The following is a 55,077-nucleotide window of genomic DNA, read 5'->3' on the forward strand; positions in this document are numbered from 1 at the left end:
CACCACGGCAAGGCTGTAGAAAATCGCAGGGTGTTCGACGACTAAGGTCCAGGCATTCATGTTCAGATCAGGCTGCCCAACTGGAATATGGGTAGATACATCGCCACCACCAGGCCCCCCACCAGCAGCCCGAGAATCAGCACGATGGCCGGCTCCAGCAGCGTGGTCAACTGCTCCAGCCCCTGGCTCACCTGCTCTTCATAATGTAGCGCGGCTTTGTCCAGCATCAGGTCCAGCGTGCCGCTGGCCTCGCCGACCGCCACCAGCTGGCGCAACAACGGCGGGAACAGCGCGTCCGCCTCCATCGCCTGGTGCAGGCCCAGCCCGTTCGCCACGCCCTGGCGCAGGGCCAGGATCGCCCGCTCGTGCAGGCTGTCACCACTCACCGGCGCCACCGTCTGCAACGCATCCAGCAACGCCACCCCCGCCGCATAGGATGTCGCCAGGCAACGGGCGAACCGCGCCAACGCCGCATGGCCCAGCAAACGCCCGGCCACCGGCACCCGCAAGATCAGCCGCAACATCCACAAGCGCGCAGGCACATGTCGCCGATACAGTTCACGCGTGCCCAGCCCCAATGCCGCCATCAGCACCACCAGCCACACCGCGTGATTGCCCAGCGCTGTGGATAAGTCGATCACCCACTGGGTGAAGGCTGGCAATGCCTTGTCGAAACTGGCGAACAGGCTCTGGAACCGCGGCACCACCTCCAGCAGCAACAACGCCGCCACCCCCAGCCCGGTCAACAGCAGCAGCGCCGGATACAACATCGCCTTGCGCACCTTCTGCCGCAGCGCCTGGCGTTTCTCCAGCATGGTCGCCATCTGTTCCAGTTGCCGGTCCAGCGTGCCGGAATGCTCACCCACCCGCACCAGATTGCAATACAGCGCATCGAACCACGCCGGGTGGCGCTGCAAGGCATCCGCCAGCCCCAACCCCGCCGCCACATCCCGTTTCAACTGTGCCAGCAGCCCACTCATGCCGCTGCCCGTGTTGCTGCGCGCCATCACCTCGAACGCCTGCAACAGCGGCACCCCCGCCGTCAGCAAGGTCGCCAGCTGCCGGCTGAACCCCGGCGCATCCGTTTTGCCTTCGCGCTGCGGCCAGCGCCATCGCCAGCCCCCCGCCGGCTGCACCCGCGTAGCGCGAATGCCCTGGCGCTGCAGCCACGCCCGCACGAACGCCGCGCTGCGCCCAGGCTGCTGGCCCTGTTGACGAACCCCGGCGGCATCGATGCCCTCCCAGGCGTAGAGGCGGGTAGACGGTGGCATGCAAAGTCCTTTGCAGTGAAGCGACAAGCCCCGTAACAGCTTGCCGGGCCCGACAGCGGGCGCGATCCCATGACGGTCACTAGAGTAGTTCAGCACCAAGCCCGCCCCGCCAGCCAGGGGTGACAAAAGGTGTCGGTTCAGGCCTACTGCGCGCCTGCCGGCAGGGCCCCAGCGCCCCCGCGCCTCCACGCATTACGAAGGAATACCGCCTATGAAAGGGCAACGCGGCATCACCCTGATCGAACTGATGATCGTCGTCGCGATCATCGGCATCCTGGCGACCATCGCCATCCCGATGTACACCAACCACCAGGCCCGCGCCAAAACCGCGGCCGCCCTGCTGGAAATCTCCGCCCTCAAGACCCCGATGGACATCCGCCTGAACGACGGCAAGAACGTCCCCGACGTCGCCAGCCTCGGCGGCCAGGCCGCCACCGCCCACTGCGCCATCACCGCCACCGGCACCGCTGCCGACGGCACCGGCAGCATCGTCTGCACCCTGGCCGAAGCCCCCGCCAACGTGCTCGGCAAAACCCTCACGCTCACCCGCACCCAGGCCGGCTGGAGCTGCACCACCACGGTCGAGGAAGACCTCGCCCCGAATGGCTGCAAGGTGCAGTGAAAGTGAGGTGGAACAGGGGTTTGCGTAACGCACACGGCAGTGGTACGTTGCGCAACACGCCGGTGTAGCTCAGTCGGTAGAGCAGCGCACTCGTAACGCGAAGGTCGCAGGTTCGATTCCTGTCTCCGGCACCAGTTCAGGTTCCAGCGAAGGCCACCAAAATCTCTGGAACCCCCGTAAAACTCGCCTTCTGGCGGGTTTTTTCGTTATGGCGTTCCGTCGGATTCCGACAGCTGCCAGCCGATTTAGGGGTAACGTTTGGGATAAAGTCGATTCGATAAAGGGGTTTACCCTTATGGCTCGTACTACTGCTCCCCTGACCGACACCGCATGCCGCTCGGCCAAACCTACTGACCGTCCGTACAAGCTTTTCGACGGTGACGGTCTTTACCTCCTCGTTTACCCCAATGGACGCAAAGGCTGGCGCTTCCGGTATGTGAAACCGGATGGGCGCGAGGGGCTGACCTCGTTTGGCAACTATCCCGTCATCGGTCTCGCAGATGCTCGACAGAAGCGTCTGGAGACTAAGCGGATGCTGGCTGAGGGCATCGATCCGATTGCGTCCAAGCAGCAGGCCAAGGCCGAGGCGGTTGTCAGAGGGCACACCTTTGAGCGCGTTGCCTTGGACTGGCATAAGGAAATGTCCGTGAAGTGGGCGCCTGGCCATTCGAGGACCGTGCTCAGTCGCTTGAAAACTCACGTATTCCCGCTGCTCGGCGCACGCGCCGTCGTTGATCTGGATACCTTCGACCTCATGCAGCCGCTTGAGGCGATCAAGAAGCGCGGCACGATCGATGTGGCCTTAAGGGTACAAAACTACCTTCAGAGCATCATGCGTGAGGCGAAACGACTGCGGTTGATCACGGTAAACCCTGCATATGACCTTGAGGGCTTCATCAGCGCGCCACGGGTTACGCATCGGCCTGCACTCCCGCTCTCACGTCTGCCAGAGTTGATGGATCGCATCGAGAACTACAAGGGACGCACGCTCACTCGGCTGACAGTCATGCTGTCGCTACACGTGTTCGTGCGCTCCAGCGAATTGCGCTTCGCACGTTGGAGTGAGTTCGACCTGAAGCGCGGCATATGGGAGATACCTGACACGCGGCCCGCGTTGGACGGCGTACCGTACTCGACCAGAGGAACGAAGATGGCGGGCGACATTCATCTAGTCCCTCTGTCACCGCAAGCGGTGGCGTTGCTCGAACAGATTCATGCGATCACGGGGTACTTCGATCTGGTGTTTACCAGTGACGCTCGCTCGTGGAAGCCTATGTCTGAGAACACGGTCAACAGCGCTTTGCGGAACATGGGCTACGACACTAAGACCGAAATTTGCGGGCATGGCTTCCGGTCTATGGCGTGCAGTGCCTTGGTCGAATCCGGGCTGTGGTCAGAGACGGCTATTGAGCGGCAGATGAGCCACAGGGAGCGCAACAATGTTCGGGCGGCGTATATCCACAAGGCCGAGTTCCTGGAGGAGCGGCGAATGATCATGAGTTGGTGGAGCCGTTACCTCGAAGCGAACCGGCAGGAGCATATCTCGCCGCATGAGTTCGCGAATCAGACCGGGGCAAACGTTTCTAGCCTACGAGCAAGGCGTGGCGCAGTCGAGTGAGCGCACGGCTTTGAAATTTCGGTGATCCGCTTTCCACGCGGGTCCATCCAAACAGGGCTGCAAAGCCGCCCTGTTTGGATGGACCTCACCTAAAAAATCAAAAGCACCCAATCGGCCACTGGAAACCACGGGATTCCGTACACGCCCGATGCCATTTTCAACTGCAAAATCCAGTGGGCGAGTCGCTTGACCCTCTCGGATTGCGGGCGTAGAAAAGACAGTGCAAAGGCTGTCGTTGACAGCACTCCAGGTGACCCGAGCCTTAAAGGTCATGCCGCTCTGGCGGTGGTTCTCCCCAAGGGCGATTTGCATCCGGCAGCTCGCCCGGTCACTACCCATGTGATGGATGCTCTTATACATATGGCGCTCGTGCGCCAGATACTCCGTACTTCGCTGCCCTGCAGCAACCTATCCGCTTGGCCAAATTTTTGCGCCAACCTGTGCCCGTCTCTTTCTTCTGGAAAGAGACGGGCACTTCTAACACTGCTGCAGCCCTGATCGCACAAGGCTTTGCGGCAATCCCCATCGTGACAATCGGCGTGACAAACGCCGATGTCACCAGCAACAGCGCTGTAGATGATGGTGCCGCAGATCAGGGAATGGACTGCACCTGACTGACAGTCAGGCATGCCCCGGTCATCGCAGTGCTGCTTGCACCTGGCTCAGGATCTCGCGGCGCTGGTCTCGTCACCCAGTGCAGCCTCCACCCGCCCACCGGTAACGGTGTTCAGGAGGCCAGATCATGAGATGCCCTTGCTCCTGGTCGTAAGGAGCCGCCAGTCCCGCGCCAGTGGACACCCTCACAGGCCGCAGGGGCCTTGATCCCTGATAACACTCAGCATTCTTGGCGGGATGATGTGGGGCGAGGACTGGAGAGCAAGAGATGAGGTGACCGAGATGGCATTGGTGGGTAGACGCGATGGCCGCAATTTCGGCTACGGCAGGCAATTGAGCTACGCAGGGCCGCAGGCGTTAAAAGACATGTTCGGCGGCGGCCACTACGGCACGGTGAAGGCACAGTGTGATCGGTGGCAAGCATTTGTGAAGTGGTGCCGTTCAGAACAGTGGCCCGGTATCAATGATGCGCGGCGTATTTGCGCAGCGTGGTTGCTCCATGCGGTGTTTGCGATATCTCTTTTCGTACAGGACCTTGGTACGGAAAACCAGTCTGCACTACAGGCCGCGCCCTGGGCCCAGGCACTACTCCCAGTGCATAAATCGACCGGTTTTCATAGAGTTTTTTCCTTTAAAATCATTGATATATCGTCGACATGGATTGATGCCTCTCAGGAAAAACCTGAGCGAGAGCTAGGATAATTGAGCGTCCTCCTCTTTGGGTAACGCCGCCATGCAAAAGTCAGTACACAGGCGGCAAGCAATAGAACCCCGAACGGCGAACACGTCCCACCCGACGTATAGACTGCTCTAGCCCCCTTGCCTTGAAGCACAAGCAAAGACAGAATGATGGCCAAAAGTCATCTATGTTTTGAGGCGTAAATATGCTTGCAGAAGTCATATATTTATCGAACGTGACAGCATACACGCCCTATTTGCAGCGAGAAATTAAAAAGGCTGTATATGCGCTTGAACCTCCTCGCGCCACGGACCAAATCACAGTAGAAATTATGCTTCTGTAAAAAGATATTAGATCCAAGCCAAAAATGTAAGGATAAAGATATATGGCTGAAAATGAACACATTGCTAAACAGGCTGAGAACTTAGCAAGCGATTTATTTGCGGAATTCTTTTGGGATCGGGTAGGCCCAACCAATCACGACTGGCCTTGCGAAGCACAAGAAGAGCATGAGGTGACAACACATCCGTGCGATGTCGTGTACTACTATGACGAACCGTACTCAGCTCAACGAACCTATGTTCACTGCGACCTCAAGAGCTACGCAAAAGGCTCGATCAAGTCGCCAGCTATCAAGGCAGCGTTGATTAGCCTAGGCAAACAAATTGCGTGTGCTGACAAAAGTGCAGACTGGCAAAAAAAGCATGCTCATGACAATGTAACCTACTCAATCTGCGGCTTACTATTCGTATACAACCACGATGGCGAATACGATGCAGATTTCAATGCCTCATTGTCCTTCGTAGCAAATGAAAGCTTACAACTTCCGAAAGGAAAGCGAATTTTCGTCCTCGGGCCAAAAGAAATTTTCTGGCTCGACAATGTCAGCAATGAAATCCGACGCATGCGGGGAAAACGAGTTCCTGAATTACCAGGGCAAGAGCATTGCTACTATTATCACCCCCAATTAGTACGCAAAGCTAACCTGCAAGTCAAAAAAGCCAAAGGTGCAACACTCGAGACACTAACCTCCCCGGTAATAATCTTAGAGGCACGAGATCCTAAAGGCAGTGCTCAGAGAAAGGTAGTAATATTCTACTCTCGAAAAGGTGAATCTAGCGACGAATTCATTTATCTTATCGACATCCTAAGGAAATATGAGCTCCTAGACGAGAGGACTGAAGTAAAGATAAAAACTCTGAATCCTTCAGAGAATTCATCACCAACATTCCAGAAATCACAACAGCAGTATATTGAAGGATTAGCAGGCACGAGCACCGACCTGAGCGAGTATGTGCTTGCAATAAAATATGAGCCCATCAGCGAAATAAAAACTTCCTTCTCTACAGTAGACCTTGGAACCTGGTCATGAATGACTACTTAAATCACATCAGCGCTAATGACAATGATATCTACGACCTCTTAATTTCTGGAAAACAACGCATGACAGTCGCTGTTTTGCGTGAATTGCTTAAGGATAGAGGCATTTTCTGTTCGACAAAAGATGAGCGGGATGACCTGTGCGACTACATAGCGATGCTTCCTCATGGCTTCCATGATATTGAAGCGATAGTTGATAAGCGTGAGCCTCCGGGGCGGCGAGAGAAAACAACAAATATCCAGTTTGGAAATGAGATTCCTATTGAAGATATAAGGGCCGCAGTAGAAACCTACATCAAAGAAACAGGCCCAAGCGAAGCAGTCACACATAGAATCGTAAAGGATGGTGGCTACGCAATAAAAGTCGAGTACGACGAGTTTAATCACAACCGAACCAAGCTTCTCCAGCGTGAACGTAATGAGGCAAAAATTGATTTCTTAGTCGAGGGTGGGAAGACGATCGTTCGCCTGCCTGCCACAGACAAAGCAAAACGTGTAGTTGAAGCAATCAAAGAGTGTGTAGAGCAACGCCGGAAGGCTCCGCTCAATCAGGAAAAAGTAGAGCTGTCCGAGCTGGCAACACCTGAATTGCGGTCGAAATTTTTCACATCGCTAATCTCGCAACTTCCGGGATTTAAACTTAGAAACGTTATGAATCTCAAAGTATCCTCACTCAACAGAGGAGAGGAGGCCAGCGATTCGCTAGATTTAGATATAGAAACGGCTGAAAGCGAAGCAGGTATGGAAATGTTCGCCGTAGTCCACAGCATGGCTTTGAGCGGGCAAAATCTCGTTCAGTCCAAAGAATACAAAGAGCTAAGCCAGCGTGGATTTTACATCACTCACATTTCGTGGAAATCTGAGCAAATTCAAAACCCGCCCAACATAATTCGCTTTGAAGCCGGCTTTGAGGACAAGCAGAATTGCTTAGGGTTTAGGTACGGCGTGCAGGGAGAGTTCAAGTATCACAAAGGTGCGCATCGTAAGACCATGACTGCCGTGGACACTATTGACCGGGCTAGGTACTTTTCGATCATTGAACAAGCAGCCCTCAAAATAAAGAGCGAGTTAATCTCCGAGTCGGAGGCTTAATATCATGCGCTATCGATGGATGGATATAGACTGGCCTTGCTCTATCGATCAGTTGGCGGCACGCATAAAATCCTTGAGCTTCAGCGACACGCAGCAGCACGGATTTATCATAGATAAAATTCGAAGTGGGGAATTATCGGCAAGATATATTGAGAAAATCACCTATACCGACACAATCACCGACCCATTCGGCAACGAAACCGCCTTTGATCGCACCGAATACAGAGAGTCTGCTTTCACAGTATCCAATGAGTCGCCCACACTCGAGCTAATCAATCCGCCACGCAGCGTACAAGCTCTGCTGAATAGATTTTCAGAAATAACAAATTTCAGAATAACCATCGAACCACTTAAAATTGATGTGGCGTCCTGGGCTACGGAGACCTTAGCTACAAAGAACCTCTCCGGCAATTTAGACATGATTCAAATATCCAAACTTGAACTCAAGAACAAAGCACTTGCCAAAGTTCTTGTCTCAGGCGACACAAAAATACAAGATGCGTGCTCAGACCTAGTTGGAGAAAGAAAATACGCAGTTGAGAAAGTTAGAGTCCGTCTCAACGACCAATACTCTGGAACGATAGTTTTATCTAACACAGGGGCAGCGACTATCAGCCTGAACGACGTAGATGAATCACTTAGCAAAGTGTTGCGAGAATCCTTAATGCGAACTCTTGCGAACAGCAGTCGATGAGGCTATCCACCCCGGGAACGCTCAGCTCTACCTGAAACTCGAAAATTTAGTGGGGCTTTGTATCAAACCGAGTGTTTGGCAGGAAGGCTTCCGTATTGCAAAGTAGCGAGCTGGCCATTATCTCGGCATAATTGTCGAAGAGCCAGAGCCCGACGTAGCTCGCTGCTTTACGAGCTTAAGCATTAAACGCTGGGGGACCGGCATATACTATCTTGCCACCGTCGGGGCCAGCCCCTGGGCCGAACTCTAAAAGGTATTCACATTGGTTTAAGATTTCAGGTTTATGATCTATAACTAAGATCGCCTTAAAAAGCTTAGCATACTGATGTATATGGCCTATGGCCTTTGTAGCAGATAAGCTGTCAAGCCCGGCCCCAGGTTCATCTATAATCAGAATTTTTTCTTTGTTGGGCGAGATTAGAGCTTGTAGAAGTTTTACTCGACGAGACTCACCGCCAGATAAGCTTCCGATTTTTCTACCTATACTTAAGTGAGATATTCCTAATGCCTCGGAAATCTTTACAATGCTTGCAATTTTCTTGCTCTGATCTAAAACCTCTTTAGGGAAGGAGTGAAGTGCTCGGCTGTAGAGATCTTTTATGTTTAGCTCCGATATTCGGAAGTCATCAACTTCGTTTGAGAATGATGCTCCATCGCAGGTCGGGCAAGAAATTTTCAGTGTTTTTTCGAAGCTTCTACTGAATTCAACTAATCCTGTGCCACCGCACTCAATGCAGCAGCCAGCTTTACCTGGTTGGAGCAAGAAAAAGTCTTTTGATACGCCCGTAATTTTGGAGTAAATACCTGCAACTGTATTGCTCAAGTCTAACGCGGTTGAAATTGTAGATCTAATGTTTCCTCGCATCTGTTTTTGCGATACATAGTTTACTTGTGGTAGGGCTTGGGAGATCGCGAGCGCAAATGAAGATTTACCAGAGCCTGAAACACCACACACCGCAGTTAATGAGTTTTTCGGTATTGACGCCGAAATGTCTTTCACATTGTTGTTGCTAACTTTCGGGAGGGGGATCAAGTCGCTTTCGGTAGTATTTTCGTATTTCCTAGGTTCGATGGGTGGGGGAGGGGTGTACGGAACTATATAGCCACCCTCGTCTCCCGGGGCGGGGCCTACACATATAATATTGTCGGCAGCACTTATGAAAAAGTCATTGTGCTCAATCATCACGATCGTATTTCCGCGGTCGCAAATCTCCTTCATTTTTTGGATTAGGAGTAGGTGATGATTTTTGGAAACCTGGGAGGATATTTCGTCGAGGACGAATAATATGCCTGATATCTGTGTATTGCATATTTGGGCGAACCGGAGCTTTTGTAGTTCCCCCCCTGATAAGCTTGGGATTTGGCGAGCTAGTGTAAGATATCCAAGGTCAAGCTCTATTAATGTGTCCAGTTGCCGTATTAGTGAGTTGAGAGGTGGAGAAGAGCTATGCCGTGCTTTTTTTAGTTTCTCAGCAAGATCGGAGACTGGAAGTCTTATGAGGTCGAATAGTGAAATGCTGTAAAGCTTACTTTTGATGAATTTTCCACGATCTATCCCTGTAGACTCGCAATGAATACAAGGAGAGGGTTTCGAGAATTTTCTAAAAAAATCGTATTCGGAAATCTTATTGCTCTGAGAACACTGCTCCAATATTTTCATTGGCCCAACATAGCGTTCTTCTCTAGTTCTTCTCTTGCCCGAAAACGTAAAGCTGATTCTAAATTTATTGGAAGACTCACCAGTCAATAGCTTTTTCCGGTGTGAAATTGGCAGCTCCGAGATGGTTTTCTTTAAGTCTATTCCTTCGTCCTCGCAAAAGGCTCGAAGTAGTGCTCCGTGTTTAGAAAGGTTAGCGCCTGTCCAGCATTTAAATGGCATCTTTTCTAAAGACTTGGAGTGATCTACCAATAAGTCCTCACACAGTGAAAACGAATGTCGGCTTCCTCCGCAATGAGAACACTCATTGCCTGGCTTGTTTAAGCGAAGAATGGTTTGATCAATGTTAGTGTGAGTGCTCGGTGCGATTGAATAGAGATAGCTAGGTATGTCTAAATACGAGTAGATAGTAGACTTTGGATTTGAGTTAAAATTATTTTGGGTTAGCGCCACTGCAGGAAGGGCGCCATGAAATGAATCTGCACTATATGTTGCATGGTCGTATGAGCCATGCTCAAGCTGGCTAAATTGTTGTTTGCAGATCGAGAAAATTGTACCGTATGCTAATGATGATTTTCCGCCGCCACTAATGCCTGTTATAGCTGTGATAGTGTTTAAATTTATAGCGACATTTAAATTCTTCAGGTTATTTGTTTTTGCGCCAGTTACGACGAGTTGTCTCTCTTTTGAACTTCCTTGCATTGGTAACTCCAGGTTTAAAATCTGTGAGTGACATGACTATGCCATTATGGTATCGTTTTCGCTCTGTGTCCATAACGTAAACGGAGTTAGCAATGGTCAAAAAGAAGGTTAGCTTAAAGTTTTCTGAGGTGAATGAACATCCTGAAGCTGGAACAAAGTACACCACTACTTGTTCCGGCAGCAGAAGCGATTGCTGTACCAGAGTATGCACCCGTCCGGCTATCGGTTCGGACGACGGTAGTCTGGATTCTTGGGATGAATATCTCGAGGCAAACGCTGGCGTATTGCAATATTGATTTTGGAAAGGTGCCAATAGGTTGGCACCTTTTCTTATTCGGTAGGGTTAAGAATGGAAGCTTTCATACAGGATACTGTCTTAAAAATTAAAGACAGCGTGGATGTTTACGTGTCCATGTCTGATGCCGATGTTTGCAGTATTCAGTTTTACCATATAAATACTAGGCAAAAGTTATCTATCCAGATTGACCCAGCTTTTAGTGAGTTGCTGTCGGCGCTTGATGGTGTTAATGCGGTATCCAAGCACATAGAGAAGTTGGGATTTGAGTTTGATCTCGATGAGCTAGCGTCAGTGTTAAAATATTTGATCGATAATGGTGTCCTTGAGTCGCCATCAAATATAGACCAAGGTTCTCGATATTCGCGGCAACTGAACTTCCTGTCAGATTGGATTTTTGGGTTGCCGGCAGAAGTTGCCCATAAGCGAATAGTAGATGCTCACTGTGTGATTTTTGGGGTTGGTGCAGTTGGCTCGGCAATCGCTATAAGCCTTGCGAGAGCAGGCGTGTCAAAATTTACGATTGTTGATCATAAGAAGCTTCAGTTGCAATCTTTTGAGAGGCATCCATATTACTCAGCGCATGATGTGGGGCAGCCAAAAGTACACGCATTAGAACGTTATCTTAGGAAAATCAACTCGGAAGTTAATGTGGTGTGCGTGCAAGAGAAGTTGCTGCCATCTACTGAGCTTTCCGGGCTTGTCGATGGCACCTCATTGGTCGTCAATACTGCAGATGAACCGTATATTGGGCACACCTCAGTAAAGCTAGGGCGTTATTTGTGGACAAAGAATATTCCGTTCTATGTTGCTGGTGGTTTTGACGCTCATCTGATGAGTACAGGGGACTTCTATATTCCCGGTGAGTCGAATTGTGTTGACTGCTCAAGTAGCTTTTTTACTGTAGCATTAGCTGATTGGAAGCCGTCTTATAAAGTTCATGAGTCTAGCACCACTGATACTCATGTAATTGGAGGTAGTGGTGGGCTTGGCAGTATGTCCCTATTTGCAGCATCGTACGCTTGTATGCAACTTCTGAGTTACCTTGCTGGTGGTGACGCATATCGGTCTAGACTATCCGAGCGAGGAGAGTTTATGACTGGGAAAGGTGAAATTGAGTGGGTGCAGATTTCAGCTAGGGATAATTGCAATGTCTGTGGAAAATAAAGTTTTTAGGCTTAGAAGCTGCATTGCACTTGTTCGTCGTGCTGGAACAGTTGAGTTTTTTGACAGTAACCTTCGGGTTGGGTTTTCAATTGAGTTGGAGTACTCCGATATCATTGAATTGCTTCACCAATTCGATGGTGTGATGACAGTCAGTTCAATTCGTGACCTATTTTCTGAGGTGTTGCTAGATGAATTATGTGATCTTGTGTTGTTTCTTAAGTCTAAGTATGTGTTGATTGAGGTTGATGAAGAGTACGAACAGTCTATTCTATGTTCGTTTCCTAGGCTGGTAAATACACTCGAAGGCTTTTTTCACTCTACGTCAGAAGTCAACAAGTCGCTCCAGAAAGGGGCGGATAAAGCTGTTTTGATTGTGGGGCTCGGCGCAGTAGGTACTTGGGTTTTGCATTGCTTAGTCAAGGCAGGCGTACAAAATATTACTGTCATGGATGATGACGTAGTTGAAGAATCAAATCTCCATAGGCAGGATCTTTTTTTTGAGGAAAATGTCGGAGTTCCAAAGGTAGTTGCTGCTTATGAAAATATAAAGCGCTGCTACGGCGTTGAGTTGACCATGTGCATGAAAAGAATGCAGTCAGTTGAGGATCTGGAGCAGCTCCAGAGCTTGCCAGGCATGGTTATAAACTGCGCTGATTATCCGAGCGTTGACCAGACGTCTAAGATTATTTCTGATTATTGTTTGAAAAATAGAATATCGCACATTATCGGTGGAGGCTATAATCTGCATCTAACGTTAGTGGGGCAGGTTGTCATTCCAGGCGCTACAGCTTGTTTTCATTGTTTTGACAGGGTTCTTGCTCCGATCAATGCGATGGAGTTGTTTGGCGTGAAAAAACTTAATAGAAAGCATAGAAAGATTGGAAGCTTGGGTCCTCTCTGCAGCCTCTCTGCATCGATTACAGCGACGGAAGCGATAAAAGTGATATTTGGTGCTCCATTAGAATTCATGGGCGTAACAAATAAGCGTCTGGAATTTAGTCTTAAAAATTTTGATTTTGGAGCGTTTGTTGTTCAGCGAAATGCTAGCTGTGAATATTGCGGTTAAGCTGCAGTTGTTAAAAATTTGCATTGAGTAGTCTCAAGCCTCTTGCAAATGCCGGTAGTCGGTCTGATCGGTTGAATTAATAGCGGATGAATGCTGAGCGGCATTAGGATAATGTTAAGGGTAGAGATTTTATTTTTTTGATTTTTTTTAATCTAATCAATGCATTGGAGTGCGATTTGATTCCTGTCTCGGGACTGTCAGTTTTTTTGTGTTCGGGCCGGTAACGGCCTGCCGTTAGGCAGGCCCTGATTTTCACCAGGCTGGCCTGATGAACCGATCTCCGTACAGAATCGCAAATTGATTCATCGCGCTTTTCCAGTCATGGGCTGGTTTTCCCCAATTGGCTGTTATGTTGCGCAATCCCAGCCAAATCAGTTTGGTCGCTGCATCATCATTCGGGAAATGCCCGCGAGTCTTGATCACCTTACGTAGCTGGGCGTTGATGCTCTCAATGGCGTTGGTGGTGTAAATCACCTTCCTAATGGCCGGAGGGAAGACGAAAAATGGAATCACTCGATCCCAGGCGCGCCTCCAAGCAGCCACCACCGTCGGATATTTCTCGCCCCATGGCCCGTTCTCAAACTCATCGAGTGCTTGCTCAGCCGCTTCGGCATTGATGGCTTGGTAAATCGGTTTCAGCTCCTTTGCCAGAGCTCGCCGCTTGTCCCAGGCTGCGAAGTCCAGGCTGTTGCGGATCAGGTGCACAATGCACGTCTGCAACGTCGTTTCTGGAAACACGGCACTGAGGGCCTCCGGCATGCCTTTGAGGCCATCGGTCACGGCAATCAGCACATCCTCGACGCCACGTGTCTTGAGATCGTTAAACACCTTCATCCAGAACTTTGCACCCTCAGTGTTCTCGATCCAGATGCCCAAGATATCGCGCGTCCCATCGGGGAGAACGCCCAATGCCAAGTAAATGGCCTTGTTGCGCACCAAGCCTTCTTCGCGAATCTTCACTCGCAGTGCATCAAAGAAAATGACCGGGTACATCGGCTCCAGTGGCCGCTGTTGCCACGCGCCAATCTCTTCCATGACCTCGTCTGTCACCGAGCTGATGAAATCGGGTGAAACGTCGGTTCCATACTGCTCGGACAGGAAGGCCCGGATCTCTCTGACCGTCATTCCACGGGCGTACATGGCGATGATTTTGTCATCGAATCCGGTGTAACGGCGCTCATGCTTGGGGATCAGGATGGGCGAAAAACTGCCGTCACGGTCCCGAGGGATATCCAGCCGTAGCGGGCCATCGCCTGTCAGTACAGTCTTGCCACTCGTGCCATTGCGCTGGTTGGTCTCATCCTCTGGGCGCTGCGCGCCCGGTGGATAGCCCAGGTGATGACCCAGTTCGGCGTTCAGGGCTCGCTCGATCAGTGCTTTCTTGAAGGCGGCAGAGGCCTCTTCGATAGCCTCTGCGGTCATCAGTGGGGTTGCGGAAAACTGTTCAAGCAGCTCTTTCGGGACCTTCGGTAACTCTCGAAGCGGTTTCTTTTTGGTTGGCATGCATGCACCTCTTACTCATGGTATGCCCGAACACAAAATTTCTGACACCCTCCCTGTCTCCGCAACTCCGCACAGTTACCAATGATCATGTTGTCTGTTCGCGAAGTCCCAGATTTCCTCTCAATGCGGGCATTTGTTTCTAGCTATCTCACCTAGCCTCGTCACTAGCCAGGTGTAGCTAACCTGCACGCATCTGCCGTGACATGGCTGCTGTACGCAGGAGACCATACGGTCTGCCGGGTTATCTTTTCCTCGGTTCGCCAATCTGCGTACAGCTGCCACCCTCACCACTCAGAACAATATCCATATAGAACACGCCCCGCATCATGGCGACAGTACGTGTGACACCTCCGGTGTGCCGGTTCCTTTCGTCCCGGTCGGCCAACCCACCTACTGTTGCCTCCCAACACCTTTGCGAGAGTCATTTCCTACGTTCTTCCAAGCCATTTCCTAGCCACAAGAACCTTGCCCTAGCAAGCCCCAGAGAATAAATTCCCCTCCAGTCGCGGCAAATTCCGCGACCGGGTTTGGCGACCCGGGTAAACTTGGCGCAGCAGCGCCCCACACGATTGCAGGCGCTTTTTTTGTGCCTGCAGCCTCGTGCCATGGTGGCTGTGCGCGGGAGACCTTCGGGTCTGCCGGGTTCCAAGTTCCCGGTTCGCCAACCTGCGTACAGCTACCACCCATTGTTTGGCGACAGTGCGTGGTGGTTCCAACCTAACTTGGAGTCTCATGCATGACTTTCACACGTCTGTACAGGATCCTCGCATCCGCTCTCCGCCGCCCAACCCCCGCGGCCACCCCATCCCCAACCTTCTACCCAATCGACAGCCAGTCCCTCGCCACCCGTGAGGTGCCCCATGACTGACCACGAACGCCTATCCACCATCCAAAGCTACGCCTGGACCCTCGAACTGCTAGGCGAAGCCCTGGTCCAGCACGACGAAATGCTGGAATGCGAACACAACCCGCAACTGAGCTTCCGCAACACGGCGGGGATCCACCAGGCAATCCGGATCATCAGCCGGCTGGCCAGCGAGCAGGTCGGCAAGTTGGAGGCGATGAGAGAAGAGGGGAGTTGAACGGCTGATGCTACGCGTCACAGGGGCCGCTTTGCGGCCCTCTCGCGTGGCCTCTCTCGGCTGGCCCCATCAAAACCACCCACCCCGCGAAAGCTCCTGCTCACAGCTGCGATACTGCGCCCCAAACACCTCCGCCCGCGCCTGAACCTTCTGCGAGACGTTCAGCAACCACGGCTTGGCGTCATAGCTGCGGTTGCGGTAGCCGCCCCAGCCTTCATGGTAATTCAGGTACTGGCCGTAGGCGTCCCACTTGGACACGCCATTCACCCGCTGGCTCTTCTGCATGTACCAGCCCATGAAGTCGACGGCGTCGGCGAAGTCGTCGCGGCTGGCGCCCCAGCCGCCGGCTTCGCGCTTGTAGTCGGCCCAGGTCTCGTCCTTGGCCTGGGCGTAGCCGTAGGCGGTGCTGACCCGGCCCCAGGGGATGATGCCGAGGAAGTAATAACGCGGCGGCAGGGCGTCGTGCTTGAACGAGGACTCCTGGTACATCATCGCCATCGGCACCTGCACCGGCGCACCCCAGCGCGCCTGCATCTTCAGCGCCGCCTCGTGCCATTTCGGCTTCTCGCGGAAGATCTCGCAGAGGTTGTCGGGGTTGGCGGGGGGCTTGGTGGCACAGCCGGCAAGCGCCAGGAGCAGGGCTGGCATCGAGAGCCGAAGCATGGAGGGGGTTCCTTTTTGCTGACGTCGGGATCGCAGATCGCGGGCGCTTTATACAGGCTTTGCAGGCGCATATGAATCAGCGGCCGGTCGCGCGATCCCAGGCTGCGGCCAGTACGGCCGTCGCCCATGCCTCGACGGTCAGGCTTATCAGGTTTATATTTCTCGAATATTTGTAGTATTCGTAAACCGAGGGAGACAACCGATGATCGGCGAGCGGCTCAAACGTGCCCGCGCTGCTGCTGGCCTGTCGATGCGGGCGCTAGGCGATCTGGTGGGCGTGAGCGCCAACATGATCAAAAAGTACGAACATGACCAGAGCATGCCCAGTTCCGGCGTGCTCGTGCGTTTGTGTAAGGCGCTGTCGGTGCGCGCCGAGTATTTCTTCCGCCCGGCCAAGGTCGAGTTGGCGGGGGTCGAGTATCGCAAGCGTTGCAGCACCCCCAAGGCAATCCTGAAACGCATTGAGGCCGATGTGCTGGATCAGGCGGAGCGCTGGCAAGAGCTGATCAACCTGTGGCCGGCCTATCCCGTGCAGTCGTTCAGCGTGCCAGCAGGCCTGCCTGCTGAGATTGCTTCGCTACAGGCGGTCGACAGCCTGGCCGACCAGGTGCGGCAGCTGTGGGGTCTCGGTTCAAGCCCCATCCCAGACTTGATCGACGTGCTGGAGACTCACGGGATTCTGGTGATCATCACCCAGGTCGATGCCCAGGCGAAATTCGAAGGTTTGCAGGCCAGCGTGGCGGGGCAGCCGGTCATTGTGGTGTCGGCGGACTGGCCGGGCGATCGTCAGCGCTTCACCCTGGCCCACGAACTTGGCCACCTGTTGATGCACGGTCGGTTGGCCGAAGCGCTGGATGAGGAAAAGGCCTGTAACCGTTTTGCCTCGGCATTGCTGGTGCCTGCCAGCGCCATGCGGCAGCATCTGGGCGATACCCGACACAGGCTGGAGGTTCGCGAGTTGTACCTGCTCAAGGCTGAATATGGCCTCAGCATGCAGGGTTGCCTGTACCGCGCTGGGGACCTGAAGATCATCCCGCACGCCGTGCGCGAGCGGTTGTTCCTGGTGTTCGCCAAACAGGGCTGGCGCAAACAGGAGCCTGGTGCGGCGTACCGGCCAGAAACCACGCGGCTGTTCCAGCAACTGGTCTACCGCGCGCTGGGGGAGGGGATTATCGGCGAGTCCAAGGCGGCGGAGCTGCTGGGCATGACGGTCTACCAGTTCCACCAGGCGCGCAAACTGGAGTTACTGGATGCAGCTACTCATCAGTGATGCCAACATCCTGATCGACCTTGAAGAGGGCGAGCTACTGGCTCAACTCTTCACGCTGCCTTACCAGTTCACAGTGCCGGACATCCTCTATTTCGATGAGCTCGAAGCGCAGCATGCGCATCTATTGCCCATGGGGCTTGAGCTGGCTGAGCTGAGCCCATCCATTATCGTTAGAGGCGGGTTTACGAGGCCGGGGTTGTCTTCTGGATAACGGTTGCGCAGAGTCTGCCTTCCTTGCCAGGAGACGCCCATGCCGCAAGCCATTTTCGCCGCCGCCCAGTGCGCCATTCGCGATGGCGATATCACCGCCAACCTGGCCTTGCACCTGGTTTTCATGCGCAAAGCCCATAAGCACGGCGTAACGCTGCTGCTCTTCCCCGAGCTGTCCCTCACCGGCTACGCACTCAAGACGGCCAGTGCCCTGGCCCAGGGCCTGGACACGCCACTGCTGGCGCCGCTGCGCCAATTCGCCCAAGCGGCGGGCATGACCACAGTGTTCGGCATGCCGCTCAAGGTGCCGGGCCAGGACAAGCCCCGCATCGCCGCGTGCATCCTCCACCCGGATGGCTCGATTACCGCCTACACCAAGCAACATCTGCATACCGGTGAAGACGTGTTCTTCGGCGCGGGGAGCGGGGGCGAGTTGCTGTCTGTCGCCGGCGTGCCCGTGGCCTTGTCGGTGTGCGCCGATTTCACCCATCCCGAGCATGCCGCCCAGGCGGCACAGTGTGGCGCGCAGGTGTATGCGACCGGCGTGCTCATTGGCGAAACGGGTTATCCAGCGGATAGCGCCTTGTTGCAAAGTTATGCACAGCGGCATGCCATGGCGGTGCTTATGGCCAACCATGGCGGCAGTACTGGAGGCTGGGCTGCGGCTGGGCGTAGCGCTTTCTGGGATGAGCAGGGGCGGTGTGTCGCGGCTGCTTCAGGTGCTGGCAATCGGCTGTTGCTCGTTTCAGGGCGGGGAGGGGAGTGGACGGGGCGCGAGATCTCTATGGCGATGGATGCCGCTGAATTGGTCTGAAGCCAGGGCGATCCTGTTAAGTGTTTTTTGAGTTGTAAGTGCCGATGGTTTACAGCTTAAAAAACAGGTTTACAGGTACATGTCGTGCGCTGATATCAATCCGGGTTCAGCGGCTTGAGTCACTCGCTCAATCGCTCGGCCGCCTTGCGGTAAACCTGGTCTCGCTCCCGTTTATCCACGCTGACCACGAACACTACGACCTCATGGTCGATGACTTGGTAGACCAATCGATAGCCACTGCTTCGCAACTTGATCTTGTAGCAGTCCGGGAAGCCGTGCAGGCGGTTCGCTTCAACCCTTGGATTGAGCAATATCGTTGCCAGTTTCTTCTTGAACTGTTGTCGAAGGGTGTCGCCGAGTTTCTGCCATTCCTTAAGTGCGCGCGCATCGAATTCGAGGTTATAGGTCATCCAGCGTTACCTTCACCCTCTGAGGGGCGGCCAGACGTTCGCGCACGGTGGCGAGCAAGGCTTCGTCGTCTTCGGTCAACAACACAGGCTTGAAAGGCAGTTGCCCACGCTCAGCGACATACTGCAACGCCTGGCGCATCAGTTCGGAAGGGGTTACGCCCAGCTTTTCCAGTTCACGGTAGGCACGCACCTTGAGGTCGTCGTCGATCCGCACATTGATGGACGCCATGGTTTTGGCCTCTTTGTAATGACATTGGTCTGTACAATGAGCCAATGCTGCCTGCGGAGCAAGGGGGCCGGCGAGATTACCGACGGGCGTGGCAGAGGCGCATTACTCGTTGAACTCTGGAGCGACGTCAGGCAGTTGGGAGGGAGACCTCAAGGTAGTAGCCTCGAACCACACCGGCCACGAACTGCGATGTCGGTTCTCTACCTGCACACAGGGGATCAACCGCTCGCTCAGCACCTCGGCCCGCCCCACACTCACCGCTAGCCGATACTTGGCGCTGTGCACGCACTCGCGGTCGCCAAACTCGCAGCGGTCCAGGCGGGTCCCGCCGCATGGCCCGTTCGCCAGCCCTTTGGGGCAGGTCTCGGGGCAGATGTACAGGGTGTCCTCCAGCCGGCAACTGCCGCAGGTATCGCAGCCCACCATCGGCCGTTTGATGCGCCGTTCCAGCTGGTGCAGCCATTGCGCTGCCGTCGGGTTGCGCCATAGCGGCCGGGTCACGGCCCAGCCGAAGGCTTTGCTCAGCGGCGTGGTGCGGCTGAACAGTTGATGGTGCATCGCTGCCAGCAGGTGGTAACGGGCTTTCTCTTTTTTCGAAGCGGTGATCTGCCGTTGCCCCTGACGCCAGGCATGCCCGGGCGGGTGGAAGGTGACGGCTGGCAGGCCAGGTTCCTGCCAGGCCGCGTGCCAGGCGGGCGTCCAATCCTGGAGCGTCGTGAACAGCGGTTGCAGTTCACTGATCGCCTGCTCCAGCGCTTCGAACTGGGCGACATCATGAATGCCGGACAGGTGCACGCCGGCATAGCCCATCAATTTCAGGCCGATCACTTGCAAGGCCAGGCGCTGGTTGGCGCGGTCCTTGGCGTACTGCTTGGACACCGCGGTTTCTGCCGCCAGCAATGCGCGCATCGACGGCGTAACGGTCACCCCGGCGACGTGCTCGAGCATGCCGGCGCGGCCTTCGGTCAGCGCCATGATGCAGGCCATCAGCGGTTTCGGCCGGGGCTGGCGCTGCATCCAGTCGTAGGCTTCCTGGTGTTTCTCGATGTCGAAACCCAGCTGCAGGATGAACAGGTCGGCACCCGCGGCCAGTTTCTTCTCGGCCTTGAAATACTGCGCGCCGCCCTCGGCTTCCTGGTACTTGAACGGGTTGAGCGCGGCGGCCAAGAGCCAGTGCGGGCGGGCCTGGCGCACGATCTGTAGCGCGGCGACAGACTCGAGGTAGCGCACCGGGCGCTGGCCTGGGGTGTGGCCGGGCAGGCGGTCGCCGGTGAGCAGCAGCAACTGGTCCAGGCCGGCGGCGTCCATGCGTTGCAGCTGGGCGAGCAGGTCGCGGCGCTCGCGGTCCTTGCCCGAGAAGTGCAGCAGGGCGGGGACGGGTTCGGCCAGGCTGGCGAAGGCGTCCAGCGGCGACATGTCCAGGGCACTGCCGACACGGTCGCCGATGGCCACGGTCAGGGGCCAGCCGCACAGCTGGGTGCGGGCCATGAGGGTGTCCAGCGTGGCGAAACGCTCGGCGGAAGGCTTGGGGACGAACTCGAGGATGCAGGCGAAGGCGTTGGCGTCCAGGGTCGTTTTCAGCAGGCTCATGGTGTGCGGGCTACCGGGTTTGGGCAGGGTGGCAGTGTGAAGCAGATTGGCGCGCGGGGCATGTCTGGTTGCGCGGGGGAGTGTGTTGTTTGAGACATTCGGGGTTGATCCTGATGGCCCTATCGCCGGCAAGCCGGCTCCCACAGGGGCCTCGCAGACCTTGTGGGAGCTGGCTTGCCAGCGATAGGGCCATCAAGGCCGGGCATGGCATAGGATCATGAGCAAATCTTGATTTCATCTCAAATTTTATGAGTTTGTCTCACTTCTTCAGCCCCAGCAGAATGCCCTCATTCAATTTCAAGCATCTAGGGACACGAACATGGCACTGGCACACAACCTGGGTTTCTCCTGCATCGGTCGCGACCCTGAGTTGAAGCAAGCCCAGGCGGCGTTCTGCAAGGGCGAGCTGGACGAGGCCGGGTTACGTGCCGTGGCCCGTGGCCTGCGCACCGCGCATTGGCAGGCGCAGAAGGCCGCCGGCATCGAGCTGCTGCCGGTCGGCGACTTTGCCTGGCGTGACCAGGTGCTGACCCACTCGCTGACCTTCGGCGTGATCAAGGCCAAGGACGGTGCCAAGCCGACGCTGCAAACCCTGTTCGCCGTAGCCCAGGATGCGACCCAGTGGTTCGACACCAACGAGCACTACCTGGCCCCCGAATTCACCGCCGACCAGCAGTTCGCCCTGAGCTGGGAGCAGTTGTTCGAAGAAGTCGAAGAAGCCAAGGCCCTGGGCCATGCGGTCAAGCCAGTGGTGATCGGCCCGCTGACCTACCTGTGGCTGGGCAAGGCCAAGGGCGGTGAATTCGACAAGCTGGACCTGCTCGACCGCCTGCTGCCGATCTACGACCAGGTCTTGAACCGCCTGGCGGCACAGGGTGTGGAATGGGTGCAGATCGACGAGCCGATCCTTGCCCTGGAGCTGCCGCAGGACTGGAAGAACGCCTACGAGCGAACCTACAACATCCTCCAGCGCGCCCCGCTGAAAAAGCTGATCGCCACCTACTTCGGTGGCCTGGACGCCAACCTCGGCCTGGCAGCCAACCTGCCGGTCGATGGTCTGCACGTCGACCTGGTGCGCGCACCGGAGCAGCTCCCGGCCCTCCTCGACCGCCTGCCGGCCTACAAGGTGCTGTCGCTGGGCGTGGTCAACGGCCACCAGGCTGGGCACGGCGAGCTGGAGCAGGCGCTGGATGTGCTGCGCCATGCCCACGAGCGCCTGGGTGATCGGCTGTGGGTCGCGCCGTCGTGTTCGTTGCTGCACAGCCCGGTGGAACACGCTGATGAACTGAACAGTGGGCTGGCTTTCGCCGTGCAGAAGTGCCAGGACGTGGCCATGCTGGCCAAAGCCCTTGAGCAGCCCGAAGCCACCCGGCTGTGCGCTGCGTAGCAGCCCCGCGATCGTTCAGGCAACATCGCAGGTTCCACTGCAATCAGCACGGCCTGCCATGAAGCCCACCCACCTGACCCTGATCTGCCACGCCCGCACCGAAGCGCAGCGGGTGGGGTGTTTTGCCCTGGATGACGAGCCCCTGCTTGAAGCGCCAGGGCCGCTGGGTGAGTTATCCACAGCCGCCCGCTACCTGAGTGCACCCGAGCTACGCGCCCGGCAGACTGCCGAGGGGCTGGTCGCGACGGTCGATGAAGGCTTGCGCGACTGCGACCTGGGCAGTTGGAAAGGCATGCCGCTCAAGCAACTCGACGAGCAGGCGCTGCAGTTGTGGCTCAGTGACCCGCAGGCGGCACCCCATGGTGGCGAATCGATCGCTGCGCTGTGCCAACGCGTCGCCCAGTGGATGGACAGTGCCCTGGCCGAGGGTGAGTGGATCGCCATCACCCATCCCTTTGTCATCCGCGCCGCGATGCTGCATGCGCTGGGGGCGCCGTTGGCGTCCTTTCAGCGCATTGATGTACCGCCCTTGGCTCGTGTGCAATTCAGTCATTACGGCCAATGGCGGCTGCGACTGGTCTGAGAAGTTTTCAAGGCTCACCATTGCCGGGGCCGCTTTGCGCCCCTTTCGCCGGCAAGCCGGCTCCCACACTGACCGGGCTGGGTAATCCCTGTGGGAGCTTGCTTGCCAGCGAAAGGGCCGCTTTGCGCCCCTTTCGCCGGCAAGCCGGCTCCCACATTGACCGGGCTGGGCGATCCTTGTGGGAGCTGGCTTGCCAGCGAAAGGGCTGCGAAGCGGCCCCAGCGAACTCGAATTGAGCGAAGTTACAGGCCCTACCGCCGCACCAACGCCGGCACCACGCGGATATAAACCAGCTCACTGACCAACTCCACCAGCGTCTGGGTAATCACCGCCGCCGCCGCCAGCGCACGGATCGGCTCCGGCAGCGCCAACGCCAACGGCAACACCACCAACGAATTACGCGTGGCGGCACTGAAGGTCACCGCCCGTGCCTCGCCTGTGGATAACCGCAGCAGCCGCGCCGCCGCCCACCCAAGCACCGGTGCCAGCAATGCAAAGCCGACATACACCGGCAGCACCGGCAGCAACTCATCCAGCCGCTCAACCACCACGCCAATCTGCGAGCCGATCACCGCGATCAGCACCAGCGCCATGGCCGGCACCGGCAGCCAGGCCCAGGCGTCGTTCCAGCGCGCAATCAGCGGCGAGCGCCGGGCCCCGCTGCTGGTGGCCACGGCCAGCAACAGCGGCAGCACGATCAGCAGCACGAAGGCCTCCACGAACGGCGCCACCGAGATGTCCACCTGCTGGGCGCCACCGAGCATCAGCGCCAAATACAGCGGCAGCAGCGCCAGTTGCACCAGCAACAGCACCGGCGTGGCGGCCAGGGTCAGGCGCGACTCGCCCTTGCCCAGGTGGGTGAACACCACCACGTAGTCGATGCAGGGTGTCAGCAGCACCAGCAGCGCGCCGACCAGCACGGCGGGGTGGTCGACCAAGCCGCGGGTACCGGCCCACACCAGCAGCGGCACCAGCACGAAGTTGGCCAGCAGCAGCGCGCCCATGAAGCGCCGGTTGCCAAGCCCGGCGCGTAGATCGAGAAAGGGAATCTGCAGGAACATCGCATACATCAGCACGGCGATGGCCGGGGTCACCAGCAGCTCCAGGGGCCGAGCCGCCGCAGGCGCCAGCAGGCCGACGGCGGCGGCCAGCACCACGGCGATGAAATAAACGGGGATCTGCTGGCGTTCGAGTTGTTCTCTGTCCACGGGCGTCCTGGCATTTGCGACTGAATTACGGGGTGGGGCAGGGTACTATCTGGCGCAAACCATAGGGAGTGATTCGATGCGAATTCTAGTGGTGGGTGCGAGCAAGGGATTGGGCAAGGCACTGGTCGAGGGCCTGGGCCAGGCGGGTGATACGCTGATCGGCGTGTCGCGTACACGGCCTGAAGCGCTGTCGGCGGCGGTACGCTGGATCGAGGCCGACCTCGGCCAGCCGCGCCAGGCTGCGGCGGCGATCCACGAGGCGGTCGCCGGGGAGGGGCTGGACGTATTGGTGTACAACGTCGGGATCTGGGAAACGCTGGCGTTCGAGGACGGCTACAGCTTCCTCGACGATGACGACGGGCAGATCGAACGCATGGTCGCCACCAACCTCACGGCGCCGTTGCTGCTGATCAAACGTTTGTTGCCGGTGCTGCTCAACAGCGCGCGGCCACGGATCATCCTCACGGGGTCGACCTCGGCGTTGCCGGGGAGTGGGCGGCCGGAGGTCACCTTCGGTGCCAGCAAGTTCGGCTTGCGCGGCATTGCCGAGACCTTGCGCGAAGGGTTCCGCGAGCAGGGGTTGGGGGTGAGTTGCCTGAACCTGGGCTACCTCAACACCGAGGACGGGCTGGATGTGCCGTTGGCCCAGGCCGAGCAGCGCGGTGAAGGTTCGCTGATCCCGCTGCACGATGTGGTGCAGGTGTGCCGGATGATGCTGAGCCTGTCCGCCGCCAGCTATGTGCGTGACATCACCTTGCCGGCGCTGCGCGACGAGCGGTTCTGAGCTGGCCTGCATCGGCGAACTGCGGCGGCACAGGGGTGGCGCATAGCTTGAGATTATGCGGTCTGGAGGAAGGTTCCTCCTGTGCCGGCCTCATCGCTGGCAAGCCAGCTCCCACAGTGATTGCGCGACTTTCACGGTCAACGTGGTACCTGTGGGAGCCGGCTTGCCGGCGATGAGGCCCTCGGGCTTACCGCTCGATCGCCAACGCCACACCCTGCCCACCACCGATACACAGGGTGGCCAGGCCTTTCTTGGCATCGCGCTTGATCATTTCATGCAGCAAGGTCACCAGTACCCGGCAGCCCGAAGCACCAATCGGGTGGCCCAGGGCAATGGCGCCGCCATTGACGTTGACCTTGGCCGCATCCCACTCCAGCTGCTTGCCCACCGCCAGCGCCTGGGCGGCAAAGGCTTCGTTGGCCTCGATCAGGTCCAGCTCGCCCAGTTGCCAGCCGGCCTTGGCCAGGCAGCGCTGGGTGGCCGACACTGGGCCGATGCCCATGATCGCCGGGTCCACGCCGGCACTGGCGTAGGCAGCAATTTTGGCCAGCACCGGCAGGCCCAGGGCCTTGGCTTTGCTGGCGCTCATCAGCAGCACCGCGGCGGCGCCGTCGTTGAGGCTGGAGGCGTTGCCGGCGGTGACGCTGCCGTCCTTCTTGAACGCGGCGCGCAGCTTGCCGAGGGACTCGGCGGTAGTGCCGGCGCGGGGTTGCTCGTCGGTGTCGAACACCAGCGGCTCGCCTTTTTTCTGCGGGATCTGGATCGGGGTGATCTCATCCTTGAAGCGCCCGGCCTCGATGGCGGCCACGGCCTTGCGCTGCGACTCGGCGGCGAAGGCGTCCTGCTGCTCGCGGGTGAGGCCGTACTTGTCCACCAGGTTCTCGGCGGTGATACCCATGTGGTAGTCGTTGAAGGCATCCCACAGGCCGTCGGTGATCATGCTGTCGACCAGTTGGCCATGGCCCATGCGTTGGCCGGTGCGGGCCGAGGGCAGCACGTAGGGCGCCAGGCTCATGTTCTCCTGGCCGCCGGCGATCACCACTTCAGCATCGCCGCAGCGGATGGCCTGGGCGGCCAGGTGCAGGGCCTTGAGGCCCGAGCCGCAGACTTTGTTCAGGGTCAGTGCCGGCACTTCATAGGGCAGGCCGGCCTTGACCGCGGCCTGGCGGGCGGGGTTCTGCCCGGCGCCGGCGGTGAGCACCTGGCCGAGGATCACTTCGTCGACCTGGGCCGGGTCCAGCTGGGTCTGGGCCAACAACTGGCGGATCACCGCAGCGCCCAGTTCGACGGCGGACAGGTTGGCCAGCGCCCCCTGGAAACTGCCGATGGCAGTGCGGGTGGCGGCGACGATGACGACTTCGTTCATTGTTGTTCTCCGGGGTACGCTCATGATCGCCACAGCATCCCTGCCGGGCGCTGATTTGGGAAGTTTGTTTTTCTTTGCCATTGATCCGAAATTCAAATGAATAAACGGCGGCGGGCCACGCCTGCGCGGCGCCGCAACTAAGCTTGGCGTCAGCTTCGGGGGGAGCGTTTACCAACCACCAGAGCGGAGCTTCTTGCCATGCGCTACTCAGTGATTGCCATCACCCTGCTGCTCGCCAGCGCCAACACCTTTGCCAAGACCGAATGCACCACGGCCGACCGCAGCACCTGGCAGGATGCCGACAAGTTCCAGGCCCAGCTCAAGGAGCAGGGCTACAAGATCAACAAGTTCCAGATCACCAAGGGCAACTGCTACGAGATCTACGGTTTCGACAAGGATGGGCGCAAGGTCGAGATCTACCACGACCCGGTCACCGGCAAGGCGGTCAAGAGCGAGGTGCATGAGTGACCGCCAGCGTGCGCCTGTGGGACCCGTTGCTGAGGTTGTGCCACTGGTCCCTGGCGCTGGTGTTCTTTGCCGATTACTTCTTCAACGAGGCCGGTGACGACTGGCACCAGTGGCTGGGCTACTACGCCGGTGCCTGCCTGGTGCTGCGCATTGGCTGGGGTTTTGTCGGGCCGCGCAGCGCCCGCTGGAAGGACTTCTGGCCCACGCGGGCGCGGTTGAAGGCGCATGCGCTGGCGCTCTGGCGCGGCGAGCGTTTTCACCGCCTGGGGCATACGCCGATCGGCGCGCTGGTGATGGTGCTGATGATGGCCGGCATCGCCAGCCTGGGCGTGACCGGCTGGATGATGCTGGAGGTGGATGCCCTGTGGGGCGCCGAATGGCTGGAGACGCTGCACAGCTGGCTGGCCGATGCGGTGCTGGCGCTGGTTGGCGTGCACCTGCTGGCGGCGCTGGTGGAGAGTGTGCGCTTGAGGGAGAACCTGCCGTTGTCGATGGTGACCGGGCGGCGAAGGTCTTCCGACGAGTCGTGAAAGAGGGGCCGCTTTGCGGCCCAATCGCCGGCAAGCCGGCTCCCACATGGAATCACTCGGACCTGTGGGAGCCGGCTTGCCGGCGAAAGGGCTGCAAAGCAGCCCCTACGATTGCAATCACACCGCCGGGCACTGGTTGGTAACGCAGTGGATGCCTCCGCCACCCGCTGCAATCGCATCAATGTCCAGCTGCACCACCGTGCGCCCCGGATACAACTGCACCAGCAACGCCCGGGCCTTCTCATCGGCAGTGCGATCACCAAACTGCGGCGCGATCACCGCGCCATTGATCACGAAGTAGTTGATGTACCCCGCGGCAAAGTCCGGGTTGCCTTTGCTGAACTTGTTGCTGCGCGGTTTCAACGGCGGCGACAGGGTATGCACCTGCAACTTGCGCCCATCGGCGTCGGTGGCGTTCTGCAGAATCTCCAGGTGCTTGCGGGTCACTGCGTAGTCGTAGGAATCCGGGTCATTGTCCAGGTTCGCCACCACCACCCCGGGCGCCGCGAAGCGCGCATAGAAGTCCACGTGGGCATCGGTGATGTCCTTGCCCTTGATGCCCGGCAACCAGATGATCTTGCGCAGCCCCAGGCGCGCCTTCAGTTCCTCTTCGACCTCGGCCTTGCTCCAGTCGGGGTTGCGGTTGCGGTTGATCCAGCTGCTCTCGGTCATGATCCCGGTGCCGTGGCCGTCCACCTCGATGCCGCCGCCTTCGCCCACTAGCTCGCTGCGCTGGTATTGGGCTCCGGCCAGCTTGGCCACGCGCGCCGCCAGCTTGGCGTCGTAGCGGTGCTGCTGCTTGCCGCCCCAACCGTTGAAGTTGAAGTCCACCGCGCCCAGCGCGCCATCGTCGTCCAGCACCAGGTTGGCGCCGATGTCGCGCATCCAGATGTCGTCCAGCTTGGTTTCAACATAGGTGATGTTATGGCTGCCGCATTCTTCCTCGGCGATATCGCGCTCGCTGGCGCGGCAGAACACCGTCACTGGCTGGTAGGCGGCGATGGCCCGGGCGATACGGCCCAGCGCGGCCTGCACGTCTTCGGTGAAGTCTTCCCAGATGGCGTCCTGGGCGCCGAAGGCGATATAGGCGCACTGCTGTTTTTCACCCTCGTCGGGCATGAACCAGCGGCCGGCTTCGGCGGCGCGGGCGCTGCCCAGGGGCAGGCCGAAGCTGGCGGCGGCGCTGACGCCTGCGACCACGCTCAGTTGTTGAAGGAAGGTGCGGCGAGTGGGCATGGGGTCAGTCCTGTGCAGTCTTGAAACGGGTCCAGACGCGCATGCGCGCACGCATGTCGGCCTGGGGGATGTCCTTGCCGGGGATCAGCCGGGCGTAGGCGGCTTCGTTAAGGTAGATATCGGGGTTGTCGCGCAGCCGCGGGTCCACCAGCGGGCGCGCCTTGGCGCTGGCAGTGGGGTAACCCGTGGTACTGCTGATCGCGGCCATGTTTTCCGGGCGCATGACGAAGTTGATGAACCGATAGGCGTACTCGGGGTGCTTGGCATCGGCGGGGATGGCCATGGTGTCCATCCACACCGTGGTGCCTTCGCGGGGCACGCGGTACTGGAAGTCGATGGCCTTGCCGGCGGCTTCGGCGGTGCGCTGGGCCTGGATCACGTCGCCGCTGTAGCCCAGCGACAGGCAGATGTTCTGGTTGACCAGCTCGGTCACCGGTTGCGACTGCAGCTTCTTCACATAGGGGCGGATGCCCTTGAGCAGTTCGCTGGCGGCGGCCAGGTCTTCGCGTTTGGCGCTGCGCGGTTCGCGGCCCAGGTAGTGCAGCACCACGGCCAGCACTTCGTCGGGCGAGTCGATCATCGAGATGCCGCAATCGGCGAACTTGGCTGCCAGCTCCGGCTTGAACAGCAGGTCGAGGCTGTTCAGCGGGGCGTCGGGCATGCGCTCGCGGATCTTCTTCGCGTCCATGGTCAGGCCGATGGTGCCCCAGGTGTAGGGCACGGTGGCCTGGCTGGCCTTGGGGTACTGGTCGTGCAGCTTGCGCAGGCTGGGGTCGATGTCGTCCAGCGCGGTCAGCTGGCTGCGGTCGAGCTTCTGCAGGCTGCCGGCGCGCATCAGCCGTTCGGCCACGGTGTCGCCGGGGAACACCAGGTCGTAGCCGCTGCGCCCGGACATCAGCTTGGCCTCCAGCACCTCGCTGCCGTCCATGACGTCGTAGATCACCGGGATACCGGTTTCGGCGGTGAAGCGCTTGAGCGTGTCTTCGGCGAAATAGTCGGCCCAGTTGTACAGGCGCAAGGCGTCCTGCTCGGCCTGGGCGATACCGGCGCAGGCCAGCAGCGCGGCGATGGCCAGCAGTTGTGATGGACGGCGTGGCATGGTCAGGCCCTCTCGGTGTGTGGGGTGCGGCCGTCGAGGGTCATCAACGGCGCGTACAGGTCGGGGCGGCGGTCGCGGTACACGCCCCAGCTCAGGCGGTCCTCGCGCATCTGCGCCAGGTCCAGGTCGTGCAGCCACACGCCACTGCTGGCGCGGTCGGCTTCGGCGAGCAGGGCGCCCTTGTGGTCGCAGATGAACGACGAGCCGTAGAAGCGCATCGACAGGCTGCTGTCACTCTTGGCCACTTCCTCGCCGACCCGGTTGGCGGCCACCACCGGCAGCAGGTTGGCGGCGGCGTGGCCGCGCATGGCGATTTGCCAATGATCGCGCGAATCCAGCCCGGCGGCGCCGGGCTCGGAGCCGATGGCGGTGGGGAACAGCAGCACTTCGGCGCCCATCAGCGCCAGGCAGCGGGCGGTCTCGGGGAACCACTGGTCCCAGCAGATGCCGATGCCCAGTCGGCCGAAGGCGGTGTCCCAGACCTTGAAACCGGTGTCGCCGGGGCTGAAGTATTCCTTCTCCTGGTAACCGATGGCGTTGGGGATATGGCTCTTGCGGTACACCCCCAGCAGCGTGCCGTCGGCGTCGGCCACGGTCAGCGAGTTGAAGAAGGCATTGCCGGCGCGCTCGTACCAGCTCAGCGGCAGCACCACGCCCAGCTCCTTGGCCAGGGCGGCGAAGCGGCGCAGCAGCGGGCTGTCGTGGTAGTCCTCGGCCAGGGCCTGGTGGCTGTGGCACTGCTCGATGCAGAAGTACGGCGTGGCGAACAGCTCCTGCAACAGGATCACCTGGGCGCCATCTGCGGCGGCCTGGCGTACCAGTTGCTCGGCACGGTCGAGGTTGCCGGGCACATCCCAGCTGCAGGCCATCTGGGTGGTGGCGATGCGCAGGGTGCTCATGGGCGTTCTCCTTGCAGCGGCCAGGCCGGCTGCTGCTGGGTGATGCAGTGGATGCCGCCACCGCCGTGGGCGATATGGTCGATGCGCACCGGCACCACTTCGCGGCCGGGGAAGGCATGGGCGAGCTGATCGGCGGCGGCCTGGTCGGCGTCGATGCCGTAGGCCGGCATGATCACCGCGCCATTGGCCAGGTAGAAGTTGGTGTAGGAGGCGCAGAACACCTCGGCGTCGGTGTCCACGGCCGCGGTGGCCTCGTACAGGTCGAGCAGCTCGAACTTACGGCCCTGGGCGTCGCTGGCCAGCTCCAGCGCACGGCGGTTCTCGCGGGCTACTTCGGCGTACACCGAATCCTGGTCATGGGTGGCATCCACCAGCAGCACGCCGGGGCGGGCGAAGGCGCACACGCCGTCGACATGGCCGTCGGTCATGTCACCGGTCACGTACTGCGGGTCGCCCGGCAGCCAGATGGTCTTGCGGATGCCCAGCAGGCGGGCGAAGCAATCCTCGAACTCGGCCTTGCTCAGGCCTGGGTTGCGATTGGGGTTGAGCAGCACCGATTCGGTGGTGATCAGGGTGCCTTCACCGTCCACATGGATGGCGCCGCCTTCGTTGCACAGCGGGGTGCTGAAGCCTTCCAGACCGAGCTGGTCGAGGATGCGCCGGGCCAGGCTGCGGTCCTTGCCGTGTTCGGACTTGTTGCCCCAGGCGTTGAAGCGCCAGCTCAGGCCGGCCACGCCTTGCTGCGGGTGCAGCAGGAAGCTTGGCCCGCTGTCGCGGCACCAGCTGTCGTCGACGGCCAGCTCGATCAGCTCGATGCCAGCGCCGCACAGCTCGCGGGCGGTGGCCATGGCGGACGGGTCCACCACCATCTTCACCGGCTCGAAGCGGGCGATGGCGGCGGCCACCCGGGCGTAGTCGCGCTGCACGTCGGCCAGGGTCACGCCCCAGCCCGATTCCCACAGTGGTTGGTTGTGCGGCCAGATCATCCAGGTGGCGGCGTGGCGGGCCCATTCGGCAGGCATGCGCCAGCCGCTGTCGTGGGACAGGGTCATAGTGAACTCCGATCTATTAGGGATTTTTATCAACGAAGCCCGCCGTCGCGGGTGTTGGTGCCAATGTTATGGCTGGGAAGTTGGGGCGACAAACGATAGATTTAGCGTATTTCTGATCAGTCAGGCTTATCAGCATGCTCAAACACTGGCCCCCGCTCAATGCCCTGCGCGGCTTTGAAGCCGCTGCCCGCCTGGGCAGTTTCCACAAGGCCGCCGAGGCCCTGAACCTCACCCAGTCGGCGATCAGCCAGCAGATTCGCAGCCTGGAAAGCTACCTGGAGCAACCGCTGTTCCACCGCACCGGGCGCAGCGTCAGCCTTACCGATGCCGGGCATGATCTGCTCAGCACCACCCAGACCTTGCTGCAGCAACTGGCGGTGGGCATCCGCCGGCTGGACCAGTACCGCAAGCCCAACCAGCTGGTGGTCAACACCACCCCGGCGTTCGCCCGGCACTGGCTGCTGCCGCGCCTGGCTGACTTTCACCAGCGCTATCCGGAGGTGGACCTGTGGCTGTTCACCAGCTTCGAGGTGCCGGACATGGCCAGCGAGACCATCGACCTGGCGATCCGCGATGACATTGGCGCCCAGGCTGAATGCAGCTTCAGTGTGCTGCACCAGGACCTGCTGTACCCGGCCTGCCATCCGGACCTGGCCGCGCAGGGGCGTACCACCTTGCATGGCGAGCGGGAGATGGACTGGAGCCACTGGCAGGTCGAAGGCGGCGAGGATGTCGGGCAGCAGGGCAAGGGGCTGAATTTTTCCGACCCGGGGTTGCTGCTGGAGGCGGCGGGCGAGGGCTTGGGGATTGCCCTGGTCAGCCAACTGCTGGCACAGCGGTTGGTGGCGCAGGGGCAGTTGCAGGCGTTGTCTGCCCAGCGCGTGCGTGGGCCGGCGTGGAGTTGCCTGGTGCATCGCGACAGCCAGGATGATCCGCAGGCGCGGCGGTTTCTGGAGTGGTTGAAGGTGGTACTCGCTCAGGATTGATGGCCCTATCGCGGGGCAAGCCCGCTCCCACGCCGCTCGCGCATTTGCACATACAGCGTGGGAGCGGGCTTGCCCCGCGATAGGGCCGCTGGTGTTTTGCATCACCCCGATCACCCCGTAATATGTGTCGGATGACATGCGAGGGTAGTCTCACCCTCTAGATCAAACGGAACCGCCCCCTTTTTGCCGGGGCGCTTCCCCAGCCTAAACCTGACGAGGTACAGACATTGGCCATCATTCATCCCAAGGTTCGCGGTTTCATCTGCACCACGACTCACCCAAAGGGCTGCGAGCTCAACGTCCGTGACCAGATCGAAGCCACCCGCAAGCTGGGCGTGCGCGAGGATGGTCCGAAGAAAGTCCTGGTGATCGGCGCCTCCAGCGGCTACGGCCTGGCCGCCCGCATCACCGCGGCATTCGGCTTCAAGGCCGACACCCTGGGCGTGTTCTTCGAAAAGCCGGGCACCGAGACCAAGGCCGGCACCGCCGGCTGGTACAACGCCGCCGCCTTCGACAAGTTCGCCAAGGCCGAGGGCCTGTACAGCAAGTCGATCAACGGTGACGCCTTCTCCGACGAAGCCCGCGCCAAGGTTATCGAGCTGATCAAGAACGAAATGGGCGGCCAGGTCGACCTGGTCATCTACTCGCTGGCCTCGCCGGTGCGCAAGCTGCCGCAGACCGGTGAAGTGATCCGCTCGGCGCTCAAGCCGATCGGCCAGCCGTACAAGTCGACCGCCATCGACACCAACAAGGACACCATCATCGAGGCCAGCATCGAGCCGGCCACCGAGCAGGAAATCGCCGATACCGTCACCGTGATGGGCGGCCAGGACTGGGAGCTGTGGATCGATGCCCTGAACGCCGCCGGCGTGCTGGCGCCTCAGGCCCGTACCGTGGCCTTCAGCTACATCGGCTCCGACATCACCTGGCCGATCTACTGGGACGGCGCCTTGGGCAAGGCCAAGCAGGACCTGGACGAAACCGCCCAGCGCCTGGGCAAAAAAGTCGGCGGCAGTGCCAACGTTGCGGTGCTGAAGTCGGTGGTTACCCAGGCCAGCTCGGCTATCCCGGTGATGCCGCTGTACCTGTCGATGGTCTTCAAGATCATGCAGGAGAAGGGTATCCACGAAGGTACCCAGCACCAGCTGGACCGTATGTTCCGTGACCGCATGTACCGTGAGGACGGTGCGCCGGCTGCACTGGACGAGGAAGGCCGTCTGCGTCTGGACGACTGGGAACTGCGTGATGATGTGCAGGACGCCTGCCGTGCCATGTGGCCGAAGGTGACCACCGAGAACCTGTTCGAGCTGACCGACTACGCCGGCTACAAGAAGCAGTTCCTCAACCTGTTCGGTTTCGAGCGCGCTGACGTCAACTACGACGAAGACGTGGCCACCGATGTGAAGTTCGACTGCATCGAGCTGTAATCGCTTCAGGCCTGTACCGGCCTCTTCGCGGGTAAACCCGCTCCCACAAGATCTCCACAACATTCAAAACTGTGGTGATCCTGTGGGAGCGGGTTTACCCGCGAAAGGGCCGGCACAGGTATAGGATTTTTGCTAGCGTTGGCGCACAACAACACAGAAGCGCGCCATGAGCAGCCTTACCCAGCCCGCCACCGCCTTTCGCCACAACGCCCCCGACGGCTACAGCCTCGGAGGTTTCCGCTGGCGCCACGCCACCCTCGCAAGCCAGCGCCCGCTGGTGATCATCAACGCCGCCACTTCGGTGCGTTGCCGTTACTACTCGCGTTTTGCCGACTACCTGTTCGCCCAAGGCTTCGATGTCCTGAGCTACGACTACCGTGGCATCGGTGAATCGCGCCCGGCCTCGCTGCGCGGTTTCCAGGCCTCGTGGAGCGACTGGGGCCGACTGGATTTCGAGGCCATGCTGCAACTGGCTGGCGCCGAACATCCGGGGCAACCGGTGCATGTGGTGGGGCACAGTTTCGGCGGCTGGGCGCTGGGGCTGGCGCCTTCGGCGGCGCAGGTGCAGCACGCGGTGCTGGTGGGTGCGCAGTTCGCCTACTGGCGCGACTATGCGGCGGACCAGCGCTGGCAGCTGTATGGCAAATGGCATGTGCTGATGCCATTGCTGACCCGAGTGTTCGGCTACTTTCCCGGCAAGCGCCTGGGGTGGCTGGAGGACACGCCGGCGGGGGTGGTGCACGACTGGAGCACGCCGACGCCACGCTACGAGCACCGACCCAGCGGGCGGTTGCTGCAAGCCTTGCCGTTCGCTCACGTCAGCGCCTCGACCTTGGCGATCAGCCTGACCGACGATCCGTTCGGCACGGTGGCGGCCACCGAGCGGTTATTGGGTTATCTGGATGAGCGCGGGCGCAAGCACCTGCGGGTGGCGCCTGTGGATATCGGCGTCGAGGAGATTGGCCACTTTGCGTTCTTCCATGACCGCTTTCGCCAGAGCCTTTGGCCGATTGCGCTGGGGTGGTTGCAGGCGGGGCGGTTGGCGGTAGATGTGCCCGGTCAGATCGTCAGTTGAGGACGCTTGTACCGGCCCAATCGCTGGCAAGCCAGCTCCCACAGTGTCGGCGCTATGCGGTCAGGGTGGGAGCCGGCTTGCCGGCGAAAGGGCCGCAAAGCGGCCCCGGCGGTCTCAAGCCTTGCGCGCCAAAGGCAGCTCGGCAAACTTCACCCCAGCCAGCCCATGCTTGATCAACGCACGGATATTGCCATGGTCGCTGCCCTCGGGCGTGGCCACCACATCACGGTAGTGCTCGCCAAACGCCAGCAGCGCTTCCTGGTCGCTCAACCCTTCCAGCAAGGCCAGGCCCAGGGTCTTGCACGAACCTTCGTTCTGCCCGGCGGCGTTGTGCACATCACCGTTGTCGAAGGCTTGTGGCTGGTAGCTGTAGTTCGCGGCGATGAACGCCAGGGTGTCGGCGAAAACGTGTTCGCCGCTGGCGAGGCTGCTGCGCAGGGTGTTCAGGTCAGTCACGGGGTTTTCCTTGTTCGAACGCCGCCTGTTGTTCGGCGCTGGCTTCTTTCTGGTATTGGGCTTTCCACTCGGCGTAGGGCATGCCGTACACCGCTTCACGGGCGTCATCCATGCTCAGGTCGACCTGGCGCTCGTCGGCGGCGGCCTTGTACCACTTGGACAGGCAGTTGCGGCAGAAGCCGGAGAGGTTCATCAGGTCGATGTTCTGCACGTCGGTGCGCTTTTGCAGATGGTCGACCAGGCGCCGGAACGCGGCGGCTTCGAGTTCGAGCTGTTGTTGGGGAGTCATGGCGGTCTCTCAGGTCATGCGGTTCTTCAGATGGCGGCCACCGTTGATGACCACCTGGCTGCCGGTGCTGTACTGGCTGTGCAGCAGGAACAGCACGGCGTCGATCAGCGGGCGGGCGCCGGGTTCGAACTCCAGCAGGGCTTTTTTCAGCGTCTGCTGGCGATAGTGCTCGTCGCCACCCTCTTTGAGGATCAGCAGGCCCGGCAGGATACCGTTGACGCGCACCGTGGGCGCGTATTTTTCGGCGAACGACAGCACCATGTTCTGCAGCGCGGCCTTGGTCGCGGCATAGCCGATATGGCTCTTGCTGCCGCGCGAAGAGGTCTCGTCGCAGATATGGATGATGTCGGCCTTGTCTACCTTGGCCAGCAGCTCACCCAACGCCAGGTTGAGGTGGTAGGGCGCCTCGACGTGCAGGCGGAACATGGTGTCGAGGTTGTCCAGGCCGTCGTCGAGCCACAGCGAGGCGTTGTGGATGATCGCGCGCAAGCCGTCGTAATGCTTGTGCAGGTGGTCGATCAGGGCCTGGCGGTCGTCGGCGTTGGTGAGGTCGGCCTGGAACTGCTGAATGTTCGGGTGCGCCGCGTGTGCATTGAGGCTGCGGCTGGCGCTGACCACCGTATGGCCGGCCTGGGCCAGCTCCAGCGCCAGGGCCAGCCCGACACGCTGGCTGGCACCGGTAATGAGGATAGGGCTGTTCATGTTCGGGGCGGTCTGCCGTCTGTCCGTGCGTGATGCCCCAGCATACCCGAACTGCACCGCCTTGCGAGCCCGTGCCTCAGCGGCTGCGCAGGCCTTCGGCGCGGTCTGTGGCCGAGCGCGGCGGCGGGTTCAGCCAGCCGGCCAGCAGGCGCGTCGACAGGGGGATGAACAGGTACACCATGAGCGGCGTCAGGGCCAGGGTGCTGAGCAACACCCGCGGTAGCAGATCGAGTGGCGCCAGCCAGTGGCCGAACAGCAGATTGAACAGCAACGAGACGGGGAAGAACGCCAGCCAGATAGCCGTGGCCTGCTTCCAGCGCGGCGGTTTTTGCACCATGCTGGTGCCGAACCAGTCGTCGATGCCGCTGACGCGCCTCTCTTTGGGGCGTTCGAACAGGCCGTCACCGCGCTGCAACCAGGTGCGACGCGAGGCTGAATATTCCCAGGCGTGCAGGGTTTGCTCATTGGTGAAGCGGAAGATGATCTGGAAGTCATCGCCTTCGGCAGGCGGGGCGAGGATGCCTGAGCCCAGGTAGCCGGGGAAGTCGGTGGCCAGCTGTTCGCCTTCGTGCAGCCAGGCCAGCAGGTCCTGGTAGCGGCCATGGGCGGCGCGGCGCGACACCATCAGGGTGACGGGGTGGGTAGACATCGTGTATCTCCTGGCGACGGGGCTGGCGGGTAGCCGGCCCCTTGGCATGCGGCCCGGGGTGGTGGGCGGCGCAGGCATGCTTGCAAGAATCGGGCGCGGATTATCGCCGATCGATCATGACCCGTCAGTTTCAACGGGCGGGCGGTCGTCAGAAGTTCGCTTGCGCGTGCAACTCTGGATGGGCCTGGCGGTGGGCCTGAAGAATGTACTCGCGCAGGCGCTCGATCTCTTCGGCCGGCGTGTGCGACAGGTCGTAGGCCGCCAGCCTGGGGCCGATGCGCCGGCGCAACACACCGTGCAGGCCGATCGGCGGGATGTCCTCGGCGGCGAAGTGCAGCTCGAAATGCGCCGGTGCCTTGCTCTGCCCGTGGATTTCCACCAGCACGCCCTTGAACGAAATATCCCGTACCCACAGGTCGCTGGGCTGGTGGTGGTCGTCGAGCAATGCCGCCGGTTGCGCCAGCGACAGGCGCCACGGGCGCAGCATGGGGCCGTCTTCGTAGATGTCCGGTGAACCCAGTTGCAGGTGCAGGGCGTGGAACTCGTCTTCGACCAGTTGCAGGGGGAAGCTCAGCTGCTGGTTGTTGAAGCTGGCCTGCAGCGTGACCTGTTCATTGGCCACCAGGCGGGTGAGCAGGTCCTTCAGACGACGGTCGCCATTGACCAGCAGGCTCGACATGGGGTCGGCCAGGTTCAACTGCGGCGAGTGCTGCATGTTCTGGATGAAATCCAGCTCGTCCTGGGAGAGAAGGGCGTCTGCTTGCATGGTCGAACTCGAGGAAACGATCGGTAATGGCGATTACGTCAAGGGGGTGGACAGTGGTGTATGGGTTTGGTTCAGGTCACTGGTCGGATTGTTTGCGCGGCTGTGACTTTAGGGGGAGGCGGCCTTTTGCCACTGTCGGGTGCTAGTATCCTACGCTTTCACTCAGTTTCGGAATCCTCACCTGATGAAAGTCGCCATTATTTCCGGTTCGGTCTATGGCACCGCCGATGAAGTCGCCCGTCATGCGGTGTCGCTGCTCAACGCTGCCGGCCATGAAGCCTGGCATGCAGGCCGTGCCACCCTGCAGGATATCGAGGGCTTTGCCCCGCAGGCCTTGCTGGCGGTGACCTCGACCACCGGCATGGGCGAACTGCCCGACAACCTGATGCCGTTGTACAGCGTCATTCGCGATGTACTGCCCGCGGCCTGGCGTGGCTTGCCGGGTGCCGTGATCGGCCTGGGCGACTCCAGCTACGGCGATACTTACTGCGGTGGTGGCGAGCAGCTGCGCGAGCTGTTTGCCGAACTGGGCGTGCGTGAGGTGCTGCCGATGCTGCGCCTGGATGCCAGCGAGACCGTGACCCCTGAGGCCGACGCCGAGCCATGGCTGGCGGAGTTTGCCGCAGCCATTCAGGGCTGACACCCCGTCGCGGGGCAAGTCGCATCGGCGCACCGCCGCTCCCACACCCTGTGGGAGCGGGTTCACCCGCGAACACGGGCATAGCCCGTGCCAGGTACCGAGTTGTCATCTTCGCGGGTAAATCGCAGCGGCGAACCGCCGCTCCCACAGGCAGAGTGCAGGTCTTGAGCTCGGCGCGCTCAGGTGTGCTCGCGCAACAACGCCAACCACGCCTGCGCTGCCCGTGACAGGTACGCCCCGCGCCGCCAGATGAAGGCGATGTCCCACCTCAGGTCGCCCGGCGCGCGCAATGGCAAGCGCACCACCCCGGGCCGCTCCAGGGCCCGCGCAACCACCCTCGGCAGCAACACCACCCCTTGGCCCGCCGCCACCAACGAGGCAAGAAAGTCCGCCTGGCCGCTGCGCCCGCCTTCCTTCGGGGTAAAACCCACCTGCTGGCAGGCGCTGAGCAGCCGGTCATTGAGCATGAAACTGCGTTGGTACAGCAGGAACGGCGTATCGGCCAATTGCGCCAGGTCGACTTCTGCCTGGCCCGCCAGGGCATGCTCGGCGGGCAGCAGGGCATCCAGCGGCTCATTGCAGAAGGGTTGGTAGTCGAACGCCGGGTCGCTCGGCGTCAGGCTGCCGCCCAGCTCCAGCTCGCCACTCTTCACCGCCTGCTCGACCATACGGCTGCCGCCTTCGAGCAGTTGCACCGAAATCTGCGGGTAGCGCCGCCGGTACTCAGCGAACAACCCGGCGAAGAGTGCATCACTGCCCAGCAACGGCAGGCCCAGGCGCAGCTCGCCACGGGCCATCTGGCCAAGATCGTCCAGTTCGTTGAGCAGTTCCTGGCGCTGGCGCAGCAACACTTCGCCACGCTCCAGCACGATGCGCCCGGCGGCGGTCAGCAGCAGCTGCGAACCCTGGCGCTCGAGCAATGGCTGGCCGATGGCCTGTTCCAGCTGGGCGACCTGCTTGCTCACTGCCGACTGGCTGACGTGCAGGGTGCCCGCGGCCTGGGTGAAGCCACCACGGTGAACGACTTCGATGAAGCTGCGCAGCTGTTTGAATTCCATGCCATGAATTCCATTATGGAATGGCGAGCAGTCTAACAATTCGCTTTTGGCCTTTGCGACCGACTTTTACACTGGGCACGTTGTCGAGGACCGTGCCCATGAACCCTGCATTACTGAAAAGAACCTGCCGCCTGCTCGCTGAGCTGGCGGTGCTGCTGGCCCTGTTTTTGATCGGCGGCCAGCTCGCGACCTGGCTGGGCTGGCCGATACCCGGCGGGGTGATGGGCCTGGCGCTGCTGCTCATGCTGTTCGCCACAGGCCTGCTCAAGCCCGCCACCCTGCAATTGGGTGCCGGATGGCTGATGGCCGAGATGCTGCTGTTCTTCATCCCCGCGCTGATGAGCCTGCTGGACTACGGCAGCCTGTTGCGCAGCGAAGGCTGGCGCATCCTGCTGGTGATCGCGGTGAGTACCCTGCTGGTGATGGTGGTCACCGCCGCGACGGTCGAGCTGGTGTGCCGCTGGCGGTTGCGCCATGAACCTTGAACCCAAGTCATTGTTCTGGCTCGCGCTCACCCTGGCCGCCTATGTGGGCAGCCGCTGGCTGTACCGGCGCAGTGGGCGCTACCTGCTGTCGCCGCTGATCCTGGTGCCGGCACTGTTGCTGGCGGTGGCCGTGCCGCTGCACACCGCCTACGCCGAATATGCGCGCAACACCCATTGGCTGATGGGCGTGCTGGGCCCGGTGACTGTGGCCTTCGCCGTGCCGATCTGGCAGCAGCGGGCATTGTTGGCGAGGCACTGGCCGGCGTTGCTGGTGGGCATGCTGGCCGGCAGCGTCGCCTCGATCGGCAGTTCCTGGGGGCTGGCGCACCTGCTGGCGCTGGACGAGTCGGTCAGCCTGTCGTTGCTGCCGCGCTCCATCACCACCCCGTTTGCCATGCCGGTGGCCCAGGACCTGGGGGGTGTGCCGGAACTGACCGCAGTGTTCGTTATGTTCACCGGCGTGCTGGGGGCGGTGTTTGGCGGCGTTCTGCTGCGCTGGCTGCCGCTGCGCACACCGCTGGCGCGGGGCGCGCTGTTCGGTGTCGGCGCCCATGGCGCGGGCGTGAGCCGGGCCCAGGAAGTGGGCCGCGAAGAGGGCTCGGTGGCCGGTCTGGTCATGGTCCTCACTGGGCTGCTCAACCTGTTTGCCGCGCCATTGCTGGTCATGTTGTTCTGACCGTTCGTGCCACTGACTCGCACGGTCATCAGGCTGGCTGCCAAGGCGACTTAACACCTTCGTATTGGCTTCTAGACTGAGCCTCGACATAGAGAGCACATGTATGTGCCGAGGTAACTTGCAATGAACGCAGCCTTGCCCTATTCCGACACTCAAACACCAATACCGGGACGACCCTGATGCCTCTGGCCGAGATTCCATTGTGCGTCTGGCGCACCCGGAGCCAGGGTTTCACCTTCCGGGGCCAGAGCATCCGCTACTGGACGGCAGGGCAAGGAGAGCCTCTGCTATTGCTACACGGTTTCCCCACCGCCAGCTGGGATTGGCACTACCTGTGGGTACCGCTCACCCAACGCTTTCGCGTAGTGGCCTGCGACATGCTCGGCTTCGGCGATTCGGCCAAGCCCGCAGACCACGACTACAGCCTGCTGGAGCAGGCCGACCTGCAGCAGGCGCTGCTGGAGCACCTGAAGATCGATCAGCCGGTGCACTTGCTGGCCCATGACTATGGCGGCAGTGTCGCCCAGGAACTGCTGGCCCGGCACCACGAGCAACGCCTGCAGGTCGCCAGCTGCGTGTTCCTCAACAGCGGCCTGTTCCCCGAGAGCTGCCGCGTGCTGCTGATCCAGAAACTGCTGCTCAGCCGCCTTGGCTGGCTGGTGGGGCGCTCGTTCGGGCGCGACGACCTGGTGCGCAATGTCACCCAGGTCTACGGGCCCTGCACCCACCCCAGTGAAAGTGCGCTGGACGACTGCTGGAGCCTGATCGCCGCCAACGGTGGCCAGCGCATCCTGCACAAGCTGATCAACTTCATGCCCGAGCGCCGGGCGCAACGCGAGCGCTGGGTCTGTGCCCTGCAGCGCGAAGGCGTGCGGCTGCGCTTCATCAATGGTGCGGTCGACCCGTTGTCCGGCGCGCATATGGTCGAACGCTACCGGCAAGTGGTGCCCGAGCCGGACACCGTGGTATTGCAGGGCATCGGCCACTACCCGCACACCGAAGCGCCGGTGCAAGTGCTGCGCCACTACCTGGCCTTTCGTGAACAACCGCTGAGCTACGTGCCACAGAAAGTCGCCTGGTCGTGACCGGGCGATCATCGCCATGGGTTATCCCCCGGCATTCGCCGGGGCGCGCTTGATTGTCGGGCGGCGAGGGCTGGCCGACACTGCGCGCATCCTTCATCTGCCTGGAGCCTTGAGCATGAGCGAACCGGTAAGTCTGCAAGATCGCGTGGTGATCGTCACAGGGGCCGGTGGCGGCCTGGGCCGGGCCCATGCACTGTTGTTCGCCAGGCACGGGGCGAAGGTGGTGGTCAACGACCTGGGTGGCAGCAGCCACGGCGAGGGCGCCAACGTGTCGGCGGCTGACCGGGTGGTGGAAGAAATTCGCGCCGCCGGCGGCACGGCGGTGGCCAACCACGACTCGGTGACCGATGGTGCGCGTATCGTCGAACAGGCCCTGGACAGCTTTGGCCGGGTCGATGTGCTGGTGAACAACGCCGGCATCCTGCGCGACAAGACGTTCCACAAGATGGAAGACAGCGATTGGGAGCTGGTTTACCGGGTGCATGTCGAGGGCGCCTACAAAGTCACCCACGCCGCCTGGCCGCACCTGCGCGGGCAAAACTGGGGGCGGGTGATCTTCACCTCGTCCACCTCGGGCATCTACGGCAATTTCGGCCAGGCCAACTACGGCATGGCCAAGCTTGGCCTGTACGGCCTGACCCGTACCCTGGCCATCGAGGGGCGCAAGCACGGCATCCTGGTCAATGCCATCGCCCCTACCGGCGGTACCCGCATGACCGAGGGGCTGATCCCGCCTCAGGTGTTCGAGCAGCTCAAGCCCGAATTGATCAGCCCGTTGGTGGTGTTTCTCGGCAGCGAGCAATGCCAGGACAGCGGCCAGCTGTTCGAGGTGGGCGGTGGCTGGGTGGGCAAGGTGCGCTGGGAGCGCAGCCAGGGCGTGGGCTTCGATCCGCGCGAGGGCTTCACGCCGGAGCAGGTGGCGGCCAACTGGGGGCGGATCGGTGATTTCGAAGGCGCGAGCCACCCGCAGGACAGTTTTCAGGCACTGCAGCAGATGATGGCGAATCTGCAGAAGTATCCATTGGCGTGAAGACCGTTGGGGCCGCCCTGCGGCCCTTTCGCTGGCAAGCCGGCTCCCACCCCGACTGCAACGACCTCAAACCATGCGTAATCTCTGTGGGAGCCGGCTTGCCGGCGATGAGGCCGCTGCAAGCAAAACAAGACAGCCGGACCCACCTTGATTCGGCGATTCTTGCACAAATAAAAAAGGCCGCTGCAAAGGCAGCGGCCAATCGAGACGTTAGATCAAGGAGCTTCAAAATCAACGTCGGTGAACCTGGGCAGGCCTGAAAGGCGGGGGGAGAGCCCTTCGTGCCGGCCAGTGAGGTAAGAATAAGCGCTTGTTCCCATGGGAAAAATAGTCGCTTCTGACATTCTCTGTTACGTCCTCCGAGATAATAGTTCTATTCCTACTCGGTCCCTCACCGCCTGGTCCTTGGTTGTAGGCTCATCATGTACGAAGTCGTTACTCGTGATGGCGGAATTGCTTCCCGATTCAGGTGGCATGCCTGCAACCTCAATCTTGAGCTTCATTCATTCAGATGGAGTTCGAGATGTTTTCCGACGCGTTATTTCCCAACCTTTCGTTATTGCATAAGGAGGGCTCACCCACCTCCGTTCAGGAATTGCTTGTGCAGGTGTCGATGCTGGCCCTGGCTGTGCAAACGCATTTTGCCGAGTCGCCCCGTTTCACGGCCGAACCTGTGGAGGAAAATGCCCAGGAGTCATGGTTCAGCGCTGACGAGATCGGTGCGCTCTTACCCGATTGGCACGAACTGATGCAAAAGTGGTGGGTCGAGCAAGAACAATACCATCGGGACCTGTCCACACTGCGTATGAGCCTCTATCCACTAATGGAGCTTGAAGTGGCAATCCTGGCGATGGCCGAGCCAGCAATCAAGCACAGGATCGAAGCGTTGTTCGCGGCAGGTGTTGACACTTACGTGGGCCAGGTGACGGTTCAGGCGGGTGATTACAGCGGGCGTCTCCCCGGGTGCTTTGTTGTCACCCGCGACCTGGAAAGGGCGACCGAGGGAGATGAAGACTTCGTGCTTTACGGCTTGAGTTGGGGCGCATGGTTCGACGATCAGCCTGTCAGCGCGGCGCAGCGGCTGGAGCAGGTACTGAACAGCGGCCAGCCATGGACGAACATGCTGCCGCAAGCGCTGCGCCAAGCCATAAGTGAAGGCGCCCAGTTGGCATTGAGTTTCGATGAGACCGCGTACTCCGTATCGAGGCAGCTGGTAAGGGATCTGAAGACGCTGCAGGACAGCCTTCTCGCAGAGCTTCAGGCAAGGGCCGAGGAAGAACCCATCTCTGCGGGCATGCTCAATGCAGCCACTCGTCTGGATGGATGGGTGGGTGGGTTAAAAGAGCGGATAGCCGATCACCTTGCAGCCTATCGGTTGGCATCCAGGCCGCGCTGGCTGCGCCGGTTGAATGGTGAAGCGTTGGAGACCTACCTGGCACTGCAAGCGTCGCGGGACCAGGCCTCGCGACGCATTACCGAACACCTGGGCCACCTGAGTGACTATCGCAGCTTCGCCGAGCAAGGCATCCGCAACTGGCTGGACGAACACGCCAATGGGCTGTGGATTTCACCGAGCAAAACCAGGTTGAGCGTTCGCAGTGTTTTCCCTGATGCGCGCGGCCAGCGCGAGTGCAGCCTGCTGGACTGGGTACTCACAGGTGGGTATCGCGGATACAACCTATTTATCGAGGCTGTCGAGCCAGCGTTTCGGGACACGCTTACCCAGGGCTTCATGCAGCTCATGATCAATGGGCTTGGGCTACATCTGGGCTACCGTGAACAGGCATCTGCGATGTATCAGCAGCCGGATACTCAGGAGCTGTTAGGTGGACTTGTCACTGCCGAGCTGGCGTTCTCAGCTTCGGCTGCCCGTTATGCCAATGAAATCCCAGAACACGTTCACGCCTTCCTCACAGCTTCGCTGGAGGGTGAGCAGGCCGCTGAAGGTATCGAACTCAAGCAGGTACATCTGCAGCGACAGCCGCTACTCGGTGTGGTCTGCCTGGTCGAGGACGATGCATTCACTTTGTATGCGCCGGGGGCGCCCTTTGGTGCGCTACGACGTTTCGCGACCGAACTGGACCTGCAACGCGCGCTCGTCGACATGGTACGCACTCCGGTTGGCGTGGCTTATATCCTTGAGCGTTCAGAGCTGGATGTACGTGAGTCTCAGCAGGTAGCGATAGGCCAAGGAAGGCTGCCACTGGGCGCGTTCCGCCTGGTACCGCTGCGCAAAGGCTTCCTTGCCCAGATGCTCGACGACATGACTACGGGCTTGCTGGACAATGTGCTTGAGGCTACCCCGCAATGGTCTATCGATGCGAGTCCGGAAGACCGGGAGCGCCTGGCTTCGCTCGACAATGAGTTGTTGGCGATTCAGCCAGCCTATCTTGCAAGTAATCAGATGCCGACACTGCTCGGTTTTGCCCAGCAGAGGGCCACCGCCAGGCTCAATGAATTCCCTGGCAACAAGGGGGGCTGGATCGATGCGGATACGGTGATTTTCGAGACGCCCGAAGGGGAACTGACGTTCACTCAGTTGATGGCCTGGGGATATCCTTCGGACAGCAACTTCGTGGGTTTCACAAGTATGCGCTCCAGTGTCGGGCAAGATCTTTCGCACTTGGACATACGCTTGCTCGCCAGTGCCATCCGAGTTTCCAGTAGCTCTATTCGCGACTCGTATGTCTCAGTCATCGAGAGCCACTACGCTTCGGACGATAGCCCTGAACATGCGCGACGCCTGCGACTGCACGGATTGGTGATGGGGCTGAAGGTGCGACGCGATTTTCTGGTCGCATCTCTCGACGGGCACCTCGACGAGTCGCGCACCAGCTGGTTGCGAGAGATAGCGCTGACGCCGAGTCAAGAAGACGTGCTCGAGCATCACAATTTTCGTCGGTTCGCTTTCAATCGGGGAAGACTTCGTTTCATTGACGGGGTTTATGCGGTAGATGCCCCCGATGACGAGCGATTCGTCTACCTGAGTGATGCGGAGGGGGGCAGAGCTGTGCGTTCGTTCCGTGAGATTGCCGCGCGATGGACGCTGGAAAACCTCGGAGCCTATTTCCTCCCTCGAGTCATCCATTCGGACAAGGCGGCGATGAGAGCGATGGATAAGGATCGAGAAAAAAATGGCGAGCGAGTGGTGCTCAACGCCTACGCATACTCTCCTCCCCGCCTTGTTCATTGGGACGAGGATTTCGAACGCCGTGCTCTGCACCTGATCCTTGATGCGAAGTCCCAGACCATCACCGTGTTCGAACGCTATATCGAGACTTTGGATCGGGTCCTGAGCCCGGTTGTCAGTGTGTTGACCATGCCTTTCCCTCCTTTAGCCGCAGTAGTCAGCCTGTTCCAGGCACAACGATCTTTCCGCAAGGCCGCCACCGCGTGGTGGGATGGTAAAACAGGGGCAGCTGTGTTTTACATGGCCCTCGGTATATTCAGTGTGGCTTCCGCCACAGGTTTGAACTCTGCTGTGGGTAATGTGATTTCTTCCGCGTGGAACAAGCTGTTTCCGAACCCGTCAGGCCCCTTAGGACAGCTATTGAAGGAGCTATTCAGTGAGGTGGTGTTGAAGTCGGCAAGCCCGGCCCTGGGTGGGGTCGGCAGAGTCATGGATGAAGAATTTGTGGCGCTTGGCAGGCTGTTGCTAGAACAAGCCGATTCAAGATTCAGGTAGGCCGTTCATTATTGATGCCCCATGCGCCTGCTGACAGCCTGCACGGCTGCCAGCAGGCTTTGCGCCGCCGGACCCTGCTCGTCGGCATGGAAGATCGAGGTCGGACCGACCACGGTCATTACCGCGGCGATCTGGCCCATGGCGTTGAACACCGGGGCGGACAAAGCGTCCACCCCGGGCATCAGCAGGCCGTGCACATGGTGCAGGCCGCGTTGGCGGATTTGTGCCAGCAGCGGCACATAGTCATCGCTGCTCTGGTTCAGGGCTGCCAACTCGCGGTCGCGCAGTTCGACGGTCTCGCGCTCAGGCAGGTGCGCGGCGAACACGAGGCCGGTGGACGAACTGAGCAGCGGCAGCACCGAGCCGATCTGGGTTACCACCGTCACCGCGCGCACTGCCGGCTCGATGCTCACCACGGTCGCGCCCTGGTTACCCCATACGGCGATGAAACAGCTTTCGTTGAGCTCGTCGCGCAGTTGCGACAGCGGCAGGGCCGCGACTTTCAGCACATCGATGCTGCCCAGCGCCGCCATCCCCACCCGCAAGGCCTCGCGGCCCAGCCCGTAATGGTTGGTGGCCGCGTCCTGTTCGGCGAATCCGCTTGAAATCAGGGCCTGCAGGTAGCGGTGGACCTTGCTCGCCGGCATCTGCACATGTTCGGCAAGGCGCGAAAGCGAGGTGGAAGGGGAGAGTTCGGCCAGGGCCTTGAGGATGTCGGTGCCGACTTCCGCCGAGCGGACCTTCTGTTTGCCGTTGTCGGTGCTGCTGGCTTTGGCCATGGGGGACACATCTATCCAGATTTTACGGGGTGGCGCCTTTATAGCTTGACGCCTGCACGGGAGCAAATTACGTTATTCGTAATCTGATTACGAAAATAACAATGCAGACGCGCTGCCGCCCCAGGTGCCGGTTTCAGGATCGGGCTTCGCAGCCAACTGCCCATGACGGCTCTGAGCAGCCCGGAGGCACCGAGATGACCCGCGACACCTCACCTGAACTTGAGTACCTGAGCGGTTTCGGCAACGAATTCGCCAGCGAAGCCTTGCCCGGCGCGCTGCCGGTCGGGCAGAACTCGCCGCAGAAGGCGCCCTACGGGCTGTACGCCGAGCTGTTGTCGGGCACCGCGTTCACCATGGCCCGCAGCGAACTGCGCCGCACCTGGCTGTACCGCATTCGCCCGTCGGCATTGCACCCACGCTTCGAGCGCCTGGAGCGCCAGCCGCTGGCCGGCGCCCTGGGCGCCATCACCCCCAATCGCCTGCGCTGGAACCCCCAGCCGATCCCGTCCGAAGCCACCGACTTCATCGACGGCTGGTTGCCGATGGTGGCCAACTCGGCGGCGGAAAAGCCGGCCGGCGTGAGCATCTACATCTACCGCGCCAACCGTTCCATGGAGCGGGTGTTCTTCAACGCCGACGGTGAGCTGCTGCTGGTGCCCGAACAGGGCCGCCTGCGCATCGCCACCGAGCTGGGCGTGCTGGACGTGGCGCCGCTGGAGATTGCGGTCATCCCGCGTGGCATGAAATTCCGGGTCGAACTGCTCGATGCCCAGGCCCGCGGCTACATCGCCGAAAACCACGGCGCGCCGCTGCGCATCCCGGACCTCGGCCCGATCGGCAGCAACGGCCTGGCCAACCCGCGTGACTTCCTCACCCCGGTGGCCCACTACGAAGAAACCAGCGGGCCGGTGCAACTGGTGCAGAAATTCCTCGGCGAACACTGGGCCTGTGAGCTCTCCCACTCGCCGCTGGACGTGGTCGCCTGGCACGGCACCAACGTGCCATACAAGTACGACCTGCGCCGCTTCAACACCATCGGCACGGTCAGCTTCGACCACCCCGACCCGTCGATCTTCACCGTGCTGACCTCGCCCACCAGCGTGCATGGCATGGCCAACATGGACTTCGTGATTTTCCCGCCGCGCTGGATGGTGGCCGAGAACACCTTCCGTCCGCCATGGTTCCACCGCAACCTGATGAACGAATTCATGGGCCTGATCCAGGGAGCCTACGACGCCAAGGCCGAAGGTTTCCTGCCGGGCGGCGCGTCGCTGCATGGCGTGATGAGCGCCCACGGGCCGGACGCCGAGACCTGCGACAAAGCCATCGCCGCAGACCTTGCGCCGCACAAGATCGACGACACCATGGCCTTCATGTTCGAGACCAGCCAGGTGCTGCGCCCGAGCCGTCAGGCCCTCGACAGCCCGCAATTGCAGGCCGACTACGATAGTTGCTGGGCCACCTTGCCGAGCACCTTCAACCCGAACCGGAGATAACCGATGAACCACACCGCCATTGCCCGTAGCTGGGTCGAGCACGCCAACGGGCACAGCGATTTCCCGCTGCAGAACCTGCCGCTGGGCATCTTCAGCCGCCCGGGGCAGGCGCCGCGTTGCGGCGTGGCCATCGGCGACGCCATCCTCGACCTTGAGGCCGTGCTGGCTGCCGGGTTGTTCGACGGTGAGGCCAAGGCCGCAGTCGAGGCCACCATGGGCGGCGCACTGAATGCCTTCTTTGCCCTCGGCCGCCCGGCGCGGGTCGCCCTGCGCGAGCGCCTGCTGGTGCTGTTGGGGGAAGGGAGCGAACACCAGGCCGCGCTTAGCGCTGCCTTGTACCCAGCCAGCACCTGCCAGTTGCACCTGCCGGCGAAGATCGGCGACTACACCGATTTCTACGTGGGCATCGAGCATGCCAAGAACGTCGGCAAGCTGTTCCGCCCGGACAACCCGCTGCTGCCCAACTACAAGCACGTGCCGATCGGCTACCACGGCCGCGCCTCGACCATTCGCCCCTCCGGTGCCGATGTACGCCGGCCCAAGGGCCAGACCCTGCCGGCCGGGCAGACCGAGCCAAGTTTCGGCCCCTGCGCGCGCCTGGACTACGAGCTGGAGCTGGGCATCTGGATCGGCCAGGGCAATGACCTGGGCCAGCCGATCCCGATTGGCGATGCCGCCGAGCACGTGGCCGGCTTCTGCCTGCTCAACGATTGGTCGGCCCGCGATATCCAGGCTTGGGAGTACCAGCCGCTGGGGCCGTTCCTGTCCAAGAGCTTCATCAGCACCGTGTCGCCCTGGGTAGTGACCGCCGAAGCGCTCGAGCCGTTCCGCTGCGCCCAGCCGGCGCGCCCGGAGGGTGACCCGCAGCCGCTCTCGTACCTGCTGGACAGCCGTGACCAGGCCGGCGGCGCCTTTGATATCGAGCTCGAGGTGCTGCTGCTGACCGAGCGCATGCGCGAGCAGAACCTGCCGGCCCATCGCCTGACCCTGAGCAGCACCCGCAGCATGTACTGGACCGTGGCACAGATGGTTGCCCACCACAGCGTCAACGGTTGCCAGCTGCAGCCGGGCGACCTGTTCGGTTCGGGTACCCTGTCGGGCGCCACGCCAGGCTCGTTCGGCAGCCTGCTGGAGATTACCGAGGGCGGCAAGCACCCGGTGGAGCTGGCCAGTGGCGAGGTGCGCAAGTTCCTCGAGGACGGTGATGAGGTCATCCTGCGGGCCCGTTGCGTGCGCGATGGCGTAGCCAGCATCGGCTTCGGCGAGTGCCGCGGCACCATCGTCGCGGCCAACTGAGGGGGCAGGGCGATGGAGCTGTTTACCTACTATCGGTCCACTTCGTCGTACCGGGTGCGCATCGCCCTGGCGCTCAAGGGCCTGGACTACCAGGCCCTGCCGGTCAACCTGCTCAAGGGCGAGCAGCGCGGCGATGACTATCTGGCGCTCAACCCGCAAGGCCGGGTGCCCGCCCTGCGCACCGACGGCGGCGAGCTGTTGGTGCAGTCGCCGGCGATCATCGAGTACCTGGAGGAGGCTCATCCGCAGCCGGCGCTGCTGCCGGCCGCTGCCGAGGCGCGTGCCAAGGTGCGCGGTGTGGCGGCGATCATCGGTTGCGACGTGCACCCGTTGCACAACGTCAGTGTGCTCAACCAGTTGCGCCAGCTGGGGCACGATGAGACGCAGGTCAATCAGTGGATCGCCCACTGGATCGGCCAAGGGCTGGCGGCGGTGGAGCAATTGATTGGCGATGAGGGCTTCTGCTTCGGTGCCACGCCGGGGCTGGCCGATGTCTACCTGATCCCGCAGCTGTACGCGGCCGAGCGCTTCAACATCGACTTGGGCGGCTACCCGCGCATTCGTAGAGTAGCGGCGCTGGCCGAGGCGCATCCGGCGTTTGCCAAGGCCCACCCGGCACGCCAGGTGGACACGCCGGCTCAGTGAATCGAGCGCTTGGTCGACGGTAGTTGGCCGAGCCGTTCGCTCAGTTTCAGGCGCTGGATCGGGTCGTCGGTCAGCAGCAGCGCGTGCTCCAGGTCGAAGCGTTCGGCCTGGGGGCACTCAAGGTGCTGGTAGAGCGTGGCCCGGGCCAGGTAGTCGCTGACCTGCACCGGGCCCAGTTGCATCACCCGTTCGGCATCGATGAGTGCGGCAAGGTCGTTGTCGTTGCTGCTGTGCAGCTGGCGCAGGTTGCGCGACAGGCGCTGGAGCATCTGCATCGGTGAAGCGCTGCGCAGGTGTTCGGCACTCAACGGCATCTGTGCACCGAACTGGCGGGCGAGCAGTTCGCGGCAGTCGTTGGGGTAGAGGCGGCGCCCGCCACAGGGGTCGAGCAGGTGATCGGCCCCGGGCACGCGCAACAGGAAGTGGCCGGGGAAGTTGACCCCTTCGAGCGGGATCGACAGGTGCCGGGCCAGTTCCAGGGCGAGTATGGCCAGCAGCAGCGGCTGGCCACGGCGGCGCTGCAGCACCTTGTCCATCAGCGCTACGTGCGGGCGCAGCGGGTGGTACTCATCCTGCTGGAAGCCCAGGGCGTTGAGCTGGCGCAGCAGCGGCTGGGCCAGTTCGTTCAGAGGCAGCATCGGCAGATGGCTACTGACCTCGCACTGCAGCTCGTGCACGCGCGCCAGGCCGATCGAGGGGTCGACGCTGTGATCGTGTTCGGCGGCTATCCACAGGGCGGCTTCCAGCAGGGCGGCCGGTTCGCGTTGCAGGCAGGCCAGGCAGGCTTGGCGTGGGTTCATGGGGACTCTCCATAACGCTTGTACTATTAGCCCTGGCACCGGCTTTCGTCCAGTGGTCCGCCCGCGCGGCGGCTCTTATGCGCCTGCCTATACTGGTAGGAGCACCTCTCGGGGGAGCCCGTCGATGTTCGCCCTCATGCAAAGTACCCGCACCCAGTCACTGCACCTGTTCATCGACCCGCCCACGGGGCTCAAGGCCGTGGTGGCTATTCACAGCGAACACCTGGGGCCGGCCATGGGCGGTTGCCGCTACCTGCCCTATGCCGATGACGAAAGCGCCATGACCGATGCCATCCGCCTGGCCCAGGGCATGAGCTTCAAGGCCGCCCTGGCGGGGTTGCCAATGGGCGGCGGCAAGGCGGTGATCGTGCGTAACCCGCATGTGGAGAACCGTGCGGCATTGTTCGAAGCTTTCGGCCGTTTCGTCGACACCCTTCAAGGCCACTTCATCACTGCCGTGGACAGCGGCACCTCGACCCTCGACATGGACTGCATCGCCCAGTCCACACCCCATGTCACCAGTACCACCGCATCAGGCGATCCCTCGCCCCATGCAGCGATGGGGGTGTTTGCCGGTATCCGCGCAACGTCCATGGCCCGTCTGGGTAGCGACAATCTGGAAGGGTTGCGGGTGGCGGTGCAGGGCCTGGGCAATGTGGGCTACGCGTTGGCCGAGCAACTGCATGCGGCGGGTGCCGAGTTGCTGGTCAGTGACCTGGATGCGGGCAAGGTGCGCCTGGCGGTGGAGCAGCTCAATGCACACCCGGTGACCAATGATGCCTTGATCAGCACCCCCTGCGACATCTTCGCGCCCTGCGGGGTAGGGCCGGTGCTGAACGGGCAGAGCGTGATGCAACTGCGCTGCGCAGCGGTGGCGGGCTCGGCCAACAACCAGCTGACCACCTTGCAGGTGGCCGACCAGTTGGAGAACCGCGGGATACTGTATGCGCCGGATTATGTGATCAATGCCGGTGGGTTGATCTACGTGGCGTTGAAGCATAGTGGTAAAGACCTGGGCACCATCACCGCGCACCTGGCGCGGATACCCACACGGTTGACCGAAGTGTTTGCCCATGCCCAGGCCGAAAAACGCTCACCGGCCCGGGTGGCGCAGATGCTGGCGGAAAGGTTGCTCTACGGCTGAGAAGGCTTGCGCTAGCCCTCCAGGTTGCGCTGGTGCGACGAGCGCATGGGTTTAGCGTGGGAGCGGGCTTGCCCCGCGATTGCGCTATCCGGTTACATGGCACCGGCTTCGCCGGTGTTCGCGGGGCAAGCCCGCTCCCACGCTGCGCTCTAAACAACAAGGTTTCAAGCCATGGTGCCATGGGCAAGCGGCGCCGATTCTACTCGGCTGCCCCACCTTCGAGCAGTTCCGCCAGCGCATCCGGCTGGCTCTTGAACGCGCGGGCGAACACATCGCGGTTCTTGGCCATGTAGATACCGGCTTCCTCGACCTGCTGCTCGCTCAGCGACGGCACTGCTTTGTGCAGCACTTCAGCCAGGCGCTCGGCCAGTTCGAGCATCTTGTCGTGACGATCTGCTTCGGCCTTATCCATGAACAAGCGCTCCGGGTCGCGGCTGCTGCGGTACACCACTTCGACGGCCATTCATCACCTCTATGCCTTTTTGCTGGTTGGGGGTATTAACTGTGTTTTTATACAGTACAGGTGAAGGCCAGCTCACTGCAACCACAGTGATGGCCATTCGCGAGCAAAAAGCCTAGCGCACAAGTGCCCTGCGGCAATCCACCACCTTCCAAGACAGGGTGCCTGGCCCTTTAACTGCATGGCACAACAAATGTCACAGGCGTGACGCACCATCCTTCAGCCGTATCGGGGAATCGAACATCGTGAACACCAAATGGGCAGACAAGCTGCGCAAGGGCCTGCATGGCTCCGCCGACTCGCTGGGCAACCTGTGCGTGGAGGCATTCCACTACCTGGCACTGTTCGGCATCGGCGCGATCACCGCCTATGCGGCGGTGGTGACCTTCCTGGACATGCTGGGCAAGGGCGGGGTCAGCGTCGATGACATCCTGCTGCTGTTCATCTACCTGGAGCTGGGGGCGATGGTGGGGATCTACTTCAAGACCAACCACATGCCCATCCGCTTCCTGCTGTACGTGGCGATCACCGCGCTGACCCGTTTGCTGATCGGCGATGTGTCGCACCACAAGGCGCCGGATGTCGGGCTGCTGTACGTGTGTGGCGGCATCCTGCTGCTGGCGTTCGCCATCCTGGTGGTGCGCTACGCCTCCTACCGCTACCCGTCGACCAAGGTGCTGGACGCCAACGGCAAGGAAGTGGACGAGAGCAAATAGCCCTCAGTTGGCCAGGCAGGAGGCCGGGTGGCGATGATCGCGGGTCAGTGCGGCGAGCACTTGCAGCGGGTTCTGGCCAAGCTCGATGGCCAGGCCCAGGCGGATGCTGTCGATGACCCGTTGCAGGCGCACCGGGTCGTTGCGCTGGGCCACGCTGAGCAGGCGCCTGGCAACCACGCCGCTGTCATCGGAGAGGGTCAGCATGATGCTGCCATCGAGGCGCTCGATGCTCAGGTTGACCCGGTATTCGGGGGCGAACGCAGCGCTGATCTGGTCGAAGGGGTTGTTCATGGTCGAAGCCTGCATTGAATGACTGCAGGAGTTGACCGGGGCGTGCCGGGGTTGGTTCAGGCCCGCTGATCGGTGCAAATGAAAACGCCCGGCGCAAGGCCGGGCGTTTTTACTGACGCGGTTGGATCAGGCGTCCGGGTCACTCAGTTCAAGCACGCCACGTTTACTGCGCAGTTTGCCGTAGAAATGCTCCAGTGCGTGGTTGAGCTTGTTGGCGGCGCCATCGACCGCCTGGTCCAGCGAAGTGGCGGTATGGGTCACGGAAATCGGTTGGTGGCCTTTGGGGCGAGCCTCCATCTGGCAGCGTTTGTCGTGCGGTCCGGGCTTGGCGCCGTTCTCGTCGCGCAAATGGACTTCGATGCGGGTGAGGTCTTCTTCGTAGCGCTCAAGGCTGCTGTGCAGCGTGGCGCGGACCCACTCGTCGAGACGGTTGTTGCCTTCGAAATGGTTGCTGCTGTTGACCTGGATTTGCATGACTTCAATCCTTATTCAGCTTGCTCGCGGGAGGCACTTTCAAGCCACTGAGGGCGTTGGTCTTTTTGCGCCTCTTGACTCTAAGGTCAGGCATCCGCGCGACGAATTCAACCCCCTGCGCAAGAAAAATTTCCTGTTGCAAAAAGCCCGGCGATCGCCGGGCTTTTGTTGTCGTCGGTCAGAACTCAACTGAGGTCTGCAGGTATAGAGTACGGGGTTCGCCCACGTACTTGCCCTTGTTGTTGTCGTCGAACGAGCGGGTGTAGTACTCGCGGTTGAACAGGTTCTTCACCCCCACCGCCACCTTCAGGTTGGAAAGCGCAGGGCCGAAGTCATAGCCGGCACGGCTGCTCACCAGCATGTAGCCGGGGATACGCCCGGTACTGCCGTCGGCGCTCTCGCTGCCGGTGTTGGCGTTGTCTGCGTACTGGCTGCTCTGGAAGCTGCTGTCCAGGTTCAACTGCCACGGGCCGTCGGTGTAACCCACCCCCAGGGTGCCTTTTTGGCGCGACGAGAACGGCACCTGGTTACCCTTGTTCGGCCCGTCCTCACGGATGGTGGCATCGACGAAGGCGTAGCCGGCATGCACGTCGAAACCGGCCAGTGCCGGGCTCAGGCCATCGAGGGCGTAGCGCACGCTGGTCTCGATGCCCTGGTGGCGGGTTTCGCCGCGGGCGATCACCGAATCGTTGGTCTGGTTGCTTTCATACTGGTTGTCGAAATTGA

Annotated in this window: 56 protein-coding genes, 1 tRNA gene and 2 pseudogenes (2 of these 59 running past the window's edge); 33 read left to right on the forward strand and 26 right to left on the reverse strand. The window is 60.7% G+C overall.

The annotated features are described in order from the left end of the window. Positions 1–60 carry the 5' portion of a prepilin peptidase gene (locus LOY51_RS04230; protein WP_258644754.1) on the reverse strand. It extends 807 nt beyond the left edge of the window, so the window shows 60 of its 867 coding nt (coding positions 1–60); the start codon lies at positions 58–60; its stop codon lies beyond the left edge, outside the window. A 2-nt stretch (positions 61–62) separates the two neighbouring features. After that, positions 63–1,271, reverse strand: a complete 1,209-nt coding sequence (locus tag LOY51_RS04235; RefSeq protein ID WP_258644757.1) for a type II secretion system F family protein — start codon at positions 1,269–1,271, stop codon at positions 63–65. A gap of 211 nt (positions 1,272–1,482) precedes the next feature. Here LOY51_RS04235 and LOY51_RS04240 point away from each other — a divergent pair, with 211 nt between their 5' ends. The 8 genes and pseudogenes from LOY51_RS04240 to LOY51_RS04275 all read left to right on the forward strand — a co-directional run bounded on the left by LOY51_RS04240 (position 1,483) and on the right by LOY51_RS04275 (position 7,971). Beyond that, positions 1,483–1,893 (forward strand): pilin, encoded by a 411-nt coding sequence (locus LOY51_RS04240; RefSeq protein WP_258644760.1) that lies wholly within the window; start codon positions 1,483–1,485, stop codon positions 1,891–1,893. 58 nt (positions 1,894–1,951) lie between these two features. Next, positions 1,952–2,027: transfer RNA gene (locus LOY51_RS04245), tRNA-Thr, on the forward strand. 161 nt (positions 2,028–2,188) lie between these two features. Beyond that, positions 2,189–3,511 (forward strand): tyrosine-type recombinase/integrase, encoded by a 1,323-nt coding sequence (locus tag LOY51_RS04250; protein WP_258644763.1) that lies wholly within the window; start codon positions 2,189–2,191, stop codon positions 3,509–3,511. Between the two features lie 416 nt (positions 3,512–3,927). After that, positions 3,928–4,125 (forward strand): hypothetical protein, encoded by a 198-nt coding sequence (locus tag LOY51_RS04255; RefSeq protein ID WP_232857351.1) that lies wholly within the window; start codon positions 3,928–3,930, stop codon positions 4,123–4,125. 283 nt (positions 4,126–4,408) lie between these two features. Beyond that, a pseudogene (locus LOY51_RS04260) lies at positions 4,409–4,606 on the forward strand (integrase domain-containing protein); the annotation flags it as partial. Positions 4,607–5,190: 584 nt separating this feature from the next. Beyond that, positions 5,191–6,177 (forward strand): PD-(D/E)XK nuclease domain-containing protein, encoded by a 987-nt coding sequence (locus LOY51_RS04265; protein ID WP_258644766.1) that lies wholly within the window; start codon positions 5,191–5,193, stop codon positions 6,175–6,177. Then, entirely contained in the window at positions 6,174–7,277 is a 1,104-nt protein-coding gene (locus LOY51_RS04270) for a hypothetical protein (RefSeq protein WP_258644769.1), read from the forward strand. The genes LOY51_RS04265 and LOY51_RS04270 overlap by 4 nt, the downstream gene beginning before the upstream one ends. 4 nt (positions 7,278–7,281) lie before the next feature. Continuing rightward, positions 7,282–7,971 carry a hypothetical protein gene (locus LOY51_RS04275; protein ID WP_258644772.1) on the forward strand — a complete coding sequence of 230 codons (690 nt, stop codon included), beginning with the start codon at positions 7,282–7,284 and terminating at the stop codon, positions 7,969–7,971. Positions 7,972–8,146: 175 nt separating this feature from the next. Here LOY51_RS04275 and LOY51_RS04280 read toward each other — a convergent pair whose 3' ends face one another. Then, positions 8,147–10,330, reverse strand: a complete 2,184-nt coding sequence (locus LOY51_RS04280; protein ID WP_258644776.1) for an ATP-binding cassette domain-containing protein — start codon at positions 10,328–10,330, stop codon at positions 8,147–8,149. 412 nt (positions 10,331–10,742) lie between these two features. Here LOY51_RS04280 and LOY51_RS04285 point away from each other — a divergent pair, with 412 nt between their 5' ends. Next, on the forward strand, positions 10,743–11,792 hold the full coding sequence (locus LOY51_RS04285; RefSeq protein WP_258644791.1) for a ThiF family adenylyltransferase: 1,050 nt from the start codon (positions 10,743–10,745) through the stop codon (positions 11,790–11,792). After that, positions 11,776–12,858: a HesA/MoeB/ThiF family protein gene (locus LOY51_RS04290; protein ID WP_258644793.1), complete on the forward strand. Its 1,083-nt coding sequence runs from the start codon at positions 11,776–11,778 to the stop codon at positions 12,856–12,858. The genes LOY51_RS04285 and LOY51_RS04290 overlap by 17 nt, the downstream gene beginning before the upstream one ends. Positions 12,859–13,110: 252 nt before the next feature. On the opposite strand, the gene LOY51_RS04295 is transcribed toward LOY51_RS04290, so the two are convergent. Continuing rightward, positions 13,111–14,361, reverse strand: coding sequence for an IS256 family transposase (locus tag LOY51_RS04295; RefSeq protein ID WP_258644796.1), 1,251 nt, complete (start codon positions 14,359–14,361; stop codon positions 13,111–13,113). 860 nt (positions 14,362–15,221) lie between these two features. On the opposite strand from LOY51_RS04295, the gene LOY51_RS04300 reads away from it, so the two are divergent. Next, the gene (locus LOY51_RS04300; RefSeq protein WP_258644798.1) at positions 15,222–15,443 is read left to right on the forward strand and encodes a hypothetical protein; all 222 of its coding nucleotides are present in this window, start codon (positions 15,222–15,224) and stop codon (positions 15,441–15,443) included. A 69-nt stretch (positions 15,444–15,512) separates the two neighbouring features. Here the strand turns inward: LOY51_RS04300 and LOY51_RS04305 are convergent, their stop codons facing one another. Continuing rightward, positions 15,513–16,106, reverse strand: coding sequence for a transglycosylase SLT domain-containing protein (locus LOY51_RS04305; protein ID WP_125857460.1), 594 nt, complete (start codon positions 16,104–16,106; stop codon positions 15,513–15,515). Positions 16,107–16,308: 202 nt separating this feature from the next. Between LOY51_RS04305 and LOY51_RS04310 the strand changes: the two genes are divergently transcribed. From LOY51_RS04310 to LOY51_RS04320, 3 genes are read left to right on the forward strand one after another with little or no spacing between them, the layout of a single operon-like run. After that, entirely contained in the window at positions 16,309–17,376 is a 1,068-nt protein-coding gene (locus LOY51_RS04310) for a helix-turn-helix domain-containing protein (protein WP_258644801.1), read from the forward strand. Next, the gene (locus tag LOY51_RS04315) at positions 17,357–17,587 is read left to right on the forward strand and encodes a PIN domain-containing protein (protein ID WP_258644804.1); all 231 of its coding nucleotides are present in this window, start codon (positions 17,357–17,359) and stop codon (positions 17,585–17,587) included. Before LOY51_RS04310 ends, LOY51_RS04315 begins: the two co-directional genes overlap by 20 nt. Before the next feature lie 39 nt (positions 17,588–17,626). Then, positions 17,627–18,400 (forward strand): carbon-nitrogen hydrolase family protein, encoded by a 774-nt coding sequence (locus LOY51_RS04320; protein ID WP_258644807.1) that lies wholly within the window; start codon positions 17,627–17,629, stop codon positions 18,398–18,400. A gap of 119 nt (positions 18,401–18,519) precedes the next feature. On the opposite strand, the gene LOY51_RS04325 is transcribed toward LOY51_RS04320, so the two are convergent. The 3 genes from LOY51_RS04325 to LOY51_RS04335 form a co-directional block, all read right to left on the reverse strand. Continuing rightward, positions 18,520–18,810: a type II toxin-antitoxin system RelE family toxin gene (locus LOY51_RS04325; RefSeq protein ID WP_258644810.1), complete on the reverse strand. Its 291-nt coding sequence runs from the start codon at positions 18,808–18,810 to the stop codon at positions 18,520–18,522. After that, positions 18,800–19,039, reverse strand: coding sequence for a type II toxin-antitoxin system RelB/DinJ family antitoxin (locus tag LOY51_RS04330; RefSeq protein WP_125462610.1), 240 nt, complete (start codon positions 19,037–19,039; stop codon positions 18,800–18,802). Before LOY51_RS04330 ends, LOY51_RS04325 begins: the two co-directional genes overlap by 11 nt. A 102-nt stretch (positions 19,040–19,141) precedes the next feature. Next, on the reverse strand, positions 19,142–20,629 hold the full coding sequence (locus LOY51_RS04335; RefSeq protein ID WP_258644812.1) for a methylenetetrahydrofolate reductase C-terminal domain-containing protein: 1,488 nt from the start codon (positions 20,627–20,629) through the stop codon (positions 19,142–19,144). A 319-nt stretch (positions 20,630–20,948) separates the two neighbouring features. Between LOY51_RS04335 and LOY51_RS04340 the strand changes: the two are divergent. Continuing rightward, a pseudogene (locus tag LOY51_RS04340) lies at positions 20,949–22,013 on the forward strand (5-methyltetrahydropteroyltriglutamate--homocysteine S-methyltransferase); the annotation flags it as partial. 61 nt (positions 22,014–22,074) lie between these two features. Next, on the forward strand, positions 22,075–22,599 hold the full coding sequence (locus tag LOY51_RS04345) for a histidine phosphatase family protein (protein ID WP_258644815.1): 525 nt from the start codon (positions 22,075–22,077) through the stop codon (positions 22,597–22,599). Between the two features lie 251 nt (positions 22,600–22,850). Here the strand turns inward: LOY51_RS04345 and LOY51_RS04350 are convergent, their stop codons facing one another. Continuing rightward, entirely contained in the window at positions 22,851–23,807 is a 957-nt protein-coding gene (locus LOY51_RS04350) for an arsenic resistance protein (protein WP_258644818.1), read from the reverse strand. Between the two features lie 76 nt (positions 23,808–23,883). Here LOY51_RS04350 and LOY51_RS04355 point away from each other — a divergent pair, with 76 nt between their 5' ends. Next, positions 23,884–24,591, forward strand: coding sequence for an SDR family NAD(P)-dependent oxidoreductase (locus LOY51_RS04355; protein WP_258644821.1), 708 nt, complete (start codon positions 23,884–23,886; stop codon positions 24,589–24,591). Between the two features lie 187 nt (positions 24,592–24,778). On the opposite strand, the gene LOY51_RS04360 is transcribed toward LOY51_RS04355, so the two are convergent. After that, positions 24,779–25,957, reverse strand: coding sequence for an acetyl-CoA C-acetyltransferase (locus tag LOY51_RS04360; RefSeq protein WP_258644824.1), 1,179 nt, complete (start codon positions 25,955–25,957; stop codon positions 24,779–24,781). 198 nt (positions 25,958–26,155) lie between these two features. On the opposite strand from LOY51_RS04360, the gene LOY51_RS04365 reads away from it, so the two are divergent. Both LOY51_RS04365 and LOY51_RS04370 read left to right on the forward strand, forming a co-directional pair. Continuing rightward, a complete protein-coding gene (locus LOY51_RS04365; RefSeq protein ID WP_125462616.1) occupies positions 26,156–26,425 on the forward strand; it encodes a PepSY domain-containing protein in 270 nt (89 codons plus the stop codon). Continuing rightward, positions 26,422–26,955 carry a cytochrome b/b6 domain-containing protein gene (locus tag LOY51_RS04370; RefSeq protein WP_258644828.1) on the forward strand — a complete coding sequence of 178 codons (534 nt, stop codon included), beginning with the start codon at positions 26,422–26,424 and terminating at the stop codon, positions 26,953–26,955. The genes LOY51_RS04365 and LOY51_RS04370 overlap by 4 nt, the downstream gene beginning before the upstream one ends. Before the next feature lie 117 nt (positions 26,956–27,072). On the opposite strand, the gene LOY51_RS04375 is transcribed toward LOY51_RS04370, so the two are convergent. From LOY51_RS04375 to LOY51_RS04390, 4 genes are read right to left on the reverse strand one after another with little or no spacing between them, the layout of a single operon-like run. Further along, positions 27,073–28,191: an agmatine deiminase family protein gene (locus LOY51_RS04375; RefSeq protein ID WP_258644830.1), complete on the reverse strand. Its 1,119-nt coding sequence runs from the start codon at positions 28,189–28,191 to the stop codon at positions 27,073–27,075. 4 nt (positions 28,192–28,195) lie between these two features. After that, positions 28,196–29,290, reverse strand: coding sequence for an extracellular solute-binding protein (locus LOY51_RS04380; protein WP_258644832.1), 1,095 nt, complete (start codon positions 29,288–29,290; stop codon positions 28,196–28,198). 2 nt (positions 29,291–29,292) lie between these two features. After that, on the reverse strand, positions 29,293–30,189 hold the full coding sequence (gene aguB, locus LOY51_RS04385) for an N-carbamoylputrescine amidase (protein ID WP_258644834.1): 897 nt from the start codon (positions 30,187–30,189) through the stop codon (positions 29,293–29,295). Beyond that, on the reverse strand, positions 30,186–31,241 hold the full coding sequence (locus tag LOY51_RS04390; RefSeq protein WP_258644837.1) for an agmatine deiminase family protein: 1,056 nt from the start codon (positions 31,239–31,241) through the stop codon (positions 30,186–30,188). The genes aguB and LOY51_RS04390 overlap by 4 nt, the downstream gene beginning before the upstream one ends. Positions 31,242–31,375: 134 nt before the next feature. Between LOY51_RS04390 and LOY51_RS04395 the strand changes: the two genes are divergently transcribed. From LOY51_RS04395 to LOY51_RS04405, 3 genes are all read left to right on the forward strand, one after another. Further along, entirely contained in the window at positions 31,376–32,227 is an 852-nt protein-coding gene (locus LOY51_RS04395) for a LysR substrate-binding domain-containing protein (RefSeq protein WP_258644840.1), read from the forward strand. A gap of 227 nt (positions 32,228–32,454) precedes the next feature. Further along, positions 32,455–33,654, forward strand: coding sequence for an enoyl-ACP reductase FabV (gene fabV / locus LOY51_RS04400; protein ID WP_110991718.1), 1,200 nt, complete (start codon positions 32,455–32,457; stop codon positions 33,652–33,654). 166 nt (positions 33,655–33,820) lie between these two features. Continuing rightward, positions 33,821–34,729 (forward strand): alpha/beta hydrolase family protein, encoded by a 909-nt coding sequence (locus tag LOY51_RS04405; protein ID WP_125857475.1) that lies wholly within the window; start codon positions 33,821–33,823, stop codon positions 34,727–34,729. 114 nt (positions 34,730–34,843) lie between these two features. Here the strand turns inward: LOY51_RS04405 and LOY51_RS04410 are convergent, their stop codons facing one another. The 5 genes from LOY51_RS04410 to LOY51_RS04430 form a co-directional block, all read right to left on the reverse strand. Further along, positions 34,844–35,185, reverse strand: a complete 342-nt coding sequence (locus tag LOY51_RS04410) for a HopJ type III effector protein (RefSeq protein ID WP_190306034.1) — start codon at positions 35,183–35,185, stop codon at positions 34,844–34,846. After that, positions 35,178–35,474 carry a DUF1244 domain-containing protein gene (locus LOY51_RS04415; RefSeq protein ID WP_110991715.1) on the reverse strand — a complete coding sequence of 99 codons (297 nt, stop codon included), beginning with the start codon at positions 35,472–35,474 and terminating at the stop codon, positions 35,178–35,180. The genes LOY51_RS04410 and LOY51_RS04415 overlap by 8 nt, the downstream gene beginning before the upstream one ends. Positions 35,475–35,483: 9 nt before the next feature. Next, positions 35,484–36,176, reverse strand: coding sequence for a dihydromonapterin reductase (gene folM / locus LOY51_RS04420; RefSeq protein WP_258644856.1), 693 nt, complete (start codon positions 36,174–36,176; stop codon positions 35,484–35,486). 76 nt (positions 36,177–36,252) lie between these two features. Beyond that, on the reverse strand, positions 36,253–36,825 hold the full coding sequence (locus LOY51_RS04425) for a putative antibiotic biosynthesis monooxygenase (protein ID WP_258644857.1): 573 nt from the start codon (positions 36,823–36,825) through the stop codon (positions 36,253–36,255). A 148-nt stretch (positions 36,826–36,973) separates the two neighbouring features. Next, positions 36,974–37,591, reverse strand: coding sequence for a hypothetical protein (locus LOY51_RS04430; protein ID WP_125857478.1), 618 nt, complete (start codon positions 37,589–37,591; stop codon positions 36,974–36,976). Positions 37,592–37,775: 184 nt separating this feature from the next. Here LOY51_RS04430 and LOY51_RS04435 point away from each other — a divergent pair, with 184 nt between their 5' ends. Beyond that, on the forward strand, positions 37,776–38,231 hold the full coding sequence (locus tag LOY51_RS04435; RefSeq protein ID WP_125462625.1) for a flavodoxin: 456 nt from the start codon (positions 37,776–37,778) through the stop codon (positions 38,229–38,231). A gap of 179 nt (positions 38,232–38,410) precedes the next feature. Here the strand turns inward: LOY51_RS04435 and LOY51_RS04440 are convergent, their stop codons facing one another. Further along, a complete protein-coding gene (locus LOY51_RS04440; RefSeq protein ID WP_125857480.1) occupies positions 38,411–39,289 on the reverse strand; it encodes a LysR family transcriptional regulator in 879 nt (292 codons plus the stop codon). Between the two features lie 98 nt (positions 39,290–39,387). On the opposite strand from LOY51_RS04440, the gene LOY51_RS04445 reads away from it, so the two are divergent. The 5 genes from LOY51_RS04445 to LOY51_RS04465 all read left to right on the forward strand — a co-directional run bounded on the left by LOY51_RS04445 (position 39,388) and on the right by LOY51_RS04465 (position 46,250). Next, complete coding sequence (locus LOY51_RS04445; RefSeq protein WP_125462628.1) at positions 39,388–39,774, forward strand: CidA/LrgA family protein; 387 nt, start codon at positions 39,388–39,390, stop codon at positions 39,772–39,774. Then, complete coding sequence (locus tag LOY51_RS04450) at positions 39,764–40,450, forward strand: LrgB family protein (protein WP_110991708.1); 687 nt, start codon at positions 39,764–39,766, stop codon at positions 40,448–40,450. Before LOY51_RS04445 ends, LOY51_RS04450 begins: the two co-directional genes overlap by 11 nt. Positions 40,451–40,629: 179 nt before the next feature. Further along, on the forward strand, positions 40,630–41,535 hold the full coding sequence (locus LOY51_RS04455; protein ID WP_258644860.1) for an alpha/beta fold hydrolase: 906 nt from the start codon (positions 40,630–40,632) through the stop codon (positions 41,533–41,535). Positions 41,536–41,650: 115 nt separating this feature from the next. Then, positions 41,651–42,565, forward strand: a complete 915-nt coding sequence (locus LOY51_RS04460; RefSeq protein WP_125857482.1) for an SDR family oxidoreductase — start codon at positions 41,651–41,653, stop codon at positions 42,563–42,565. A gap of 523 nt (positions 42,566–43,088) precedes the next feature. After that, entirely contained in the window at positions 43,089–46,250 is a 3,162-nt protein-coding gene (locus LOY51_RS04465; protein ID WP_125857483.1) for a hypothetical protein, read from the forward strand. An 8-nt stretch (positions 46,251–46,258) separates the two neighbouring features. Here LOY51_RS04465 and LOY51_RS04470 read toward each other — a convergent pair whose 3' ends face one another. Further along, complete coding sequence (locus LOY51_RS04470; protein WP_125462632.1) at positions 46,259–47,029, reverse strand: IclR family transcriptional regulator; 771 nt, start codon at positions 47,027–47,029, stop codon at positions 46,259–46,261. A gap of 194 nt (positions 47,030–47,223) precedes the next feature. On the opposite strand from LOY51_RS04470, the gene hmgA reads away from it, so the two are divergent. From hmgA to maiA, 3 genes are read left to right on the forward strand one after another with little or no spacing between them, the layout of a single operon-like run. After that, positions 47,224–48,525: a homogentisate 1,2-dioxygenase gene (gene hmgA, locus LOY51_RS04475; protein ID WP_125857484.1), complete on the forward strand. Its 1,302-nt coding sequence runs from the start codon at positions 47,224–47,226 to the stop codon at positions 48,523–48,525. Between the two features lie 3 nt (positions 48,526–48,528). Further along, a complete protein-coding gene (fahA, locus tag LOY51_RS04480; RefSeq protein WP_258644867.1) occupies positions 48,529–49,821 on the forward strand; it encodes a fumarylacetoacetase in 1,293 nt (430 codons plus the stop codon). Between the two features lie 12 nt (positions 49,822–49,833). Beyond that, positions 49,834–50,466, forward strand: coding sequence for a maleylacetoacetate isomerase (maiA, locus tag LOY51_RS04485; RefSeq protein ID WP_258644869.1), 633 nt, complete (start codon positions 49,834–49,836; stop codon positions 50,464–50,466). Here the strand turns inward: maiA and LOY51_RS04490 are convergent. Then, positions 50,460–51,266: a SirB1 family protein gene (locus LOY51_RS04490; protein ID WP_125462636.1), complete on the reverse strand. Its 807-nt coding sequence runs from the start codon at positions 51,264–51,266 to the stop codon at positions 50,460–50,462. The two genes, maiA and LOY51_RS04490, sit on opposite strands and share 7 nt — an antisense overlap. A 124-nt stretch (positions 51,267–51,390) precedes the next feature. Here LOY51_RS04490 and LOY51_RS04495 point away from each other — a divergent pair, with 124 nt between their 5' ends. After that, positions 51,391–52,410 (forward strand): Leu/Phe/Val dehydrogenase, encoded by a 1,020-nt coding sequence (locus tag LOY51_RS04495; RefSeq protein WP_125857487.1) that lies wholly within the window; start codon positions 51,391–51,393, stop codon positions 52,408–52,410. A gap of 199 nt (positions 52,411–52,609) precedes the next feature. On the opposite strand, the gene LOY51_RS04500 is transcribed toward LOY51_RS04495, so the two are convergent. Then, positions 52,610–52,873: a YebG family protein gene (locus LOY51_RS04500; RefSeq protein WP_012274138.1), complete on the reverse strand. Its 264-nt coding sequence runs from the start codon at positions 52,871–52,873 to the stop codon at positions 52,610–52,612. 242 nt (positions 52,874–53,115) lie between these two features. On the opposite strand from LOY51_RS04500, the gene LOY51_RS04505 reads away from it, so the two are divergent. Further along, complete coding sequence (locus tag LOY51_RS04505; protein ID WP_125462638.1) at positions 53,116–53,586, forward strand: phosphate-starvation-inducible protein PsiE; 471 nt, start codon at positions 53,116–53,118, stop codon at positions 53,584–53,586. A 3-nt stretch (positions 53,587–53,589) separates the two neighbouring features. Here the strand turns inward: LOY51_RS04505 and LOY51_RS04510 are convergent, their stop codons facing one another. The 3 genes from LOY51_RS04510 to fecA all read right to left on the reverse strand — a co-directional run. Continuing rightward, positions 53,590–53,877, reverse strand: coding sequence for a DUF3509 domain-containing protein (locus LOY51_RS04510; RefSeq protein ID WP_258644873.1), 288 nt, complete (start codon positions 53,875–53,877; stop codon positions 53,590–53,592). Positions 53,878–54,003: 126 nt separating this feature from the next. Further along, positions 54,004–54,351 carry an HPF/RaiA family ribosome-associated protein gene (locus LOY51_RS04515; RefSeq protein WP_110991697.1) on the reverse strand — a complete coding sequence of 116 codons (348 nt, stop codon included), beginning with the start codon at positions 54,349–54,351 and terminating at the stop codon, positions 54,004–54,006. Positions 54,352–54,529: 178 nt separating this feature from the next. Then, on the reverse strand, positions 54,530–55,077 hold the 3' portion of the coding sequence (gene fecA, locus LOY51_RS04520; RefSeq protein ID WP_125857489.1) for a TonB-dependent Fe(3+) dicitrate receptor FecA. 1,783 nt of this gene lie beyond the right edge of the window; 548 of the gene's 2,331 nt are visible here — the last part of the coding sequence; the start codon falls outside the window, past its right edge; it ends in the stop codon at positions 54,530–54,532.

It is taken from the genome of Pseudomonas sichuanensis (genome assembly GCF_024749065.1).
Classification (GTDB): Bacteria; Pseudomonadota; Gammaproteobacteria; order Pseudomonadales; family Pseudomonadaceae; genus Aquipseudomonas; species Aquipseudomonas sichuanensis.

Excerpts from the sequence above, each read along its gene's own strand:
- LOY51_RS04470 (WP_125462632.1), bottom strand. The coding sequence starts at position 47,029 with ATGGCCAAAGCCAGCAGCACCGACAACGGCAAACAGAAGGTCCGCTCG.
- LOY51_RS04465 (WP_125857483.1), top strand. The coding sequence starts at position 43,089 with ATGTTTTCCGACGCGTTATTTCCCAACCTTTCGTTATTGCATAAGGAG.
- LOY51_RS04310 (WP_258644801.1), top strand. The coding sequence starts at position 16,309 with ATGATCGGCGAGCGGCTCAAACGTGCCCGCGCTGCTGCTGGCCTGTCG.
- LOY51_RS04435 (WP_125462625.1), top strand. The coding sequence starts at position 37,776 with ATGAAAGTCGCCATTATTTCCGGTTCGGTCTATGGCACCGCCGATGAA.
- LOY51_RS04365 (WP_125462616.1), top strand. The coding sequence starts at position 26,156 with ATGCGCTACTCAGTGATTGCCATCACCCTGCTGCTCGCCAGCGCCAAC.
- LOY51_RS04300 (WP_258644798.1), top strand. The coding sequence starts at position 15,222 with ATGACTGACCACGAACGCCTATCCACCATCCAAAGCTACGCCTGGACC.
- LOY51_RS04415 (WP_110991715.1), bottom strand. The coding sequence starts at position 35,474 with ATGACTCCCCAACAACAGCTCGAACTCGAAGCCGCCGCGTTCCGGCGC.
- LOY51_RS04395 (WP_258644840.1), top strand. The coding sequence starts at position 31,376 with ATGCTCAAACACTGGCCCCCGCTCAATGCCCTGCGCGGCTTTGAAGCC.
- LOY51_RS04500 (WP_012274138.1), bottom strand. The coding sequence starts at position 52,873 with ATGGCCGTCGAAGTGGTGTACCGCAGCAGCCGCGACCCGGAGCGCTTG.
- LOY51_RS04315 (WP_258644804.1), top strand. The coding sequence starts at position 17,357 with ATGCAGCTACTCATCAGTGATGCCAACATCCTGATCGACCTTGAAGAG.
- LOY51_RS04495 (WP_125857487.1), top strand. The coding sequence starts at position 51,391 with ATGTTCGCCCTCATGCAAAGTACCCGCACCCAGTCACTGCACCTGTTC.
- LOY51_RS04275 (WP_258644772.1), top strand. The coding sequence starts at position 7,282 with ATGCGCTATCGATGGATGGATATAGACTGGCCTTGCTCTATCGATCAG.
- LOY51_RS04510 (WP_258644873.1), bottom strand. The coding sequence starts at position 53,877 with ATGAACAACCCCTTCGACCAGATCAGCGCTGCGTTCGCCCCCGAATAC.
- LOY51_RS04380 (WP_258644832.1), bottom strand. The coding sequence starts at position 29,290 with ATGCCACGCCGTCCATCACAACTGCTGGCCATCGCCGCGCTGCTGGCC.
- LOY51_RS04305 (WP_125857460.1), bottom strand. The coding sequence starts at position 16,106 with ATGCTTCGGCTCTCGATGCCAGCCCTGCTCCTGGCGCTTGCCGGCTGT.
- aguB (WP_258644834.1), bottom strand. The coding sequence starts at position 30,189 with ATGAGCACCCTGCGCATCGCCACCACCCAGATGGCCTGCAGCTGGGAT.
- LOY51_RS04250 (WP_258644763.1), top strand. The coding sequence starts at position 2,189 with ATGGCTCGTACTACTGCTCCCCTGACCGACACCGCATGCCGCTCGGCC.
- LOY51_RS04450 (WP_110991708.1), top strand. The coding sequence starts at position 39,764 with ATGAACCTTGAACCCAAGTCATTGTTCTGGCTCGCGCTCACCCTGGCC.
- LOY51_RS04375 (WP_258644830.1), bottom strand. The coding sequence starts at position 28,191 with ATGCCCACTCGCCGCACCTTCCTTCAACAACTGAGCGTGGTCGCAGGC.
- LOY51_RS04360 (WP_258644824.1), bottom strand. The coding sequence starts at position 25,957 with ATGAACGAAGTCGTCATCGTCGCCGCCACCCGCACTGCCATCGGCAGT.
- fahA (WP_258644867.1), top strand. The coding sequence starts at position 48,529 with ATGAACCACACCGCCATTGCCCGTAGCTGGGTCGAGCACGCCAACGGG.
- LOY51_RS04390 (WP_258644837.1), bottom strand. The coding sequence starts at position 31,241 with ATGACCCTGTCCCACGACAGCGGCTGGCGCATGCCTGCCGAATGGGCC.
- LOY51_RS04445 (WP_125462628.1), top strand. The coding sequence starts at position 39,388 with ATGAACCCTGCATTACTGAAAAGAACCTGCCGCCTGCTCGCTGAGCTG.
- LOY51_RS04235 (WP_258644757.1), bottom strand. The coding sequence starts at position 1,271 with ATGCCACCGTCTACCCGCCTCTACGCCTGGGAGGGCATCGATGCCGCC.
- LOY51_RS04490 (WP_125462636.1), bottom strand. The coding sequence starts at position 51,266 with ATGAACCCACGCCAAGCCTGCCTGGCCTGCCTGCAACGCGAACCGGCC.
- LOY51_RS04355 (WP_258644821.1), top strand. The coding sequence starts at position 23,884 with ATGCGAATTCTAGTGGTGGGTGCGAGCAAGGGATTGGGCAAGGCACTG.
- LOY51_RS04440 (WP_125857480.1), bottom strand. The coding sequence starts at position 39,289 with ATGGAATTCAAACAGCTGCGCAGCTTCATCGAAGTCGTTCACCGTGGT.
- LOY51_RS04285 (WP_258644791.1), top strand. The coding sequence starts at position 10,743 with ATGTCTGATGCCGATGTTTGCAGTATTCAGTTTTACCATATAAATACT.
- LOY51_RS04430 (WP_125857478.1), bottom strand. The coding sequence starts at position 37,591 with ATGCAAGCAGACGCCCTTCTCTCCCAGGACGAGCTGGATTTCATCCAG.
- LOY51_RS04280 (WP_258644776.1), bottom strand. The coding sequence starts at position 10,330 with ATGCAAGGAAGTTCAAAAGAGAGACAACTCGTCGTAACTGGCGCAAAA.
- LOY51_RS04335 (WP_258644812.1), bottom strand. The coding sequence starts at position 20,629 with ATGAGCCTGCTGAAAACGACCCTGGACGCCAACGCCTTCGCCTGCATC.
- LOY51_RS04405 (WP_125857475.1), top strand. The coding sequence starts at position 33,821 with ATGAGCAGCCTTACCCAGCCCGCCACCGCCTTTCGCCACAACGCCCCC.
- maiA (WP_258644869.1), top strand. The coding sequence starts at position 49,834 with ATGGAGCTGTTTACCTACTATCGGTCCACTTCGTCGTACCGGGTGCGC.
- folM (WP_258644856.1), bottom strand. The coding sequence starts at position 36,176 with ATGAACAGCCCTATCCTCATTACCGGTGCCAGCCAGCGTGTCGGGCTG.
- LOY51_RS04295 (WP_258644796.1), bottom strand. The coding sequence starts at position 14,361 with ATGCCAACCAAAAAGAAACCGCTTCGAGAGTTACCGAAGGTCCCGAAA.
- LOY51_RS04425 (WP_258644857.1), bottom strand. The coding sequence starts at position 36,825 with ATGTCTACCCACCCCGTCACCCTGATGGTGTCGCGCCGCGCCGCCCAT.
- LOY51_RS04515 (WP_110991697.1), bottom strand. The coding sequence starts at position 54,351 with ATGCAAATCCAGGTCAACAGCAGCAACCATTTCGAAGGCAACAACCGT.
- LOY51_RS04320 (WP_258644807.1), top strand. The coding sequence starts at position 17,627 with ATGCCGCAAGCCATTTTCGCCGCCGCCCAGTGCGCCATTCGCGATGGC.
- hmgA (WP_125857484.1), top strand. The coding sequence starts at position 47,224 with ATGACCCGCGACACCTCACCTGAACTTGAGTACCTGAGCGGTTTCGGC.
- LOY51_RS04345 (WP_258644815.1), top strand. The coding sequence starts at position 22,075 with ATGAAGCCCACCCACCTGACCCTGATCTGCCACGCCCGCACCGAAGCG.
- LOY51_RS04240 (WP_258644760.1), top strand. The coding sequence starts at position 1,483 with ATGAAAGGGCAACGCGGCATCACCCTGATCGAACTGATGATCGTCGTC.
- LOY51_RS04460 (WP_125857482.1), top strand. The coding sequence starts at position 41,651 with ATGAGCGAACCGGTAAGTCTGCAAGATCGCGTGGTGATCGTCACAGGG.
- LOY51_RS04270 (WP_258644769.1), top strand. The coding sequence starts at position 6,174 with ATGAATGACTACTTAAATCACATCAGCGCTAATGACAATGATATCTAC.
- LOY51_RS04290 (WP_258644793.1), top strand. The coding sequence starts at position 11,776 with ATGTCTGTGGAAAATAAAGTTTTTAGGCTTAGAAGCTGCATTGCACTT.
- LOY51_RS04330 (WP_125462610.1), bottom strand. The coding sequence starts at position 19,039 with ATGGCGTCCATCAATGTGCGGATCGACGACGACCTCAAGGTGCGTGCC.
- LOY51_RS04265 (WP_258644766.1), top strand. The coding sequence starts at position 5,191 with ATGGCTGAAAATGAACACATTGCTAAACAGGCTGAGAACTTAGCAAGC.
- LOY51_RS04455 (WP_258644860.1), top strand. The coding sequence starts at position 40,630 with ATGCCTCTGGCCGAGATTCCATTGTGCGTCTGGCGCACCCGGAGCCAG.
- LOY51_RS04325 (WP_258644810.1), bottom strand. The coding sequence starts at position 18,810 with ATGACCTATAACCTCGAATTCGATGCGCGCGCACTTAAGGAATGGCAG.